This window comes from Streptomyces lanatus, assembly GCF_014655715.1.
In the GTDB taxonomy this organism is placed as follows: domain Bacteria; phylum Actinomycetota; class Actinomycetes; order Streptomycetales; family Streptomycetaceae; genus Streptomyces; species Streptomyces lanatus.
Genome location: NZ_BNBM01000013.1, coordinates 155,854 through 211,962 on the forward strand (window position 1 = coordinate 155,854; position 56,109 = coordinate 211,962).

A 56,109-nucleotide genomic window follows, 5' to 3' on the forward strand; every position below is an offset into this window, starting at 1 on the left:
CTTCCGCGTCGTCAGGACAGCCCCGCCAGCACCGCGCGCCGGCTGGCCCTGACGTGTTCCCGCATCACTTGCTCGGCGCTGTCGCCGTCCTTCTCGATGATCAGCTCCAGGACGCGGTGGTGCTCACGGTCCGACTGCAAGGGGCGGCCCGGCTGGCTCAGCGAGGTGTTCACCAGCCTGGAGTAGGCCAGCTGGTTCATCAGCATCCGGTAGTGGGCCTCCAGCTTGTTGTTGTCGGCCCCGGCGATGAGCAGATCGTGGAACTCCTGGACCAGCTCCGCGTACCGCCCCCGGTCGTCCCGGGCGACCGCTTCGTCGGCCTCGCGCAGATTGCGCTCCAGCAGATCGATCTCCGCGACGCGACCGCGCCGGGCGAGGAGGCGGGCCGCCGCGCCCTCCAGGAGTTCCTTCATCTCGAAGAGTTCCGTGATCTCACGGCGGGAGGGGATGGTGACGAACGTGCCGACGCGGGGCCGGATCTCGACCAGCCCTTCGGTCTGCAGCTGCTTGAGGGCTTCGCGTACCGGTGTACGGCTGACTCCGAACTCCTCCGCGAGGGCGATCTCCGAGAGCGAGGCGCCGGGATCGATCTCGCCCTTGATGATCCGCCGACGCATCTCGGCGATCACCATGGCCTGAATCGACCTGCTCCCCGGTTCGCTCTGCGCGCGATTCACCGAGCACTCCTCCCTCTCCCGAGCCGCCGGCCGGGTCATCCCAGCGGCGCGAGCGCGCCACCGTCGAAGAACTTACCCGCGCCGTACACCATCGGAGGCAGCTCGCTGACCGCCGCGTGCACGACCCGGCAGATGAACACGGTGTGGGTGCTGGCCTGGAGCCGCTCGCGGATCTCGACCTCCATCAGCGCGCTGCTGCGGGCGATCAGCGGGCTGCCGAACGGGCCGCTCTCCCAGTCCACGTCCTTGAACTTGTCCTCGGTCTTGCTCGCGAAGACACCGACGACGTCGAGCTGATCCGTGGACAGGATGTTGATCGCGAGATGGCTCGCCCGGAACAGACAGTCATGGGTGGACGAGGTGCGCTGGACGCACACCATCACGGTGGCGGGGTCCAGGGAGATGCTCGAGAACGCGTTGACGGCCAGCCCTCTGGGGGTCTCCCCATCCAACGCGGTCACGACGGTGACACCGGTGACGAACTGCCGGTTGACCTGCTTCATCACGTCGAGGTCGGGCTTGGAGGCAAGCGCCATCGTGGAGGTGCTCCTAGTCATCTTGATCGTCAGTCCTGTCCCACGCGGATGATGCCCAGCGCGGAGAGCAGCGCCCGGGGGTCCCATGTCACGTGCTCCTCCACGATCCGGTCCCCCTCGAAGCGGGCGAACGTGGCGCCGCTGACCTCGACGCGCCGCTTGGTGGCGGGGACCCCCAGGAGGGAGTTCTCGTGGGTTCCGCTGCTGTGCCAGCGGATCGCGACCCTGTCTCCCTCGATCACGAGGTCGTCGATGGCCGTGACCAGGTCCGGGAAGGCCGCCCGGGTCGAGACGATCGCCGCCTTGAAGGCGTTCAGATCCTGCGGCTGGGGGTCCTGGCCGTGGCGGAGGTAGTCCGGGCTCAGCAGGGTGCCGAGGGCGTCGACGTCGCCCCGGCCCCAGGACGCGTCCCAGACCTTCTCGATGAGCTCACGCCGGGTGTCGGTGTGCGGCATCGGTCTTCTCCTTCCGGTCCGCGCTCAGTTCCTTCCAGAAGGACACCGCAAGGCCGGCGATGATCACGAGGAACGGCAGGGACGTCACGATGACGGTGTTCTGCAGGGCGTTCAGTCCGCCGGCGAGCATGAGCACGACCGCGGTGATTCCGGTGAGTACGCCCCAGAGGATGAGCACCGAACGGCGCGGGGTGAGCGATCCGTCCGAGGTCATCATGGACAGCACATAGGTGTTGGCGTCCGCGCCGGAGACGAAGAACATCACGACGAGGATGATCGCGATCGCCGAGGTGAGCCCGGCGAGGGGGAAGTGGTCGAGGGTCGCGAAGAACGCGCTGTTGATGTCGGCCGCGGTCTGCTTGGCGATGTCGCCCTTCTCGAACATGTCGACATGGATCGCCGTACCGCCGAAGACCGTGAACCAGGTGAAGAACACCACGCTGGGAACGACCAGGACGCCCATGATGAAGCCGCGGATGGTGCGGCCCCGCGAGATGCGGGCCAGGAAGACGCCGACGAAGGCGCCCCAGGACACCCACCAGGCCATCATGAAGTAGGTCCACCACTGCATCCATTCGAGCCCGCCGAACGCGGTGCCCTGCAGGCTCATCCGGAAGAAATCGGTGGCCCACTGGCCCACGGACTCGATGTACAGGTTCGCGAGGAACACGGTCGGGCCGACGATCAGCATGAACACGAACAGCGCGATCGCCAGCACCGTGCTGCCCTGGCTCAGGAACTTGATGCCCTTGCTGACCCCGGTCACCGCCGAGAGCGTGAAGATCGAGGTGACGGCGGCGATGATGAGCACCTGGCTCACATTGTTGACCGGCATCCCCCACAGCCGGCCGAGGCCGTTGTTGACCTGGAGGGCTCCCAGGCCGAGGGAGGTCGTGGTCCCGAAGAGCGTCGCGAACACGGCCAGTACGTCGATCGCCTTGCCGATCGGCCCGTCCACCCGGTCACCGAGCAGCGGCCGGAACATCTGGCTGACCAGGGTGCGCCGGCCCTTGCGGTGGGTGGAGTAGGCGATGGCCAGACCGAAGACGGCGAAGATCGCCCAGGCCTGCAGGCCCCAGTCGAAGTAGGAGTACTGCAGGGCGCGCACCGCCGCCGCGGGAGTGTTCGGCTCGGCGAGCCCGTGCGGCGGGGTCGCCAGGTGCGAGATCGGTTCGGCGACGCCGTACGAGACCAGTCCGATGCCCATGACCGCGCTGAGGATCATGGCGAACCAGCTGAGCGTGGAGAACTCGGGGCGGTCGCTGTCCTTGCCGAGGCGGATGTCGCCGGCGGGGCTGAAGGCCAGGAACACCAGGAAGATCAGGATGCCGAGTGTGACGACGAGATAGCTCCAGCCGAAGGTGGCCGTCACCCAGTTCAGCGAGTTGGTCGTGACCTTGTTCAAGTTGTCCTTGAAGAGCACCGCCCAGGCCACGAAGAGGGCGGAGACACCGAGCGAGGTCCAGAAAACGGAACCGAGCCTGCCGCCGCCACGGCTCTCGGCCTCACCGTTCATCGCGGTTTCTTCATCGATGCCCGGCGGTGTCGCTTCCGTACCGGTTCGAAGGTTTCTGGACATGTAGCTCCTAGAGTCCGCAGGGCCTGCACGCCACCCGCCCTGGCATGCAAGCAGCAGTAAGGCATGGCACAGATGGAGCGTCAAGAGTTCGGTCACGTCTAATCACATCCGGCACCGGGTGCCATCAATATCCACAGCTCAGAGGCCTACGACCCATCCCGCAGCCCACCTGGGCGGCACACGGGAAAGCCTGCCCGCCCACCCCCTTGACCGTCATCAGGTGGGATGCCTATCGTCCTGTGCCATGCAAGAGCGCATAGATCACCTCGACGAGAGCATCGGTCTCCGGAAGCTCGTGCTCTATCGCGATGTCGCCCTCACCGAGGCGGGCGAGGCACCCGCTCGGCCCGCGCGGCGGGCCAGTGTCGCCGCGGTCATCCGGAACCCCTGGGTGGGTACGGGTCCTTCGGCCGATCTGTCGGCGGAGCAGGGCCGTGTCGCGCCGGTGCTCGCGAGGCTGCTGACCGACCGGCTCATCGCCTCCCTGGGCGGCGCGGACGAGATCGAGTCGTTCGGCAAGGCCGCGATGGTCGGTACGGCGGGCGAGATCGAGCACGCCGGTGCCCTCATCCACACTCCGTACTTCGGCAATCTGATGCGGGAGTTCCTCCAGGGCGAGTCGGTCATCTGCTTCGCCGACTCCCGTACCGAGGCCGGTGAGACGCTGATCGTGCCGCTCTGGCACAAGACCCGGGCATCGACGCGCAGCCATTACCAGACCATCAGTGCCCGCGTCTCCGACGCGCCGCGTGCGGACGAGATCGTCGTCATCGCGGCCGCGTCGACGGGGCCGCGTCCGCACCCCCGCATCGGGGACCGTATGACCGACCCCGTCGTCACCGCCGAGACCCTGGAGACAGTTCCCTCATGAAGATCCGCAAGATCGTGACCGTTGTCGAAGAGATCCGCAGCGAGGGTGGTCGCACGGTCGATCGCCCCGCCCGTGTCGCCGTCGTCGCGGCGGTGATCGAGAACCCGTGGTCCGGGCAGGGCTTCGTGGAGGACCTCAATCCCGGCATCGACGCCCACGCCTCCGATGTCGGCGCGCTGCTGGCCCCGGCGGTGCTCGACGCCCTGGAGGAGCCCGCCGAGGCGTACGGCAAGGCGGCGATCGTCGGCCTGGACGGCGAGATCGAGCACGGCTCGGCCCTGATCCACACGCTCAAGTTCGGCGACCACTTCCGCAAGGCGGCGGACGCCACCACCCTGCTGCCCGCCGTCGAGAAGCGCGGACCCGCCGGCGTCGTCTTCGACATCCCCCTGAAGCACATCACCGACGCGACGATCCGCTCGCACCACCAGTCCTTCGAGGTCCGGATCAGCGACGCCCCCCACCCGAACGAGATCGTCATCGCGCTGGCCGCGGCCTCCCAGGGGCGCCCCCAGCAGCGGCTGGCACCGCTCTCGACCGAGCAGTAGGTGTCCATGACCAAGCCCACCGTGGTGCTGCTGCACGGCGTCGGGCTCGACCACACCATGTGGGAGCCCGCCGCCGCGCTGCTGGCCGATCGATTCACGGTGCTCGCCCCCGACCTGCCGGGCCACGGTTCCCGGCCGCCGGTGCGGGACGGGGTGACGCTCGCGGAGCTGGCCGCCGGGCTGGTCGACGGGATTCCGGCCGGCTCGCATCTGGTCGGGTTCTCGCTGGGCGCGCTGGTCGCCCAGCACATCGCGCTGCACCGCCCGGAGCTGGTGGCCACGCTGACCTCGGTCAGCTCGGTGTGCGCGCGTACGGCCGGGGAGCGGACGTCCGTACTCGACCGGCTGCGCACCGCGGAGGCCGACTTCACTGCGAGTGCGACCGCGTCCCTGGAGCGGTGGTACGCCGGCACCGACGTCGATCCCCGCCAAGTGGCCCGTACCAAGACGACGTTGCTCGCCAACGACGTCGGGTCGTTCCTGAACTGCTACCGGGTGTTCGCCACTGCGGACGCGGAACTCGCGCCGCAGCTGGCCGGCATCGCCGTACCCGCGCTGGCGGTGACGGGCGAGGACGATCCCGGGTCCACCCCCGAGATGACCCACCGGCTCGCCGCGGCCCTTCCCGACTGCCGGGCGGTGATCATCCCCGAGGCACGTCACATGCTGCCCGTCGAGCGCCCCGAGGCGTTCGTCGACTCCCTCACCACCTTCATCGGAGAGCGCGCACATGTCTGAACTCACCACGTGGCAGCACTTCATCGGCGGAACATGGGTCGAGCCGGCGTCGGGCCAGTACGTCGAGAGCACCAACCCGGCCACACGCGAGGTGCTCTACCGGGCGGCACGCGGCAACGCCACCGACGTGGCGCGAGCCGTGGCCGCCGCGAGGGAGGCGTTCGAGGACCCGCGCTGGCGGGACCTCAGCCAGACGCGCCGCGGACATCTGCTGCGCCGCCTCGGGGACCTGATCGCGGAGAACGCCGAGGACCTGGCCCGGATGGAGACACGGGACAACGGCAAGCTGCTGCGCGAGATGCGCGGGCAGCTGGCGACCCTGCCGGAGTACTACCACTACTACGCCGGACTGGCCGACAAGATCCACGGCGACTTCATCCCCACCTCCGACCGGCAGGTGCTCAACTACACGGCCCGCGAGCCCCTGGGCGTGGTCGGGGCGATCACGCCCTGGAACTCCCCGCTGACGCTGACCAGCAGCAAGCTGGCGCCCGCGCTCTGCGCCGGGAACACCGTCGTGATCAAGCCCTCGGAATACACCTCGGCGACGGTGCTCAGGCTCGCCGAACTGGCTCTGGAAGCAGGCTTTCCACCGGGTGCGGTGAACGTCGTCACCGGGTTCGGTGCCGAGGCCGGGCAGGCGCTGGTCGACCATCGCGACCTCGCGAAGATCTCGTTCACCGGCAGCACCGCCACCGGTGCGCGCATCGCCTCGGCGACCGCCGGCCGTTTCATCGGCTCCACGCTCGAACTCGGCGGCAAGTCGCCCAACATCGTCTTCGGCGACGCGAACATCCCGAACGCCGCGATGGGCGTCGTCGCCGGCATCTTCGCCGCGGCCGGGCAGACCTGTATCGCGGGCAGCCGGGTGTTCGCGCACCGGTCCGTCTACGACGAGCTGCTGGAGCGGGTCACCGAGCGCGCCCGGACCATCCGCATCGGCGACCCCCTGGACGAGAAGACGGAGCTCGGTCCGCTGGCCTTCGAGGACCAGCGCGAGAAGGTGGCCGGGTATGTCGACCTCGGTCGTGGCGAGGGCGCCCGGGTCCTCACCGGCGGCCGGGCCACCGACGGCGGCGGCCTCGGCGGCTGGTTCTACGAGCCGACGGTCCTCGTGGACGTCCACAACGACATGCGCGTCGTACGCGAGGAGATCTTCGGTCCCGTCCTCGCCGTCATGCCGTTCGACAGCGAGGAGGAGGTCGTACGGCTGGCGAACGACACCGAGTACGGGCTCGCGGCCGGTGTGTGGACCACGAGCCTCTCCCGGGCCCACCGCATGGCGGCCCGTCTGGACGCCGGAACCGTCTGGGTCAACACCTACCGGGCCATGTCCCCGATGTCACCACGCCAGGGCTTCAAGACCAGCGGCGTCGGCGTGGAACACGGCACCGAGACGATTCGGGAGTACACGCGGCTCAAGAGCGTCTGGATCAACACGAGCGAGGAGCCCGTGGCCGACCCGTTCACGATGCGGAGCTGACATGCCCCAGGTCGCCCTCCCCTTCGCCGTCCCCGTGACCATCGCGTCAAGCAAGGAGCAGTCATGAGGTTTTCGTTGTTCGTGCACATGGAGCGCTGGGACGAGGAGATCAGCCACCGCCAGCTCTTCGAGAACCTCTCCGAGCTGGCCCTGATGGCCGAGGCCGGTGGATTCGGCACCGTGTGGATCGGTGAGCACCACGCGATGGAGTACACGATCTCCCCGAGTCCGATGCCCCTTCTCGCCCATCTGGCCGCGAAGACCTCGACCGTACGGCTGGGCGCGGGGACCATCATCGCCCCGTTCTGGCACCCGCTCAGGGTCGCCGGTGAATGCGCGCTGCTGGACGTGATCAGCAACGGCCGGATGGAGGTCGGACTCGCCCGCGGTGCCTACCAGTTCGAGTTCGACCGGCTGGCGGGCGGCCTGCCGGCCGCCGACGGAGGCAAGCACCTGCGCGAGCTCGTCCCGGCCGTCCGGGCGCTCTGGCAGGGCGACTACGCCCATGACGGCGAGATCTGGCAGTTCCCGACCTCGACCAGTGTGCCCAAGCCGGTGCAGCGGCCCACCCCGCCCATGTGGATCGCCGCACGCGACCCCGCCTCGCACGACTTCGCCGTGGCCCAGGGCTGCAACGTCATGGTCACGCCGCTGATGAAGGGCGACGAGGAAGTCGTCGACCTCAAGCGGAAGTTCGACACCGCTGTGGCGAACCATCCCGAGGTGCCGCGCCCCGACCTGATGGTGCTCCGGCACACGCACATCCACTCCCCCGACGAGCCCGACGGCTGGCGCCCGGCCGCGGAGGCCATCAACCGGTTCTACCGGACCTTCGACGCCTGGTTCGGCAACAAGGCCACGCCTCAGAACGGCTTCCTCGCCCCCAGTCCGGAGGCGAAGTTCGAGGACCGGCCGGAGTTCCGGCCCGAGTCGCTGCACAGGACGGCGATGATCGGAACCCCGGTCGAGGTCATCGAGCGGCTACGCGCCTACCAGGAACTCGGCGTCGACGAGTACAGCTTCTGGATCGACAACAGCCTGCCGCACGAGGAGAAGCGCAAGTCCCTGGAACTGTTCATCAAGGAGGTCGTCCCCGCGTTCCAGTGAATCCCGGGGACAGCTCAGGCCCAGGCCGTCACCGGCACGAACGAGCTGTCCCGCCGGAACAGGTCCGTCCCGTCCGTGCGGTCCACCCTCAGCTGGTAGTCGTAGTGCCGCAGGTAGTACCCGGGGTAGTTGTACGACTCGAAGCGGATCGAGCCGCTGGGGGTGCCCGTGCGGGCGACGAACGTGGCGTCCTTGGCGAAGGTCGACGTGCCGTCGTTGGTGTCGAAGCGGGCCCGGAAGTCCCAGTGGCGCAGGTACCTGCCGGACGAGTCCCGGGAGGAGTAGCCGTTGCCGTCCGCGAGGCCGGCCACGACCGTGAAGGTGGCGGCCTGCTTGTCGGCGGCGGTGCTGGAGCCGCTCACCACCGGGAGGTTGAGCAGGTTGGACTGGTTCTGCCAGTAGCGGGTGGTGTAGTTGCCCGACTGGAAGGACCGGGTGGCGTTCTTCGCCAGGGCCGGGCCGCCCGAGACGGTCTCCTTGATGACCGTGAAGTGGCGGGCCGTGCCGGAGACGACGGGCAGCGCGGCCGGGGCGGACCAGGTGGCGAAGGTGTCGTAGCTGTCGCTGTAGTAGTAGGTGCCGTCGCCGTAGCCGTCGAAGAAGATCCGCCAGCCGCCGTTGTCGAGCTGGATCACGGACGGTCCCTCGCGGTAGCTGCCCCAGCCGGCCCAGTTGCCGGTCCTGGAGATCGTGTAGGGGCCCGCGAGGGAGGACGCCGTCGCGTACTCGATGTACTTCGTCGTCTCGTTCTTGGTGAAGGCGTGGTAGGTCGAGCCGTTCCTCACGATGTACGTGTCGATGTGGTTGGCGCCGATGCCGGACAGGGCGACCGGTGAACTCCACGCCGTCAGAGCGGAGTTGGTCGCCTTCAGCAGATACGGCGTGAAGATCCACTCGTCGTTGGTGGTCGAGCACGACACGATCACATTGACGCTGCCGTCGCTGTCGACGAACCACTCCGGCGCCCAGGCGCGGGACAGATTGGCGATCGGGACGGTGTAGTCGTACAGGAAGCTCCAGTTGACCCGGTCGGTGCTGCGTGCGAAGCCGATCGTGGTGCTGGTGTCCTGCCAGGTGTGGGTCGTGTAGGTGATGTAGTAGTAGCCGTTGGTGTGCTTGAAAATGGCCGCGTCGCGGATGCGGTTGCTCGGCGGGGTGTAGGCGGAGGCCTGGACCAGACGGAAGTCGGTGGCGTCGTCCGACTGATAGACGTTCACGGTCCCGTCGTTGCTGTTCAGGAACGGCACGATCGAGTAGCGGGTGGCCGAGCCGCTGGGCGGTGCGGCGGCCAGCGCGGTGCCGAGCAGGCCCGGGGCCTCGCCCAGGATCAGTGCCGAGGCCGGCAGGGCGGCCATCGCGCGCAGCAGGGTGCGGCGGGACGGGGTGGGGTGACGTCGGGTCACGTGCGGCTCTCCCTACGGTTCAAGGGACTCCGAATCCCACATTCCTTGCGTTCGCAATTTCGAACGTGGTTCGGAAATTCGATCAGAAGGTAGAGGTGGGGTCTGGGTGCGTCAATGGTTTGCGCAGGAGGAAGAGGGACCTGGGAGAAACCTGTGGTGAACCTCGGAGCCGCACCGGTCGAAAACATTCCGCCCCGACCCACCTGAGGTTACCGTTCGGTAGAGAACGTCGTCCCGGAGTTCCGGAGGTGCCCCGTATGACGCCCGACCGTGCCGTAGGCCTCGCCGAGTCCGCCCGTGCGCTGGCCGACGGGGAGGTGACGTCGCAGTCCCTCGTCACCGAGGCGCTCGCGCGGATCGAGGCGACTCAGGAGTCCCTCAACGCCTTCCGGGTGGTCCGTACGGAAGCCGCCCTCGCCGAGGCGGCGGACGCGGACCGGCAGCTCGCGGCCGGGGTGCGCCTGCCGCTGCTCGGTGTGCCGGTCGCGGTGAAGGACGACATGAACGTGGCGGGCGAGCCGACCGCGTTCGGCTGCCGCGGGGAGTTCCCGCCGGTCGCCGAGGACGGTGAGGCGGTACGGCGACTGCGCGCGGCCGGGGCGGTGATCGTCGGCAAGACCAACACCTGCGAGCTGGGGCAGTGGCCGTTCACCGAGGGCCCCGCCTTCGGCGCGACGCGCAACCCCTGGCACCGGGACCACACCCCGGGCGGCTCGTCCGGCGGTTCGGCCGCCGCCGTCGCCGCAGGGCTCGTCCCCGCCGCGCTGGGCTCGGACGGCGCAGGCTCGGTGCGGATCCCCGCGTCCTGGACCCATCTCATCGGCATCAAGCCGCAGCGCGGCCGCATCTCCACCTGGCCGCGCGGCGAGTCCTTCAAGGGCATCACCGTCAACGGCACCCTCGCCCGTACGGTCGCCGACGCCGCCCTCCTGCTGGACGCCGCCGCCGGCAACCATGAACTCGACCCGCACCGGCCGCCCGCGATCGACGCCTCCGAGGCCGTCGCCCGCGAACCCGGCCGACTGCGCATCGCGCTCTCCCTCAAGCCGCCGTTCACCGCCCTGCCCGCCCGACTGGATCCCGGGCTGCGGGCGAGGATCGTCCAACTCGCCGAGAAACTCAGCGCGTTGGGGCATCACGTCGAGGAGGCCGATCCGCCGTACGGCCAGATCGGGCTGGCCTTCGTCCCGCGCGCGACGGCCGGAATCGCCGAGTGGGCCGACGAGGTGCCCTCCCCCGCCCTGCTCGACCCGCGCACCCGCAGCGCCGCCCGACTCGGCCATCTCCTCGGCGGCGCACCGTTGCGGGCGGCCCGGCGCGCGGAATCGGTCCTGCACCGCCGTATCGGCAGGTTCTACGAGTCGTACGACATCGTCCTCGCGCCCACGACGGCCGCTCCCCCGCCCCGGATCGGCGCGCTGCTCGGCCTCGGCGGGTTCGCCACGGACCGGGCGATGATCGCCGCCTGTCCCTACGCCTGGCCGTGGAACGTGCTGGGCTGGCCGGGCGTCAATGTGCCCGCCGGATTCGTGGACGGGCTGCCCGTGGGCGGGCAGTTGCTCGGACCTGCGAACAGCGAGCCGCTGCTGATCTCGCTCGCCGCGCAGCTGGAGTCGGAGCTCAAGTGGCATGAGCTGTGGCCGCCGCAGCAGGGCGAGACGGTGACCGCCCCCGTGGCCTGAGGCGCTCCAGGCTCTACTCTGTGACCATGGACGACGCGTCGATGGTCGGGCTCATGGGGCGGGTCACGGGGACGGTCGGGCCGGGTCTCGTCGGCGAGGTGATCGTGCGGGTGCGCGGCGGCGCCGAGCACTTCCTCGCCTATCCGGCCACCGGCGGCGAGCGGATCGAGCGCGGCACCGTGGTGATGGTGGTGGAGTACCAGCCACCGCGCACCGTCTACGTCCAGGCGGCATACGACAGTTGAGCTCGCCGCGCCGCAGGTGAGAGACCCGTGTGTCAAGGTTGCGACAAGGATCCGTCAACGCCTGTACCTGCGCTCCGCACAGGCGCACACTCCCATGCGTTCGGTGCCGAAAGGGCACCATGCAAAGGGGGCGAATGCCGATGGTTGTCGGCGTCGTTGCGGGGGCGGCCGTAGTCGCGGTCCTCGTGCTGATCGGTCTGTTCAAGATGATGTGGCGGGTCGCCGAGCCCAATGAGGCACTGGTCATCTCCGGTTCCAAGCACCGCACCGAGGGCCTGGAGGAGGGGATGGGCTTCCGCATCGTCACCGGGCGCGGCACGCTGGTGCTGCCCGGGGTGCAGGCGGTGCGCAAGCTGTCGCTCGATCTCAACGAGACCGAACTCCAGGTGGACTGTGTGACGCACCAGGGCATTCCGCTCAAGGTGCGGGGCGTGGTCATCTTCAAGGTGGGCGACGACTTCGTGTCGATCGCGAATGCCGCCCGCCGTTTCCTGGACCAGCAGAAGCTGATGTCGGAGCGGGTGCACAACGTGTTCGCCGGTCATCTGCGGTCCATCGTCGGCGGGTTGACGGTCGAGGACATGATCCGCGACCGGGACAAACTCACCGGGCAGACCCGGGCCGCGTGCGGTACGGAGATGGAGAAGCTCGGGCTCATCGTCGACTCGCTGCAGATCCATGAGATCGAGGACCCGACCGGTTACATCCAGAATCTGGCCGCTCCGCATGCGGCGGCCGTGCAGCGGGACGCGCGCATCGCGCAGGCCGAGGCCAACCGGCTGGCCACCGAGGCCGAGCAGCAGTCGTACGCGCGGATGGCGGAGGCGACCCGGGACAGCGAGATCCTCCAGGCCGGTTATCAGGCCGAGCGCGACAAGGCGGGTGCCAAGTCCCGGCAGGCGGGGCCGCTCGCGGACGCCGCCGCCCGGCAGGAAGTCGTCGTCCAGGAGACGCGGGTCGCTGAGCTGGAGGCGCACCGGCGTGAGCAGCAGCTCCAGGCCGATGTCCGCAAGCCCGCCGACGCGAAGGCCTACGAGAAGCGGACACTGGCCGAGGCCGAGCGCGACGTGCGGATCTCGGCGGCGCAGGCCAAGGCGAAGGAGACGGAACTGGCGGCCGCCGCCGAGGCGACCCGGGTCAAGACGGCCGCCGGCGCCGAGGCCGAGGCGACCAAGACGCGCGGCACGGCGACGGCTGCCGCCACCCGTGCCACCGGTGAGGCAGAGGCCGCCGCCGCCCAGGCCAGGGGTCTCGCGGACGCCGAGGCGACCAAGGCCAAGGGGCTCGCGGAGGCGGAGGCCATCAAGGCCCGTGCCGCCGCCCTCGCCGAGAACCAGGAAGCGGTCGTCGCCCAGCAACTCGCCGAGAACTGGCCAGAGATCGTCCAGGCCGGCGCGTCCGCGTTCGGCAACGTCGACAACATGGTGGTGCTCAACGGCGCCGACGGCATGGCGGACATGTTCGCCAAGGCACTCACCATGGGCGGTACGGGGCTGGGTCTCGCGCGTCAGCTGCTGGCGTCGATGCAGAAGAACGGGCAGGCACCGGAGGACGGCTCGCAGCTCAACGGGCTGGTCCAGAAAGTGCCGATGGACGACAAGTAGCCCCTCACACGGTGCTCACGGGGGCACCCCCTAAGGTGCCCCCGTGAGCACCTACACCGACGAGAACGTCCCGGGCCGCTTCGGCCCCACCGCCACCACCGAGGCCGACCCGCGCGCCGTCGGCAAGGTGCGCACCGAGTACTCCCCCGCGCACGACGGCGACCCCGATCCCGGCGAGATCGTCTGGACCTGGGTCCCCTTTGAGGAGAACGACGGACGGGGCAAGGACCGCCCGGTGCTCGTCGTCGCCCGCGAGAAGGGCGATACCTTCCTCGCCGTGCAGCTGTCCAGCAAGCGGCACGACGGGGACCGTGAGTGGGTCGCCATCGGCAGCGGGCCGTGGGACAAGTCGGGCCGCGACTCCTGGGTCGACGTGGACCGCATCCTGCGGCTGCACGAGCAGGGCATGCGCCGGGAGGCGTGCGCGCTGGACCGGGGGCGGTTCAACCTGGTCAGGCAGCGGCTCCACGAGCGCTACGGCTGGACCTGACGCGACGGAAAGGCCCGTACGAACGCGGCTCGCACCGGGCTGTCGGGCGTGCGGTCCAGGATCCCGAACGTCACCTGCTCGAAGGCCCCGGCGAACCGTCCGCCGGTCCCGAGCAACTCCCGGAACGCCCCCGCCACCTGCACCGGGTCGTTCTGGAACACGCCGCACCCCCAAGCGCCCAGCACCAGCCGCCGGTACCCGTGCGCGGCGACCGTCTCCAGCACTCGCTCGGCGCGGACGGCGAGGGCCCGCGGCAGCTCGCCGGTGCGCTCGGGTGTCGTACGCCGTACGACACCCGCGTTGGGGGCCGCGGCGGTGAGGAAACCGACGGTGTAGGGCTCGTCCAGCAGGCCGCCCCGGTCGTCGCGGAAGACGGGCACGCCGGGTGAGTGGATGACACGGTCCGTGTAGAACGCGTCGCGGTGGGCGCGGTGGTGGTCGTAGAACTCGCGGACCCCGAGCAGGCAGGTGTACAGCGCGGAGGCTCGGCACAGGGCCTCCTCCTGGGCCTGGGCGCCGTTCAGGAAGCCGCCGCCCGGGTTGCGGGCCGAGGAGAAGTTCAGTACGGCAGTGCCGGCGCCGAGGCGGCGGGCCGCCTCCAGGCTGCTCTCGCCGGTGACCTCGAAGAACGTCTCCCCGGTGGGGAGCTGCGGCACCTTCACCGGCTCAGGGCCGTACATGCGCGTGCCGTCCCGGGCCGCCTCGATCGCCGCGGCGATGTCCACCTCATGGCCGCGCGGCGCGCGATAGGTCCCCGCCGCCACGATCTCTTCCGTCTGCCGCGCGATACCGCGCAGTCGCGCGCTCATGGCGCCACCCCCGTGGACGCCATGATCATGCGGCCCTTCCGGCCGCCCGCGATCTCCCCCGTCGTGCTCACCCAGGAATCGTGAGCGATGCTGGGGATGCGGCGCAACAGAATTCCGGGGCCCCGCAGCCGACCGAGAACGACCGGGAAAGCCCCTGCTAACGCCCGGAGAGCGAAGATTACCGACCCGGAACGTGCCGGTACGCACCCTTGTGCGAAGCGACGCGAAGGTCTTGGGTGGGTCGAGTGTGCCGACCCGGCCCACAAGATCCGGGCCTGGTGGCACCCTGGACTCTCAGGAGGATCCCGACATGTCCGATTCGGTCAGTGACTGTACGGAGCGACCCCGCACCGCAGTCGCCGAAGCCGAGGTGGAGGCCCTGGTCCGGGGCATCTGCTTCAAGACCGGCCCGCCCCGCACCCTCGGGGTCGAAGTGGAATGGCTCGTCCACGAGCTGCGCAGCCCGCAGCTCCCCGTCTCACCCGAACGACTCGAAGCGGCCTACGCCGCACTGCGGACCGTGCCCCTGAGGTCGGCGCTCACCGTCGAGCCCGGCGGCCAGCTGGAGCTGAGCTCGCCGCCCGCCACCTCGCTGATGGAGTGCATCGGTACCGTCTCCGCCGACCTCGACGCCGCCCGCGCGGTGCTGCGCGAGCACGGTCTCGGCCTCGTCGGCCTCGGCAATGACCCTTGGCACTCGCCCCGCCGGTTCCTGCGCCAGCCGCGTTACGACGCGATGGAGGCGTATCTGGACCGGGCGGGCCCCGCCGGTCGCGCCATGATGTGCACCTCGGCCTCGGTACAGGTGTGCCTGGACGCCGGTTACGAGGAGCCCGGACCGCTCGGGCACGGGCGGCGCTGGTGGCTGGCGCATCAGCTGGGCGCGGTCCTGGTCGCCGCGTTCGCCAACTCCCCGCTGGCCGGGCGCGAGCCCACCGGCTGGCTCTCCACCCGGCAGCTGCTGTGGATGGAGATAGGCGCGGACCGCGCGGGCGCTCCCCCGCTGGACGGCGATCCGCGGGCCGCCTGGGCCCGACACGTCGTGGACGCGCCGGTGATGTGCGTACGGCAGGACGGCGGCGCGTGGGACGTGCCGGACGGCCTGTCGTTCCGGGAGTGGACCAGATCGGGGGCGCCCAGGCCGCCGACGCAGGAGGATCTCGACTACCACCTCACCACCCTGTTCCCGCCGGTCAGACCGCGTGGCCATCTGGAACTGCGCATGATCGACGCACAGCCCGGCGAGGACGGCTGGATCGTGCCGCTGGCCGTGACGACCGCGCTCTTCGACGACCCGGAGGCCGCCGAGACCGCCTATCGCGCCGTGAAGCCGCTGGCCGAGCGCGCGTCGTCGCGGCCCGCGCCGCACAATCCGCTGTGGATCGACGCGGCCCGCTCGGGCCTCGCCGATCCCGAGCTGCGGGAGGTGGCGGTCACCTGTTTCGCGGCGGCCCTGGAGGCGCTGCCCCGGCTGGGGGCCACCACCGGGGTCATGGACGCCGTGGCGGCGTACCGGGACCGCTATGTCGCCCGGGGCCGCTGCCCCGCCGACGATCTGCTGGACGAGCTGTACGGCACGGACCGCACCCTGCACGGGAAGGACATCCGCACATGACCGACCCCGCCATCGACGCCGACGCGCTCCACATCGACGCCGAATCGCTCCGCGAGCGGGCGCTGACCACCCTCACCACCGCCCGTGCCCGCACGACCCTGCTCACCTCCTGCGTCGAGGACCCGGACCTCACCGCCCAGCACTCGCCGCTGATGTCGCCGCTGGTGTGGGACCTGGCGCACATCGGCAACCAGGAGGAGATGTGGCTCCTGCGGGCGGTCGCCGGACGGGAGGCGATGCGGCCCGAGATCGACGGCCTGTACGACGCCTTCGAGCACCCGCGGGCCGCGCGCCCCTCGCTGCCGCTGCTGCCGCCCGCCGAGGCCCGGCACTACGCCTCCGAGGTGCGCGGCCGGGTCCTGGACATCCTGGAGAGCACCGCGTTCCACGGGACGCGGCTGACCGAGGCGGGCTTCGCCTTCGGGATGATCGCCCAGCATGAGCAGCAGCACGACGAGACGATGCTGATCACGCATCAGCTCCGCAAGGGCCCGCAGGCCCTGACCGCCCCGGACCCGGACCCGGTGCCCCTGTTCACGGGACCATCCGAAGTCCTGGTCCCCGGCGGCCCGTTCACGATGGGCACGTCCACCGAACCCTGGGCGCTGGACAATGAACGCCCGGCGCACGGGCGTTCATTGCCGGCGTTCTACCTGGACACCACGCCGGTCACGAACGCCGCGTACCAGGCGTTCATCGAGGACGGCGGCTATGACACCGAGCGCTGGTGGACGCCGGAGGGCTGGGCGCACATCCGGCAGCACTCCATCCACGCGCCGCTGTTCTGGAGCCGGGACGGCGGACAGTGGCTGCGGCGCCGCTTCGGCGTCACCGAGGTCGTGCCGCCCGACGAGCCGGTGCTGCATGTGTGCTGGTACGAGGCCGACGCCTACGCCCGCTGGGCCGGCCGACGGCTGCCCACCGAGGCCGAGTGGGAGAAGGCGGCCCGACACGACCCGGCGACCGGCCGCTCGACACGCTACCCGTGGGGCGACGCCGATCCCGCGCCGGAGCACGCGAACCTGGGCCAGCGCCATCTGCGGCCGGCACCGGCCGGAAGCTACCCGGCGGGCGAATCACCGCTCGGCATACGACAGTTGATCGGTGACGTCTGGGAGTGGACGTCGAGCGACCTCGAACCGTACCCGGGGTTCCAGGCGTTCCCGTACAAGGAGTACTCGGAGGTGTTCTTCGGGCCCGAGTACAAGGTGCTGCGCGGCGGTTCGTTCGCCGTGGACGCGGTGGCCTGCCGGGGCACGTTCCGCAACTGGGACTATCCGATCCGGCGGCAGATCTTCTCCGGGTTCCGCACGGCCCGCTCCGCGGGGGACGTCTGATGTGCCGTCACCTCGCGTACGTGGGCCCCGAGGAGCCCCTCGGCGGGCTCCTGGTTGAGCCCCCGCACGGCCTGTACCGCCAGTCGTGGGCGCCACGGCAGCAGCGGTACGGGACGGTCAACGCCGATGGTTTCGGGGTCGGTTGGTACGCCGAGGGCGATCCGGTTCCGGCCCGCTACCGGCGGGCCGGGCCCATCTGGGCGGATCTGTCCTTCGCCGATCTCGCCCGGGTCGTCCGCAGCACCGCGCTGCTCGCCGCCGTACGGGACGCGACGGTGGCGGGCGCCGACGGGGAGGCCGCGGCGGCGCCGTTCGCCGCGGGACCCTGGCTGTTCAGCCACAACGGCGCGGTGAAGGGCTGGCCGGGCTCGATGGCCTCTCTCGCGCCCACGGTGGATGTGCTGTCCCTTGAGGCCCGCAACGACTCGGCGTTCGTGTGGGCCCTGGTCCTGGCGCGGCTGCGCGGCGGCGACGAGGCGGGGCAGGCGCTGGCCGACACCGTCCTGGAGGTCGCCGAGGCGGCCCCCGACTCGCGGCTCAACCTCCTGCTCACCAACGGCGAGACGATCGCCGCGACGGCCTGGGGCGACACCCTCTGGTATCTCACCAGGCCCGGCGGCGGCACCGTCGTCGCGTCCGAGCCCTACGACGACGATCCGCACTGGCTTCAGGTCCCCGACCGCACCCTCCTCGCGGCGAGCCGCACCGACGTACTGCTCACGCCGCTCAAGGAACCCTGCGACCCCCTGGCCCCCGCACCATCCAAGGAGCCCAGCACGTGAGTCCGTTCCTGATCACCCGCACCCTGCCCGAGGACGCCACCGACGCGGCCCTGCGCACCGACGTCCTGAAGGGCCTGACGAGCACCCCCAAGACGCTGCCGCCGAAGTGGTTCTACGACGCCCATGGCAGCGAACTCTTCGAGAAGATCACCGAGTTGCCGGAGTACTACCCCACGCGCGCCGAGCGCGAGATCCTCATCGACCGGGCCGGCGACATCGCCGCCGCCACCGGCGCCCGTACCCTGGTCGAACTGGGCTCCGGGTCCTCGGAGAAGACACGGCACCTGATCGACGCGCTGACCGGGCTGCACACGTATGTGCCGGTCGACGTCAGCGAGAGCGCGCTCACACAGGCTGGGGAGGCGCTCGTCCAGGAGCGGCCGGGGCTGGACGTGCACGCGCTGATCGCCGACTTCACCGCCGGGATGGAACTGCCGGACACGCCGGGTCCGCGGCTGGTGGCGTTCCTCGGCGGCACCATCGGCAATCTGCTGCCCGTCGAGCGGGCCGCGTTCCTCGCCTCGGTGCGGGCGCTGCTGTCCCCCGGGGACGCGCTGCTGCTCGGCACCGACCTGGTGAAGGACGAGCGGGTCCTGGTAGAGGCATACGACGACGCGGCCGGGGTGACCGCCGCGTTCAACAAGAACGTGCTGACCGTGATCGACCGGGAGCTGGGCGCCGACTTCGATCCGGACGTCTTCGAGCATGTTGCCCGCTGGGACGCGGACCACGAGTGGATCGAGATGCGGCTGCGTTCCCGTACGGCGCACACGGTGAAGGTGCCCGCGCTCGATCTGGCCGTGGACTTCGCGGCGGGCGAGGAGATGCGCACCGAGGTGTCGGCGAAGTTCCGCGAGGAGGGAGTGCGCGCGGAACTGTCGGCGGCCGGGCTCGACCTGGCGCACTGGTGGACGGACGGTGAGGGCCGCTTCGCGCTGTCACTGAGCGTCGCACGCTGACCGACGGCTCGCGCGATGCCCCGCCTTGGGGCACGGTGGAGTGACGCGTGTGAGAGGAGCACCCACATGTCGAACCACACCTACCGTGTGACGGACATCGTCGGCACCTCGCCCGAGGGCGTGGACCAGGCGATCCGCAACGGCATCGCGCGAGCCTCGCAGACCCTGCGGAACCTGGACTGGTTCGAGGTGGTCGAGGTGCGTGGCCAGCTCGACGACGGTGACATCGCGCACTGGCAGGTGACCATGAAGGTCGGCTTCCGCCTGGACGAGTCCGAGTAGCCGGGCCGGCCGGTCAGGTCCGTCCCTCACTCTCCTGCGCCGACTTGAGCGCGGCGGAGGGTGTGGTCCAGCGTGCCCGTACGACTTTGAAGCCGGCCCGTTCGGCGTCCTCGCAGACCAGTTCGTCATCGTCCACCAGGACCCGGATCTCGCGGGTGCGGGCGAGGCGGCGCAGGATCTCCAGCTTGGTGCGCCGGGCGGGCCTGCGGTCGTCGTTGCGCCGCATGTGCACCCGCCCTTCGGGCAGGCCGTGCGTCGAGAGCCAGGCGAGGGTGTCGCGCCGGCAGCGCTCGGGCCGCCCGGTGAGATAGACGACCTCGCACTCCTCGGCGCTCTGCCGCGCCAGCGCGACCCCCTCCTCGATCGGCGGATCCTGCGGGGCGGCCGCGAAGAAGCCGTCCCAGTCCCGCGGCTTGCGCTCCAGGAAGCGCTGGCGGTGCGCCGTGTCGGCCAGGGTGTTGTCCAGGTCGAACACGGCGACGGGGCGCTTGTCGCTGTCAGTCACATCTCTCACCCTAAGGGCGCCCTGAAGGGCCCGCGCACCCGGCAACCTCCGCGCGTCGGGCGGCCACTGCTGTGCGACACGGCAGGCAGGCGGAGGCGGGAGGCCCCGATGTACGACTCGGTGAGCGGTGTGCGCCGTACGGCGAAATGGACGGCGGTGGCGGTGGGCGCGGCGCTGGTGGCGGTGCTGGGGACGGCGGGTGAGGCGTCCGCGGCGACGACCCTGGTCGTGGCGGCGGACGGGAACGACTCGGCGCCGGGGACCGTGGACCGGCCGCTGCGGACCATCCAGCGGGCCGTGGACCTGGCGGGGCCCGGCGACACGATCGCCGTCCGCGGCGGCACCTACGCGCTCACCGACAACATCACCATCAGCACCTCGGGCACGGCCGCGCAGCCGATCACGCTCGGCGCCTATCAGGGTGAGCGCGTGGTGGTGGACGGCGAGGGGCTGCCCGCCAGTCATACGCCGGTCGGCGGCAGCATTCCGCGGGCCGAGCGCGGGGCGGTCCACATGGAGGCGTCGCACTGGCGGATCTCCGGGCTGGAGATCGTGCGCGGCCCGTATGGGATCTACTGCGACGGCTGCGACGGCAACGTCTTCTCCCGGCTTTCCACACACGACAATTACGAATCGGGCTTCCAGCTCCAGGGATCATCCAGCGACAACCAGATCCTGAATCTGGACAGTTACGGCAATCGCGACCCCCGCAAGAACGGCGAGAGCGCCGACGGCCTGGCCGTCAAGGAGGGCAGTGGAACGGGCAACGTGGTGCGCGGTGCCCGGTTGTGGAACAACGTCGACGACGGTTTCGACGCCTGGAAGTTCACCTCGCCGATTCTCATCGAGAACACGATCTCGTACGGCAACGGCTTCAACCGCTGGAACTTCCCGGACTTCGCGGGGGATGGCAATGGCTTCAAGATGGGCGGCGGCAGTCCGGCCCCGGCGGTGGGGCACATGCTGCGCAACACGATCGCGTTCCGGAACGCGGCGCACGGCGTCACGGACAACGGCAATCCCGGCCCGCTGAAGCTGACCCGCAACACGACCTGGGCCAACGCCCGCACCGGCTTCGACGCCGACACGGCGGGCGGCGCGGCCAGCCTGACCGTCAATCTGTCCGTCGCCGACGCACGCGCGGCGGCCGTGGGCGCGGGTACGGTCTCCAGCGGCAACTCCTGGGATCTGGGCGGTACATGGGACGCGTCGTCGGTGCTGAGCACCGATCCCGAGCCTCTCACCGGGCCGCGCACAGCCGACGGTTCCCTGCCGTCGGCGAGGAGCTTCCTGGTGCCGCGGGGCGGCGCGGACATCGGCGCCCGGTTTTGAGACAGACCAACCGAAAGCCGTGGTCCGGACTAATTCCGGGAGGGCCCATTTCTGCAGGCCAAAGAAGATCGTAGATATATCATGAGGGGCATGAACGCGCCACCAGTGGTGCGCAATTCACTGCGCCGGTTGATTGTTCAATGACGGCGCTGACATACTCCGGCTTCCGGCTTTCGCCGCCCTCCCCCCGTCCCCTCCAGCCCGCACCCACCAGTGTGTTCGGCATGACGCAGCGAAGAAGGTGCGCCTGTGCCCGAGTTTTCACCTTGGCACGACAATTCCCTCACATACGGGTCGCAGAATAACGCGCCTGCCCCGCCCAAACGCATATCTGAAGACCCGGAATTTCACTCACTGCGCCGCGCTCAGCGCAGGTTCGGTGTCCGTGCGACGCTTCTGTCGGTCGGCGGATTCCTGCTGTACGTACTGCTCTCGCACTCCGTGCCCGGCCTGATGAACCAGCGCCTGGCCGGCGAGTTCACGCTGGGCCTGGCCCTGGGCCTCGGGCAGTTCGTCGTGATGGGCGTGACCGCCTGGTGCTACGTACGGCACATGCGCACCCGGGTCGACCCGCTCGCCCGCGGCCTCGGCTCACGGATGCACCAGCAGGAGGCGGGCTCCCGCGCCGCCGCACCGCACGACGGCTCCAGGGGGTACCCCACGTGGTGACCATGTCCGCAGGCATCGTCGACAGGTTCAGCCTGCAACTGACGTTCGTGCTGTTCCTGTCGGTGGTCGTGGTCACGCTGTTCATGGCGCTGCTGACGGCCCCTCAGCGCGACGAGATCAGCGAGTTCTACCTCGGCAACCGCACCATGTCGCCGCTGCGCAACGGCCTCGCGATGTGCGGGGACTATCTGTCGGCCGCGACCCTGCTGGGCAGCACCGGCCTGGTGGCGCTCAACGGGTACGACGGACTGCTGTACCTCGGCGGCACCGTGGTCGCCTGGATGATGGTGCTGCTGCTGATCGCCGAACCCCTGCGCCGCGCGGGCAGGTTCACCCTCGGCGACACCCTCGCCCTGCGCCTGACCCGGCTGCAACGACCGGCCCGGCTCGCCCTCGCCGTGTGCACCCTGGTCATCACGACCCTCTATCTGGTCGCCCAACTGGTCGGCAGCATCGCCCTGTTGACCCAGTTCACCGGCGAGCCCGGCGCCGCCACCCGCACTCTGTGCGTGATCGTGATCGGCACCGTCGTCATCGTGTACGCGGCCATCGGCGGCGCGCCCGGCGCCACGGTCATCCAGATCATCAAGGCCGTGATGCTGATCGCGGGCGTGACGGTCACCGCGGTCATGGTGCTCAACCACTACGACTGGAACCCGAACGCCCTGCTGTCCGCCGCCGCGAACCACAGCGGCACCGGCACACAGTTCCTCGAACCAGGACTGCGGTACGGCGTCAGCACCACCAGCAAGATCGACTTCTTCAGCCTGGAACTGGCGATCGTCCTCGGCCTCGCCGCCCTCCCCCACGTACTGATGCGCCTGCTCGCCCCGCGCAAGGTCGACGTGCTGCGCTCCTCCGTCGTCTGGGCGGTGGGACTGGTCGGCCTGGTGTGCCTGGCGGCCGGGGTCCTCGGCCTCGGCGCCACCGCCGTCGTCGGCCGGGACACCATCGCGAACACGGACCACAAGGGCGACTCCGCCGTCCTGCTGCTGGCCAACGCCCTCGGCGGCGGCATCCTCACCGCCCTGCTGTCCTGCCTCGCCTTCGTCACCCTGCTCGCGGTGGCGGCCGGCCTCACCCTCGCCGCCGCCACGTCCCTCGCCCACGACCTGTACGGCGAGGTGATCCGCAAGGGACGCGCGAGCGAGACCGAGGAGCTGATGGTCGCCCGGCTGTCCGCGGTCGTGATCGGCGTCCTCGCGATGATGCTCGCCCTGGTCTCCTGGGGCGCCAACACCGCCACGCTCGCCTTCCTCGCCTTCGCCATCGCGGCGTCCGCGATCCTGCCGACGATCGTGTACACCCTCTTCTGGCGCCGCTTCACCGGCCAGGGCGCGCTGCTCAGCCTCTGGGGCGGACTGGCCTGCTCGGTGCTGCTGGTGCTGTTCTCCCCGGTGGTCTCCTCGACGCCGGGCTCCTTCTACCCGGAGTCCGACTTCGCCTGGTTCCCGCTGCAGAACCCGGGCATCGTCTCGATCCCGGCGGGCTTCCTCCTCGGCTGGCTCGGCACGGTGCTGAGCGAACGGCGGCACCCCCAGGAGGACGCCGCCTATGCCGACTTCGAAGTGCGGATGCTGGTGGGCGCCAAGGAGTGAGCCCTCCGAGGGACCCGGCGGGCAATTGTTAATGGGATCCATTTTCATGTAGCGTCCTCGGTGTTCATTCACCGAGGAGGTCCCCATGGCTGTCCCCAAGCGGAAGATGTCCCGCAGCAACACCCGCCACCGCCGCGCCCAGTGGAAGGCCGCCACGCCGTCGCTCGTCCCCGTGACGATCGACGGCGTACGCCATCTCGTACCGCAGCACCTGGTCAGGGCCTACGAGCGCGGGCTGCTGCGCCCGGAGGGCTGACCGCGGATGCCGTACGACCACCGACTGCCCGTCACCGTCCTGTCCGGCTTCCTCGGGGCGGGCAAGACGACCCTGCTCAACCATGTCCTGGCGAACCGCGAAGGACTGCGGGTGGCGGTGATCGTCAATGACATGAGCGAGGTCAACATCGACGCCGCGCTGGTGCGGGGCGGCGAGGCCGCGCTGTCGCGGACCGAGGAACGCCTGGTCGAGATGACCAACGGCTGCATCTGCTGCACCCTGCGCGACGACCTGCTCGTCGAGGTCGACCGGCTGGCCCGCGAGGGCCGCTTCGACCATCTCCTCATCGAGTCGTCCGGCATCTCCGAGCCCATGCCGGTGGCGGCCACCTTCGCCTTCGCCCGCGACGACGGAGCCACCCTCGGCGACCTCGCCCTGCTGGACACCATGGTCACGGTGGTCGACGCGGCGAACTTCCTGCCGGAGCTGGACAGCGGCGACGAACTCGCCGAGCGCGGCCTCGACCAGTACGAGGACGACGAGCGCACCGTCAGCGATCTCCTCATCGACCAGGTCGAGTTCGCGGACGTCCTCGTGCTCAACAAACTGGACCTGGTGGACGGGGCGACGGCGGACCGGCTGCGCGCGGCACTGCGCCGGCTCAACCCCACCGCGCGGATCATCGACGCCGAACAGGGACGCGTGGCGCTCCGCTCGGTGCTCGGCACCGAGCTGTTCGACCTGGAGCGCGCCCAGCAGGCGCCGGGCTGGGTGCGGGAGCTCAACGGCGAGCATGTGCCGGAGACGGAGGAGTACGGGATCTCGTCCACCGTGTTCCGCTCCGAACTGCCTTTCCACCCCGGCCGGTTGTGGACCTTCGTGACGGAGGGCCTCGACAGCGGCAGATACGGGAAGGTGCTGCGCTCCAAGGGGTTCTTCACCCTCGCCGACCGGCCGCATGTCACGGGGCTGTGGTCGCAGGCCGGTTCCGTCGCCCGCTTCGAGCCCAGCGCGGCGCGTGACCCCGACGCGCCGTACGCGCAGGAGCTGGTCCTCATCGGCACGGAGCTGGACGCGGACGCGCTGCGGGCGGCGCTGGCCGACTGTCTGATGGCCGTGGGCGAGGACGTCCCGGCCGACGGCCCGTTCCCCGCCTGGGACACCTACGGCATCGACGACACCTGCGACCACGAGCACCCGGCCCCGCTCCCGGCGTCCGTTCACTGACTCCGCGCCGCCCCGCCTGCCTATTCTGGTGAGGGGCCGTCCTGCTCGCGGAGCGCGAGAAGGGAGCCGCGGATGACCGGGCGGACGATCGACAGGGCAGCCGCGGACACCTTGCGGCAGGCCAGGGACGCCGTCGCGCGTGAGGCGTGGGCCGAGGCGTACCGGCTGCTGGCCGCCCTGGACCCCGCCTGTCTCACCCCCGACGACTGCGCCGCCTTCGCCGACGCGGCGTGGTGGACGAGCCGGGTGGAGGAGTCGGTCGTCCAGCGGATGCGGGCCTACTCCGGGTATGTGGCACGGGACGCAGCCCGGGAGGCCGGGCACATGGCCTGGATGCTCTTCTACGAGCATCAGCTGGCGGGACGCACCGCCGTGGCCGCCGGCTGGCTGCGCCGGGCACGGCGGCATCTGCGCGGTGAGCCGGAGTGTGTCGAGCAGTGCTACCTCGCCTGGATGGACACGGAGGACGCCCAGCGGCGGGGCGCGTTCGACGAGGCGATGGCGGCGGCCCGGCGCATGGCCGGGATCGCGCGGCGCTGCGACAGCCCGGATCTGCTCGCGATGAGCGTCCAGGCGCAGTCGGGCGTCCTGGTGGCCCAGGGCAGGGTCGGTGACGGACTCGACCTCCTGGACGACGCCATGTGCTCGGCCATGGCCGGTGAGCTCAGCTCCTTCTTCACCGGCTGGGTCTACTGCCTGGGCCTCCAGCAGTCCATGGCCTGCGTCGACCTGGAACGCGCCGCCGAATGGAGCGACGCGGCGATGAGCTGGTGCGCGGCGATGCCCGCCGAGAACAACTTCCGGGGACTGTGCCGCGTGCACCAGGTGGAGGTGCTGGAGCTGCGCGGCAGCTGGGCCGAGGCGCTGTCCGAGGCCGAGCGGACCTGCGCGGAACTGCTGCCCTACGAGCGGCGGATGGCCGCCGAGGCGGTCTATCTGACCGGCCAGATCCGGCGGCGGCGCGGGGAGCTCGCCGCGGCCGAGGAGTCGTACGACCGCACCCATGGACTCGGGCGTGACCCGCAGCCCGGACTCGCCCTGCTGCGGCTGGCCCAGGGGAAGGCCGACGCCTCGGCCACCGCCCTGCGGCCGGCCCTCGCGACCGCGGCCGGCGGCCTTGAGCGGTGCAGGCTGCTGGCGGCCCAGGTGGAGATCTGCCTGGCGCTGGGCCGGACGGCCGAGGCGGGCACGGCCGCGGCGGAGCTTCGGTCCCTGGCCCTCGACTGGCAGCGGCAGTGCGGTTCGGAGGAGACCTTGCTGCACGCGGACGCCGCGACCGCGTCCGGCGCGGTGGCCTTCGCCGCCCAGGACCCGGACCGCGCACTGCCGCTGCTGCGCCGGGCGCTGACGCTCTGGCTGGAGCTGCGGGTGCCGTACGAGGCGGCGCAGGTGCGGATGACCCTGGCCGCGGCCGACCGGGCCGCCGGGGACCAGGAGGGTGCGCGGATGGAGCTGCGGGCCGCCGAGCAGACCTTCCGGCAGCTCGGTGCCGTACCCGACGCGCGCCGGGCGGCGGCCCTGCTCGCCGAGGTGCGCCGGCGGCAGCCCGGCGGGCTCACCGAGCGCGAGATCGAGGTGCTGCGGCTGGTCGCGGCGGGCCGCACGAACCGGGCCGTCGGCGCCGAGCTGGTGATCAGCGAGCACACCGTCGCCCGGCACCTCAACAACATCTTCGCCAAGCTCGACGTGTCCTCGCGGGCCGCGGCGACGGCGTACGCCTACGAGCACGGTCTCACCTGAATCCGGCCGTGGGCCGTTCTGCCCATGCCGGGCCACCGGGCATGGGCGATTTCGGCGATGTGCCCGCCGCCGCCCCGGCGTAGACCGGAGTGGTACCCCTTCCCGACACCGGATCGGAAAGCAGGTGGGGTCATGGCCACCTACACACCCACCTTCGACGCCGGACTGCTGGACCGGCTGCGCGGAGCCGTGCGCGGGGACATCGTCGAGCCCGGTGACCCGGACTACGACGAGGCCCGCAAGGTCTACAACGCCATGCACGACCGGCGCCCCGCGATCGTCGTGCGGGCCGTCGACGCGGGCGACGTCATCGCCACGGTCGACTTCGCCCGCGAACAGGGCCTGCCGCTCGCCGTGCGCGGCGGCAGCCACAGCGTCCCCGGCTACGGGACCTGCGACGGCGGTATCGTGCTCGACCTCGGCCGGATGCGCGGGATCCGCGTCGACCCCGACACCCGCACGGCGTGGGTCGAGGGCGGCTGCACCTGGGCCGACGTCAATCACGCGGCGCACGCGTTCGGGCTGGCCACCACGGGCGGGATCGTCTCCACCACCGGCGTGGGCGGACTCACCACCGGCGGCGGCATGGGCCATCTGGCCCGGCGCTGCGGTCTGGCCTGCGACAACCTCGCCTCGGTCGACCTGGTGACGGCCGACGGATCCTTCCTGACCTGCACCGACGACCACCACAGCGACCTGATGTGGGCGGTGCGCGGGGGCAGCGGGAACTTCGGTGTCGTCACGTCCTTCGCGTACCGGCTGCACCCCATCGCCGACATCCTGGGCGGGCCGACCTTCTTCCCGCTCGACGCCGAGGTGATCCACCGCTACCGGGAGCTGGTCGCCGAGGCCGACGAACGGCTCGGTGCCGTGTTCCTCGTGGGGCTCGGACCGCCGGTGCCGTTCCTGCCCGAGCGCTGGCACGGGCGGCCGGTGTGCGGCATGGTCACCTGCTGGACCGGGCCGCGGGACGAGGACGACCGGATCCGGGACCGGGTCGCCGCACTCGGGCCGGTGCTGGGCCGGCATGTGGAGCGCATGCCCTATCCGTTGATCAACACCCTGTTCGACGACCTGGTGCCCGCCGGGCTCTACCACTACTGGAAGGGCGCCTTCACCCAGGACCTGCCGAACGGCGCCGTCGACGCCTTCGTCGAGTACGGCGCCCGCACGCCCTCGATCCAGAGCGTGACGGTCGTCTTCCCCGTCGACGGCGCCTGCCACCGCGTCGGCCCGGAGGAGACCGCCTTCTCCTACCGGGACGCCGACTACGCGATCGCGCTCAGCCCGACGCTCACCACCCGGGAGGACTGCGAGGCCCAGAAGGACTGGGTGCGCGCCTTCCACGGGGCGCTGGAGCCGTACTCCATGGGCGGGGGCTATGTGAACTTCATGGACGCCGACGACCAGGACCGCGTACGGGCCAACTACCGCACGAACTACGACCGTCTCCGCGCCCTCAAACGCCGCTACGACCCGGGCAACCTGTTCCGCCTGAACCACAACATCGCGCCCTGAGGAATCCTGCGGCGGCGGCGTTGTTGAACCCCATATGAGCTCCGTGATCGCGGCGACCCGATTCTCCGTCCTCGACCGCTCCCGCACCCGGGAGGGCCACACCGACGCCGAGGCGCTGCGCGACACCGTGACGCTGGCGCGGGAGCTGGAGGACCTGGGCTACCACCGCGTCTGGGTGTCGGAGCACCACGGCGTACCCGGCGTCGCGGGCTCGGCGCCGACCGTGCTGGCCGCCGCCGTGGCCGGGGCCACGAGCCGGATCCGGGTCGGCACCGGCGGAGTGATGCTGCCCAACCATCAACCGCTGGTCGTGGCCGAGCAGTTCGGGGTGCTGGAGTCCCTCTTCCCGGGCCGTATCGACATGGGGCTCGGCCGGTCCGTCGGCTTCACCGACGGGGTGCGCAGGGCGCTGGGCCGGGACAAGGGGGACGCCGAGGACTTCGCGGCGCAGATCCAGGAGCTGCTCGGCTGGTTCGCCGGGACCTCGCCGACCGGGGTACACGCACGGCCCGCCGAGGGCCTGACCGTGCCGCCGTTCGTGCTGGCCATGGGCGAGGGCGCGGACATCGCGGCGCGTGCCGGGCTGCCGATGGTCATCGGTGATCTCAGGAGCAGGGAGAAGATGCGGCGCGGTATCGATCACTACCGCGCCCATTTCCGGCCCTCCCCGTGGGCGAGCGAGCCGTACGTCGTGATCTCCGGTTCCGTCGCGGTGGCCACCACGCCCGAGGAGGCCCGGCGGCTGCTCGTGCCGGAGGCCTGGTCGATGGCGTACTCGCGCACGCACGGCACCTTCCCGCCGCTGCCGCCCGCCGAGCGCGTCGAGGCGCTCCCGATGACCGGCAAGGAGCGTGGCTTCTACGAGGGCGGCCTCACCGGGCACATCGCGGGCACCGAGGACCAGGTCGCGCACGAGCTGGAGACGGTGCTGAAGGAGACGGGGGCGCAGGAGGTGCTGGTCACGACCAGTACGTACGACCGTGCGGCGCTGCTCGAGTCGTACCGCGGGCTCGCCCGGATCGCGCAAGGGTGATCCGGGCGAGCGGAGGGGTCAGTCAGTGTCGCGCGGGTCGAACGAATTGGTGTCGATCTTCAGCGGCTTCGGGAACGCCCCGGCCACCGACTCCCAGCCCGTGAACTTGAAGTTGGTGCCCTCCCGGTCCCCGTCCGCGGGCATGGCCTCGCCGTCATGGGTGACCAGCAGGCCCTTCGGGAAGGACCGGCCGAGCGGGACGTTGACCACCGCGGCACCGTCGGAGTGCTGCACCCCGTCGGTGGCGGCGCTGTCGGTGACCGTGAAGGAGCCGAGGTAGGCGTTGCGGCCCTGGCGCTCGTAGACGGCGAAGGTGTTGTCGCCCTGGCTGGAGGCGAGGAGGTAGCCCTTGCCGTCGGCGGCGTGGTAGATCGTGGTGCCCTCGGCGTCCGCGCTGAGGTGCTTGCCGCCGTAGCCCGGGTCGTTCGCGGTGTCGATGACGCACTCCTCTTCCTCGGCGTCATACGTCCACGGCGTGCCGTACTCCCGCACCCGGTCGATCAGCTCGGGCCGCTCGAACTCCTCGTCGTCCAGCTCGACCCGCCACAGCCCGACGTCCTCCTGGGCGGCGTACAGGACGTGCTTCTCCTGGTCGACGACCATGCCCTCGACCTGCGCGTGGTCGCCGGGGTCGGCGCACGGCGTCCAGCTCCTGCCGTTCGGCAGGGTGAAGGAGCCAGGGAGGTCGAGGGTGTCCCGCGTGCGGTAGCCGACGCGGCCGTCGCGGTCCTCCAGCTTCAGCAGCCGTACGCGGGTCTCCGAGCGGCGCGACACCGCCACGTACGCGTTGTCGTCGTCGCTGAAGGCGGCCAGGCCGTAGGCGGTGCGCTGTTCGTCGACGTCGGTCTCGCTCGCGGAGAACACCGGCGCTACGTCGGCCGCCGTCACGTCCCTCAGCGGGGGCCTGCCCGCGGCCACGGCCGCCGGGTCGATGGCGTAGGCGCGCACGCGGTCCCGGCCGCGGTCGCTGACGAGCGCCAGGTCGGTCTTCTTGCCGCCGAGTTCGAAGCCGTAGACGACATCGACGTTGTTGAAGCGACCCGGCGCTGCGTCCTCGCCGGGTGCGGCGGGCGCGGTGATGCGCTGCAGGCGCCTGCCGTCGAGGTCGTAGACGTCGAGACCGGCCTCCTTGAGGGTGGCGATCACCAGGCTGCGGCCCGAGTGGCGGGGGTCGACCCAGACAGCCGGGTCGTCGGCGTCGGCGTTGCCGCCCGCCTCGTCGTCGTACACGGCGGGGGTCTCCACGCGCGCGGAGACGGGGACCGGCTGCGGGGCGGCGGCGCCCGTGACCATCAGCAGCGCGGCGGTGAGAGTGCTCAGAGCGGAAGCGCTCACGCATACTCCTCGGTAGGAAGAGAGACTGGCGAGACGGTAAGGGCAGCCGGTGTGGGTGAGCCGACGGCTCCATGAACATCAGGTGGCTCGGACAGACGTGCGCCTGGTTCGCATACAATCCGGTCCTTATGTACTCCTCGCACGACCCGTACGTCCGTGTCCGTGGCGCCCGTGAGCACAACCTCCAGGGCGTGGACGTCGACATTCCGCGCGATGTGCTGGCCGTGTTCACGGGGGTGTCCGGGTCGGGCAAGTCGTCGCTCGCCTTCGGCACGATCTACGCCGAGGCCCAGCGCCGCTACTTCGAGTCGGTCGCGCCGTACGCCCGCCGGCTGATCCACCAGGTCGGCGCGCCGAAGGTCGGCGAGATCACCGGCCTGCCGCCCGCGGTCTCCCTCCAGCAGCGCCGCTCGGCGCCGACGTCCCGCTCCTCCGTGGGCACGGTCACCAACCTCTCCAACTCGCTGCGGATGCTGTACTCCCGGGCCGGTGACTACCCGCCGGGCGCGGCGCGGCTCGACTCGGACGCCTTCTCGCCGAACACGGCGGCCGGGGCGTGCCCGGAGTGTCACGGACTCGGCCAGGTGCACCGTACGACCGAGGAGTTGCTGGTCCCCGACCCGGCGCTGTCGATCCGGGAGGGCGCGATCGCCGCCTGGCCCGGCGCCTGGCAGGGCAAGAACCTGCGGGACATCCTCGACGCGCTCGGCCACGACGTGGACCGGCCCTGGCGCGACCTCCCGGCCGGCGAGCGGGAGTGGATCCTCTTCACCGACGAGCAGCCGGTCGTCACCGTGCACCCGGTGCGCGACGCCGACCGTATCCAACGGCCGTACCAGGGCACGTACATGAGCGCCCGGCGGTATGTGATGAAGACGTTCTCCGACTCCAAGAGCCCGTCCCTGCGCGCCAGGGCGGAACGGTTCCTGGCCGCCGCGCCCTGCCCGGCGTGCGGCGGCAGCAGGCTGCGGCCCGAGGCGCTGGCGGTGACTTTCGCGGGCCGGACGATCGCGGAGCTGGCGGCGCTGCCGGTCACGGAGCTGGCGGGTGTGGTGGACGGTTCGGCGGCGTCGGAGACGGCCCGTGTCCTGACCGAGGACCTCACGTCCCGTATCGGGCCCGTCATGGAGCTGGGCCTCGGCTACCTCAGCCTGGACCGGGCCACGCCGACCCTCTCTGCGGGCGAACTGCAACGCCTGCGGCTCGCCACCCAGCTCAGGTCCGGGCTGTTCGGTGTGGTGTACGTCCTCGACGAGCCGTCCGCGGGACTGCACCCTGCGGACACGGAGGCGCTGCTGCGGGTGCTGGCGCGGCTCAAGGCCGCCGGGAACTCGGTGTTCGTGGTCGAGCACCACCTCGACGTGATGCGCGGGGCCGACTGGCTGGTGGACGTGGGGCCGCGGGCCGGTGAGCACGGCGGGCGGGTGCTGCACAGCGGGCCGGTGGCGGAGCTGGCGTCGATCGCGGAGTCGGCGACGGCACGCTTCCTGTTCGACGGCTCGCCTGCCGCCGTACGCCAAGTGCGCACCCCCGCTGGCCAGTTGAAGGTCGGCCCGGTCACCCGGCACAACCTTCACGGGGTGACGGCCGAGTTCCCCCTCGGTGTCTTCACTGCCGTCACCGGGGTGTCCGGCTCGGGGAAGTCCACGCTCATCGGCGAGATCACCGAGGAACTCACCGGCGTGGGGCGCCTGGTCTCGGTCGACCAGAAGCCGATCGGGCGCACCCCGCGCTCGAATCTCGCCACCTACACCGGCCTCTTCGACGTCGTGCGCAAGGTGTTCGCGGCCACCGACGAGGCTCGGGAGCGTGGTTACGGCGTCGGGCGCTTCTCCTTCAATGTCGCTGGGGGTACCCCCTCTGGGGGAGGGCGTTGCGAGACCTGTCAGGGCGAGGGGTTCGTCAGCGTCGAGCTGCTGTTCCTGCCGAGCACCTACGCACCGTGCCCGGACTGCGGCGGGGCGCGCTACAACCCCGAGACGCTCCAAGTGACGTACCGGGGGCGGAACATCGCGCAGGTCCTGGACCTGACGGTGGAGAGTGCGGCGGAGTTCTTCGCGGACACCGCGCCGGTGGCCCGCAGTCTCGCGACTCTCCTGGACGTGGGCCTCGGCTACCTGCGCCTCGGCCAGCCCGCCACCGAGCTGTCCGGTGGCGAGGCCCAGCGCATCAAGCTGGCGAGCGAGCTGCAGCGCGGCCGTCGCGGCCACACCCTCTACCTGCTCGACGAGCCGACCACCGGTCTCCACCCGGCCGACGTCGAGGTGCTGCTGCGCCAGCTGCACGGCCTCGTGGACGCCGGGCACACCGTCGTCGTGGTCGAGCACGACATGTCCGTCGTCGCGGGCGCGGACTGGGTGATCGACCTGGGGCCGGGCGGCGGTGACGCGGGCGGACACATCGTGGCGGCGGGTCCGCCCGCTCGGGTGGCCCACGCGGCGGGCAGCGCTACGGCGCGCTATCTCGCGCGGGTCATGCCGTGACGCGCCCTGGTCGTGCCGTGCGGGGCACCGCGGGTGTCGGGTGACCGGAGCCGGGCGCCGGGACGGGCACAGCGGGTGCCGCATGGCCAGACCCGGCCGCCGAGACAGGCACGGCCGGCACCGGGAGCGGCAGGACGCGCGGCGGACCAGAGACCCGGGCCTCCTGTGCCTCCTCCACCCCGACCAGCACCGCCATCTCCGCGGCCCGCGCAAGCGACCGTCGGTCCGCCCGGCCGTCCGGCGTGATCGGCTCCAACACCTCCACCTCCGCGACCAGTTCGCGCGCCCTCGCCACCCGCCACACCGACGCCAGCAGTGAGTCGTCGCCGACGAACGCGGCCGCCGTGCTCCAGTAGTTCAGCCGTACCGGCTGCACCGGGGCGCCCGCATCGAGGGCGGCCTGGAAGGCGGCCCGGCGGAACTGGCCGTTGGCACGGCCGCACCAGGTGCTGCCCTCGGGGAAGACGGCCACCGCCTCCCCCGCCCGTAGCGCCCCGGCGATCCGGGCCACCATCTCGGGCAGGGCGCGGATCCGGTCGCGGTCGATGAACAGGGCGCCGCTGCGCGCGGTCAGCCACCCCGCGACCGGCCAGTCCCGGATCTCCGACTTGGCGAGCATCCGGGCCGGGCGCACCGCGGCGAGCAGCGGGATGTCCAGCCAGGAGACGTGGTTGGCGACGAGCAGCACCCCGCCGTCCGGTGCCGCGCCACCGTCGACCCGTACCCGGACCCCCGCGGTCCGTACGACCCAGCGGCACCAGCTCCGGACGAGCCCGGCGGGGACGCGCCCACCGAGCGGCATCGCCGCGAACCCGAGGAGCAGCAGGAACAGGACCGCCACGATCCGGACGGCGGCCAGGGGTATGGCCCTGGCCGATTCCGCCCGGTCGACGCAGGTCCGCGGGGAGCAGGGGGCGCTGGGCCGCCAGAGGTCTCCCTTGTCGGGAGCGTGACCCGCCGTGACGGACGTGCTCATGGCCGCCACGTCCGTCACGCCGGGACGAGGGAGAGGAAGTGCCGCAGATAGCGCGGGTTCACCCGGCGCATCGACAGCAGCACATACAGGTCGGCGACCCCGAACTCCGGGTCGTGCGCGGCCTCGCCGCAGACGAAGGCGCCGAGGCGGAGGTACCCGCGCAGCAGGGCCGGGAGTTCGATGCGGGTGGCGGGGACGGGCGCCGTAGGCTGCCAGGGCCGCAGCGGCCGTACCCGGTACTCCTCGGGAGCGAGGTGCTTGGCCTGGACCCGGTCCCAGGTCGCGGCGGCGAGGGTGCCGCCGTCGGCCAGCGGGATCGAGCAGCAGCCCGCCAGCCACTCGTGGCCGCGGTCGACCATGTAGCGGGCGATTCCGGCCCAGATCAGGCTGATCACGGCGCCGTCGCGGTGGTCGGGGTGGACGCAGGAGCGGCCGACCTCGACCAGATTCGGACGCAGGGAGTCGATCCGGCTGAGGTCGAACTCGCCCTCCGAGTAGAGTCGGCCCGCGACCGCGGCCCGCTCCGGGGGCAGCAGCCGGTAGGTGCCGACGACCTGTCCGGACACTTCCTCACGGACGAGCAGGTGGTCGCAGTACGCGTCGAAGGCGTCGATGTCGTGACCCGGCTGCGGGGTGGTCAGCAGGGCCCCCATCTCGCCCGCGAAGACGTCGTGTCGCAGCCGCTGGGCGGCGCGCACGTCCTCTTCGTTGCGGGCGAGGCCCACGGTGTAACGGGTGGGTGCCGTGGGCTGCGGGGGACGGTCGACGGTCAGTACGCCGGTCATGGCTTACTCCTGGTCACGGGCCGGGGACGGCGAGCGGAGACATTGCGAGCGGTGCGATGTGCCGCCCCTGTTCTTCCTATGCCGGTTGGCGTACGCGTGACCTGTGCCAGGAGCGCGGATGTGCGGATGTTGAACGGCACGGGCCGGTACCGGTCGTCCACATTCCGGTGCCCGTCCGGTCAGCCGGAGGGTCCGGTGCCGTTCATCTGGGTGGCGCGGAAAAGGCGAGACGGGGCCGGGGAGCACCTCCCGACCCCGCCCGTCCGCACCTTACGGCGAACGTCTGTCGGTCTACCGCTTCACCTTCCGCGTGGCCCGCAGCCACTCCTTGTTCATGCTCGTGATGGACATCAGCGGGATGCCCTTCGGGCAGGCGGTGGCGCATTCGCCGGTGAGGGTGCAGCCGCCGAAGCCCTCGTCGTCCATCTGCGCCACCATGTCGAGGACCCGTGTCTCGCGTTCGGGCGCGCCCTGCGGAAGCACGTTCAGATGGTTGATCTTGGCGGAGGTGAACAGCATCGCCGCCCCGTTGGGGCAGGCCGCGACACACGCCCCGCACCCGATGCACTCGGCGTGCTCGAAGGCGAGGTCGGCGTCCGGCTTCGGCACCGGCGTGGCATGCGCCTCGGGTGCCGCGCCCGTCGGGGCCGTGATGTAGCCGCCGGCCTGGATGATCCGGTCGAAGGCCGACCGGTCCACGACGAGGTCCTTGATGACCGGGAAGGCCGATGCCCGCCACGGCTCGATGTCGATCGTGTCGCCGTCCTTGAAGGACCGCATGTGCAACTGGCAGGTCGTCGTCCGCTCGGGCCCGTGCGCATCGCCGTTGATGACGAGCGAGCAGGCGCCGCAGATGCCCTCACGGCAGTCGTGGTCGAAGGCCACGGGGTCCTCACCCCGCAGGATGAGCTCCTCGTTGAGGGTGTCGAGCATCTCCAGGAAGGACATGTCGGCCGAGATGCCGTCCACCTCGTACGTGGACATGGTGCCTTCGGCGTCGGCGTTCTTCTGCCGCCAGACGCGCAGGGTGAGCTTCATGCGTAGCTCCGCTGGGTGGGGTGGACGTACTCGAAGACCAGGTCTTCCTTGTGCAGCACGGGTGCGGTACCCGTGTCGGTGAACTCCCAGGCCGCCGCGTAGCCGAACTCGTCGTCCTTGCGGGCCGCCTCGCCGTCCGGCGTCTGCGACTCCTCGCGGAAGTGGCCGCCGCAGGACTCGGAGCGGTGCAGCGCGTCGAGGCACATCAGCTCGGCGAGCTCCAGATAGTCGACGACGCGATTGGCCTTCTCCAGCGACTGGTTGAACTCCTCACCGGTGCCCGGGACCTTGATCCGCCGCCAGAACTCCTCCCGGATCTGCGGGATCCGCTCCAGGGCCTTGCGCAGCCCGGTGTCGGTGCGGGCCATGCCGCAGAACTCCCACATCAGCTCGCCGAGTTCACGGTGGAAGGAGTCCGGCGTACGGTCGCCGTCCACGGCCAGCAGGAGATTGAGCCGGTCCTCGGTCTCGGCCAGCACCTCCTGGACCGCGGGGTGTCCCTCGGTGACGGCCTCGTGGTGCGGGTTGCGGGCGAGGTAGTCGTTGATGGTGGCCGGGAGCACGAAGTAGCCGTCGGCCAGGCCCTGCATGAGCGCCGACGCGCCGAGCCGGTTCGCGCCGTGGTCGGAGAAGTTGGCCTCACCGATGGCGAACAGACCGGGGACGGTGGTCTGGAGGTCGTAGTCGACCCACAGTCCGCCCATCGTGTAGTGCACGGCGGGGTAGATCCGCATCGGCACCTCGTACGGATCCTCGTCGGTGATCCGCTGGTACATGTCGAAGAGGTTGCCGTACTTGGCCTCGACGGCCTTGCGCCCCATCCGCTTGATGGCATCGGTGAAGTCGAGGTACACGCCCTGCCCGCCGGGACCGACCCCCCGCCCCTCGTCGCAGACGTTCTTCGCGGCGCGGGAGGCGATGTCGCGGGGCACGAGGTTGCCGAAGGACGGGTAGATGCGCTCCAGGTAGTAGTCGCGCTCGTTCTCGGGGATCTTGTTCGCCGGGCGGTCGTCGCCCCTGGCCTTCGGCACCCAGATCCGGCCGTCGTTGCGCAGCGACTCGCTCATCAGCGTCAGCTTGGACTGGTGGTCGCCGGTGCGCGGGATGCACGTCGGGTGGATCTGGGTGAAACAGGGGTTGGCGAAGTAGGCGCCGCGCCGGTGCGCCCGCCAGATCGCGGTGGCGTTGGAGTTCATGGCGTTCGTCGACAGGTAGAAGACGTTGCCGTAGCCGCCGCTGGCGAGTACGACGGCGTCCGCGAAGTACGTGTCGATGCGGCCGGTGATGAGATCCCGGGCCACGATGCCGCGCGCCTTCCCGTCGATGACGATCAGGTCGAGCATCTCGGTACGGGGGTGCATCTCGACGTTGCCCGCAGCGATCTGTCGGCTCAGCGCCTGATAGGCGCCCAGCAGCAGTTGCTGGCCCGTCTGACCGCGGGCGTAGAACGTCCGCGACACCTGGACGCCGCCGAAGGACCGCGTGTCCAGCAAACCGCCGTACTCCCGCGCGAAGGGCACGCCCTGTGCCACGCACTGGTCGATGATCTCGACGGAGATCTGCGCCAGCCGGTGCACATTGGACTCCCGCGCGCGGAAGTCGCCGCCCTTGACGGTGTCGTAGAAGAGGCGGTGGACCGAGTCGCCGTCGTTGCGGTAGTTCTTCGCCGCGTTGATGCCGCCCTGTGCGGCGATGGAGTGGGCGCGCCGCGGGGAGTCCTGGTAGCAGAACTGGACGACGTGGTAGCCCTGTTCGGCGAGGGTGGCCCCGGCGGAGCCGCCGGCCAGGCCGGTGCCGACCACGATCACCGTGTGCTTGCGCCGGTTGGCGGGGTTGACGAGCTTGGCCTCGAAACGACGGGTGTCCCAGCGCTCGTTGACGGGGCCGGCAGGGGCTTTGGTGTCGAGGACCGGTTCACCGGCCGTGTACTCGGCGTAGGTAGACATGTCAGCTCACCAATCCGGTCATGACGCCCACGGGTACGGCGATGAAACCGACCGTGAGCAGCAGCGCGAGGATGTCGGCCGTGGCTTTCAGGGCGCGGTCGCGGGTGCGGCTGCCGGCGCCGAGGGTCTGGGCGGCGCTCCAGAAGCCGTGCCGTATGTGCAGGCCGAGCGCGAGCATCGCGACGATGTAGATGACGTTGCCGTACCAGGTGGAGAAGGTGTCCACGACGTTCTGGTACGGATGGCCCTCCTGGAAGCCGCCGGAATGCACGGTGCCGGTCGTCAGGTCGAGGATGTGCCAGACGATGAACAGGCCGAGGATGATGCCGCCCCAGCGCATGGTGCGCGTGGCGTAGGAGGCGCGCGGCTTCTTGTGCACGTACTTGCTGGGCCGCGCCCTGATGTCGCGGCGGCTGAGCTGGTACGCCGAGGTGGCGTGTGCGACGACGGCGACGACCAGCACGATCCGGACGAGCCAGAGCGTCCACTCGTAGTGCATGAAGGGCTCGCCGATGGTGCGCAGCCAGTGGGCGTAGTGGTTGAACTCGCCCGCCCCGAAGTAGATCTTCAGGTTGCCGATCATATGGACGACCAGGTACGCCAGCATGATCAGTCCGCTGACCGCCATCACGGTCTTCTTGCCGACGGTGGAGTCCCACACCGTGCGTGCCATGGACGGCCGTCGATCCGTCCGCGTTGCCAGAGCCATGGAACAGGACGCTAGGGCCGAACGGCCCTATCGGTCCAAGACATGGTCCGGCTCGTTTCGATAGTCGGTGCCTATGATGCCTGTATGCAGTTCCAGCAGCTCCAGTACTTCGTGGCGGTCGCCGAGACCCGGCACTTCACCCGGGCCGCCGATCTCGTGCATGTCGCGCAGCCCTCGCTGTCGCAGCAGATCAAGGCGCTGGAGCGGGAGTTGGGCGCGGACCTGTTCCTACGGGCGCGCGGCAACATCTCGCTCACGGATGCCGGGGAGGCCCTGCTGCCGCTGGCCCGGCGCATCCTGGCCGACGCGGACACCGCCCGCCACGAGGTGCTGGAGCTGGTGCAGCTGCGCCGGGGCCGGGTCCGCCTGGGTGCGACGCCGAGCCTGTGCACGGGCCTGCTCCCGGACGTGCTGCGCGCCTTCCACGACCGCTATCCCGGTATCCAGCTGCTGATCGAGGAGGGCGGCTCGCACGATCTCGTACGACAGCTCGCCCGCGGCGCCCTGGACCTGGCCCTGGTCGTGCTTCCGCTGCCGACGCCCTCCCCCGCGCTGACCACGGTGGAGCTGCTGAGGGAGGACCTGGTCGTGGTCTCCTCCCCCGAGGCTCCCCACCCCGGCGGCGGCCGGCGCAGCGTGCGCGTCGCCGATCTGGAGGGCGAGCGTCTTGTGATGTTCCGGCACGGCTACGACCTGCGGGAACTGACCGTGGCCGCGTGCCGTGCCGAGGGCTTCGAGCCGGACTTCGCGGTGGAGGGCGGGGAGATGGACGCGGTGCTGGGGTTCGTGCGGGCGGGCCTCGGGGTGGCCGTCGTACCGCGCATGGTGGCGGCCAGGTCGGGCCGGGGGCTGCGGGTCACCCCGCTGGCCCGGCCCGGTCTGTACCGGACGATCGCGCTGGCCCACCGCAGCGATGTGGCGCCGCCGCGGGCCGCGCGGGAGTTGCAGCGGATGCTGCTCGAGCGGTGAGCGTCAGGAGCGCGGGGTCAGCAGGTCCGGCATGCCGATGCGCTCGTAGAAGTCGGCGCGCACGGCGTCGGCGAGGTCGCTGACCCGCTCCGAGCCGTCGTTCGCCGGGTCGATGGTGGTGCGGAACGGCCGCTCGCCCTTCGGGGTGTCGACGATGCGCACGATGGCGTCGGCGACCTCCCGCACGTCGGCGTCGGCCGGTGCCAGGGCGGCGAGGGCCTTGCCGACGTCGTCCATCAGACCGGCGTAGAAGGCGTCGTACGCCTGAGCCGTGCCCGTGTCGGCGGGGTGCATGGCGTGGGCGAAGTGGTTGGTGCCGGAGGTGAAGGAGCCGGGGACCACGAGGGCCGTGTCGATGCCGAAGCGGGTCAGCTCGACGGCGTAGCTCTTGGCGAGGTGGTCCATGGCCGACTTGGCGGCGAAGTAGGGGCCGAGGTAGGGCGGGGTGCCGCCGTAGGTGCTGGAGGAGCCGACCCACAGCAGCAGGCCGTCGCGGCGGTCCCGCATCTGCGGCAGGACGGCCCGGTTGACGCGCTGCGTCGACAGCACGTTGGTGTCGTAGATCTCGGCGATCTGCTCGGGGGTGAAGGACTCCGTCGGGCCGAGCACCATGTGCCCGGCGTTGTGCACGACGACATCGATCCGGCCCACCTCGGCGACCGCGGCGTCCACGGACTCCTGGCTGGAGACGTCGAGTTCGACGGTGCGCAGGTCGACTCCGTGCTCGGCGGCGTAGGACTGGGCGTCGGCGACGGCCGGGGCGTTGCGGCCGGTGGTCTGGCGTATGCCGGCGTAGACGGTGTGGCCGGCGTCGGCGAGGGCGCGGGCGGTCAGGGCGCCGAAGCCGCTGGAGGCACCGGTGACGAGGGCGACGTAGGGCATGGCGGAACTCCTTGGGGGAAAGTCAGGCGAAGGTGATCACGCTGCGGCCGTGGGCGGTGCCGTCGGCCATGGCGTCGAGTGCGGAAGGCGCCTGGTCCAGGCCGATGGGCGTGACCTCGGGCAGGATGCCGTGGGCCGCCGAGAAGGCGAGGGTGTCGCGCAGGTCGTGCGGGGAGCCGGACGGGGACGCGGCCACGTGCAGCCGGTTGAGGATCATGGGCTGCGTGGGCAGGGTGAGCGGCTCGGAGCCGTAGCCGAGGAGCAGCAGGGTGCCGTCGGGGGCGATGCCGCCCAGGGTGGCGGTGGCCGCGGCGGTGGACGGGGCGGCGTTCAGCACCAGGTTGGCGCCACCGTCCCAGGCCTTGAGGGCGTCGGCCGGGTCGGACTCGTCGGTGGCGACGAACAGTTCGGCGCCCAGCGCCTTCGCCTGGTCCTCGCCGCGCCGGGAGCGGCCCACCACGGCGACACGGGCGCCCATGGCGACGGCGTAGCGCGCGGCCAGGGCGCCGACTCCGCCCAGGCCGACGACGGCGACCCGGGAACCGGCCTTCACGCCACCCTGCCGCAGACCGTTGAAGGCGGTGAGCCCCGCGCACATCAGCGGTGCCGCGGCCACGGGGTCGAGGCCGTCCGGCAGCGGGGTGACGAAACCGGCCTTGAGCAGGGCGTACTCGGCGTATCCGCCGTCGGCCACGATGCCGGTGATGCGCTTGCGGGGGCACAGGATCTGGTCGCCGCGCACGCAGTAGTCGCAGTGCCCGCAGGAGTCGTACAGGAACTGGCCGCCCACCACCGTGCCGACCTCCGGGAAGGTCACGCCCTCGCCGACGGCGGTCACCACTCCGGTGATCTCGTGGCCGGGGACGACGGGGTACCGGGCGAAGGGGTAGTGGCCGCGCAGCAGGTTCAGGTCGGAGAAGCAGACGCCGCAGGTGGTGACCTTGACGAGGACCTCGCCGGCGGCGGGCTGGGGGATGTCGAGGGTGTCGAGGGTGAGCGGGAGGTTCGCTCCGGTGGCGACGGCTGCACGCATCGCGGGCTCCAAGGGGGGATCGGGGATTCGGTACGCCGGTGAATTCCCGGCACTTCCGAGTCTGTGAGCCCGCCTTGGTCCCGTCCAATGCCGGTTGCGGCCCGATTGATGCCCAGGCGGCATCGGCGCAGGTCTAGCGCGTGCCGTGGGCCCGTAGCGTCTCGACGAAGTTCGTCACGAGGTGGGAGGGGCGTGCGGCGTTCCAGGCCAGGGAGACCTGCCCCGGAGGTACGTCGGCGACCGGGACGTAGGCGATGTCGGACCTCGGGAACGCCGCCGCGACGGAGGACGGCACGAAGGCGATGCCGCGGCCGCCGCGGACGTAGCCGAGGAGTTCCTCCATGTCGTGGAAGGCGGGGCCGTGGCCGGGCCGGGTGCCGTCGGGGCGCGGATCGGCGTTCCAGACGGCCGACCAGGCCTCGGCCGCCTCCGCGTACTCCAGGACGGGTTCGCCGGTCAGGGCGGCGAGGGCGACCTTGGCGTCGCGGGCCCGGGGATGGTCGACGGGCAGGACGGCGGCGATGTGCTCGGGGTAGAGCGGCAGCAGGTCGACCCCGTCGGCCTCCAGGGGCGGCCGTACGAACCCGACGTCGACGGAGCCTTCCAGCAGGGCCCTCGCCTGGCTCCACCAGCGCAGCCGGACCAGCTCGATGGACACGCGGGGGAACCGGGCGGAGAACGCGTTCAGGGCGAGGCCGACGTCCGTGCCGAGCATGAAGCCGACGATCAGCGCGTTGTCCCCGGAGCCGATGCGCCGGGCCCGTTCCTGGGCGGCCTCCGAGGCGGCGAGCAGTGCCTTGGCGTCGCGCAGGAACTGTTCGCCGGCCGGGGTGAGCGTGACCTCGCGCGTGCTGCGGGTGAACAGGTCGACCCGCAGCTCGTGCTCCAGCTGCCGCACCTGCCGGGACAGCGCCGGCTGGGTGACGTGCAGGGCGACGGCGGCCCGGCCGAAGTGCCGGCGCTCCGCGACGGCCACGAAGTAGCGCAGCTTACGCAGATCCAGGTCGATCGGCCGTTCGGGCATGGCCTCACGCTATACGGCGGCGGCCCGTCCGGCCCACGGCTCCACCTGGTACGCCCCAGCCCTCCCTCAGCCCGTCGCGTCCACCAGCGCCAGCTCGTGCAGCCGCTCCGGCGGGCCCGGGCGGGCGTAGTACCAGCCCTGGGCCGTGTCACAGCCGAGGATCCGCAGCTGCTCGGCCTGGGCGCCGGTCTCCACGCCCTCCACCGTCACCGAGAGGTCCAGGCCGTGGGCCAGGGAGACGATGCCCTCGACGATCTTGAGGTCGACGGGGTCGGCCGGGAACTGCTGCATGCTCTGGGTGAAGGAGCGGTCCAGCTTGAGGATGCTCACCGGCAGCCGGCGCAGATTGGCGAGGTTGGAGTAGCCGGTGCCGAAGTCGTCCAGGGCGATGTCGACACCCATCTCGGCCAGCCGGCGCAGCGGCTTGAGCAGGTCGTCGTCGGCGCCGATGAGGGCCGACTCGGTGACCTCCAGGCAGAGGGCGTCGGGTGCCATGCCCGTGCGCTCCAGGATGTCGACCGTGTCCTGGACGAGCCCGGGGTGGGTGAGCTGGCACGGCGAGAGGTTGACGTTGATGCGGAAGGGCCCGGCGTCGTCGTAGCGTTCTCGCCACTCGCGGGCCTGGCGCACCGACTGCTCCAGGACCCAGCGGCCGAGCGGCACGATCAGCCCGGTGTGCTCGGCGAGCGGGATGAACCGGTCCGGGCCGAGGACGCCGTGCTGCGGATGCAGCCAGCGCACCAGGGCCTCGGCGCCGCGCACGCTGCCGTCGCCGAGATGGACCAGGGGCTGGTACTCGATGAAGAACTCGCCCCGGTCCAGGGCCGTCGGCAGTGCCGTGGTCAGTCCGTGCCGGGTGATGGCGCGGGCGTCGGCCTCCGGGTCGGCCAGCTCGAAGCGGTTGCCGCCAGCCGACTTGGCCCGGTACATGGTGATGTCGGCGCTGCGCAGCACCTCCGCCGGGCCGCGTTCCCCGGCCGGGCCCTCGACGATGCCGATGCTGCCGCGCACGGTCAGCTCACGGCCGTCGACGCTGATCGGGGCGACCAGGACGTTCATGATGCGGGCGGCGAGTTCGTCGACCTCGCGCTCGGTGTCGGGTCCTGTGGTCAGCGCCACGAACTCGTCGCCGCCGAGGCGGGCGACCATCTCGCCGGGCGCGGTGGCGCAGGACTGCAGGCGGTCGGCGACCTCGACGAGCAGCCGGTCGCCGGCCGCGTGGCCGAGGCTGTCGTTGACGGTCTTGAAGCCGTCCAGGTCGAGGTAGCACAGCCCGAACCGCTGGCCTTCCCCGGCGCCCAGTGCCTTCTCCAGGCGCTCGAAGAAGAAGGTGCGGTTGGGCAGGCCGGTGAGCGCGTCGTGGGTGGCCTCGTAGCGCAGCCGCAGATTGAGCAGCCGGCGCTCGGTGGTGTCCTCCATCAGGGCCAGCTGGTACTGGGGTTCGCCGTCGGCGTCGCGCAGCAGGGAGACCGTGAGGTTGGTCCACAGGACCGTTCCGTCGGGCCGGTAGAAGGCCTTTTCGACGTGGTAGTGCTCGCGCTCGCCGCGGACGAGCTCGTCGTAGAGCTTCCAGGTCTGCGGTGCGTCCTCGGGGTGGGTCCACTCCTGGACGTTGCGGGTGCGCAGCGCCTTCTCGGAGCTGCCGAACATCCGCAGCAGGGCGCCGTTGACCTGGATGATGTTGCCGTCGAGGTCGGCGATGCCGATTCCTATGGCCGCGCCTTCGAACACCGCGCGGAACCGGGCCTCGGTGGCGTGCAGCGCCTGGGCGACCACGCCCTGCGCCTTGAGGGCGGCCGCGGAGATCGCCTCCTGCTCGGCCAGTGTCCGCGCGCGCAGCGCCTGGGCGAACCCGGCGGCCATGGCGTGCTGGAGGCGTGCCGAGCGGGCCCGGAGGTTCTCCTGGTCACCGCCGTCGCCGCAGTACAGCACGAGGTAGGCGTCGACGCAGTCCAGTGAGCGGCTGAGCGCCTCGGGGTCGGTGCAGTGCGCGGCGACCAGGGCGGCGCCGACCGCCCTGCCCTCGTTCGCGTCGAAGGTCCTGGCCCTGAGTGCCTCGCTCAACCGGCGGGCGAGCGGCAGCAGTTGGTCCTCGAACTCCGGCCGGGTCGACGACGTCGAGGTCACCGGGAAGACCGCCCGGCTCCAGATCGTCGCGAACCGGCGCAGTCTGTCCTCCGGCCCGTCCGGCCCCGCCCTCACGCCGTACGCCCCACGCCGGCGAACCCGGAGAAGGCCCACGGATCCTCGTCCTCCGATGTGGTGTCGGGCCGCCAGAGCGGCATCGGCACCAGTCCGGGTTCCACCATGTCGTACCCCTCGAAGAACCGCGCGATGTGGTCGCGCGAGCGCATGATCAGCGGGTTGCGAATGTCCTTGTATACGTCGACCGTGCCCTTGGCCCGCTCCTCGGGCAGCGGGATTCCCTCGTACGAGGCATGCGTGAGCACCAGCAGGCTGCCCGGCGCGAGCGCCTCGCGCAGCTGGGCCACCGCCTCGTAGGGTTCGTCCTCGTCTTCCACGAAGTGCAGTATGGCAACGAGGAGCAGCGCCACTGGCCGGTTCAGGTCGATCAGCCGCTCGATCTCGGAACTGGCCAGGATGTCCTGGGGCTTGCGGAGGTCCGCGGCGACGATGTCCGCGTCGTCGTTGCCCGCGAGGACCGCCTGGCTGTGGGCGACGGCGACCGGGTCGTGGTCGACGTACACCACGCGTGCGCCGGGGCTTGCCGCCTGGGCCACCTCGTGGACATTGCCGAACGTCGGGATGCCGGAGCCGATGTCGAGGAACTGGGTGATGCCCTCGTCGGCCGCGAAGCGCACCGCGCGGCGCATGAACGCCCGGTTGGCCTGCATGATCTTGGGGAGGCCCGGCATGAAGTCCATGGCCTTGCGGGCCGCGTCCCGGTCGACCTCGAAGTTGTGCGAACCGCCCAGGTAATAGTCGTAGATCCGCGAGACGCTGGGCACCGAGATGTCGATGCTCCGGGGGGCCCAGGCGGGACGCTCCATCTATCTCTCCAAGGCGTAGGCGATCCGGTGTTCGAGCTGAGGCTACTGATCGCCCGCCAAAGGAGCGAGCGGAAACGGAAATTGACCATCCGTTCCCGGTCACTGCCAGTGGCACGTGCCGTGTTGACGCCTCACCCGCCCGCTACGAAAAGCAGGTCAATGCAGGCAAACCGGTGCACCCCCTGCGCCTGGAGCTTCAGGGGGTGGACCGGTGGGTCGGCGCGCCGTCCGTTCGTCCGGCACTCTCGCGTTGTCATCCCTCCCTTCCGTGGTGCTGCTCGGCTGGGTGAGGCGATCAACCCTGGGGAGGTGTGATCTCTACTTCTCCGACGCGCCGACCGGCTTGCCGTCGGGGCGGATGGCGTACCAAGTACCGCCGACGCCCTGACCGTTGGTGTCGCCGGGCTTCTTGTCACCGGCGAAGGTGTAGATCGGCACGCAGTCGATGGTCTGCTGCTTGATTCCGTCGGGCCGGTCGAAGACGACGTAGCCCTGGCCGCGGGGACCGGAGCCCTTCAGGTCGATGCCCTTGGTGTCCGCGGCGTCGACCGGCTCGATGACCGGCCACTTCTCCAGGCAGTCATTGAGGCACGCGGTCTTCATCGGCCAGGGCGAGTCCTTCATGAAGCGGTAGACCGTGTGGCCGTTCTTGTCGATGACGATCTCGCCGAGCTCGGGGTCCTTGCGGGTGGACAGGCCCGGCAGGTCACCGGCCTCGGCCCCGGCGCCGCCCTGCGCCTTCTTGCCGTTGGGGGCGAGCGCGTACCAAGTGCCGCCGACACCCTGGCCGTTGACGTCGCCGGCCTTGGTGTCCTTCGCGTAGTGGTACGCGGGCCAGCCGTCGACCGTCAGCTGCTTGGAGCCGTCGGACCGGGTGACCGAGCCGAGCAGCGCCTTGTCGATGCCTTCGCCAGCGGTGGCGTCGTCCGCGGAGACCGGCGGCCACTTGGCCGCGCAGTCGCCGTCACAGTTGGACTTGGCCGGGTCGGCGGTGTCCTTGTCGAAGCGGTAGAGAGTCATCCCGGCGCTGTCGGTCAGCATCTCGCCCAGTTCCTCATTGGTCGCCACGGCCAGCTCACCGGCTCCGGCGCCCTTGGACGGCGTGGCGGCGTTCTCCTCGCCCGCCGCGCCCGCGTCGTAACCGGAACCGAGGCTCGCTCCGTTCCCGTAGTCGCCGGCCGCGGCCGTGGCACCCACGTTCTGGCTGCTCGCCGGCGGGGCGGTTTCCGAACCGCATGCCGTCGTCAGCGCCGCCACTGCAACGGCGCTCACCACGAGCGAGGCGCTCCGCCACGAGGTCTTCATCGTCAACTCCCCGATCATCACAAGGGTGTTGCAGCGCCCTGCTGCGCCGCCGCACGACAAGAGGTACGGGCGAACGCCACTGTCGTGTTCAACGAGCGCACCAATTTCTTTCCGGAACCTGTGAATCGCACGGTCGTGCGACGCCGGAGTCAGGTGCGTACGGCCCGATCAAACCCATCGGGCGTCATCAATCACCCCTTTGGGTAGCTCCGCTCGCGCTTTGGCCCGCTACTGCACGAAATGCCCCCAAGATCTTCGGCGTGTATGGACTCGAACCGATCCAACCCACGCTCACCGCAAGGGTGTTGGCGGTGGCCACGCTGACGTGGCTGCTGGTCGCGGCACCCGCCGGTGCGGCCACGGCCGATGTCTGCGCGTACGCCGACACCGGGCCGGACGGCGCTGCGGTGGTCGCGATCGCCGGAAACGCCACCTGGCCGACCCCTCCGCAGTGCCCGCCACCGACACCGACCCCCACCCCTACGCCGACGCCCACCCCGACCCCCTCACCGGACCCGACACCGACCTCGCCACCGCCGAAGACCACCCACACCCCGAAACCCGAGCCACCGCCTCCCCCGCCCCCACCGCCCCCGGCCCGGCCGGCTCCCGAGCCCGCGCCGCCCCGCCCGGCGCCCACCCCGCCCCCTACGCCGACTCCCACCCCGAAGCCCAAGCCCAAGCCGTCGGCCAGCCCCACCCCGAGCCCGTCCGCATCCCCCGTGCACTACCCGCACTACCGCGCCACAACGCACCGACGGGCGGCGCACGACGCCCCGTCACCCCTGACCTTCGTCCTGCTGATCGCGGCGCCCGCCATCGCCGCCGTCGCCGCGCTCCGTCCACGCTGATCCTGGAGGCCCCTCTTGCCGGAATGGCTTGTTCTCACCCTCGCGATGCTGGCCGCGTGCTCCGTCGTGGTCGTCATCACCCTCGTTCGGCATCGCACGGCCGCCGAGGACGAGGATCCCTCGGAGACCCCTGACGTCATCGAGTACATGACGATGTGGATCGGCGTGGTCTACGCCATCGTGCTGGGCCTGGCCATCGCCGGGGTGTGGGAGGCGCGCAGTGCCGCCCAGGACCATGTCCAGGCGGAGGCCGTCGCCCTGCACGAGGTCTCGGAGCGGGTCCGGGTCTATCCGGCCGACGCGCGCGACCGTATTCGGGACGATGTCAACGCCTATGTCGGACACGTCGTCAGCAAGGAGTGGAATCACATGTCCAAGCACGGCGCGGTCACCGAGCGCGGCGCCGAGCTCCTGCAGCGCGTACGTGAGGACGTCACCGACTACGAGCCCAAGTCGGACTTCCAGGCACAGGCCTACCAGCCGCTGCTCGACCAGGTGACCGCGGCCGACCAGGCGCGCAACGCCCGGGCGAACTCGACCGGCGACACCATGCCGGGCGTGGTGTGGTTCGGGCTGCTGGCCGGCGGTGTCGTCACCATCGGGATGGTGTTCGCCCTGCAGATCCGGCGCACGGCCCGCGAGCTGATCCTCGCCGGGCTGTTCTCCGCGCTGATCGCCTTCCTGCTGTTCCTGATCTGGGACTTCGACGATCCGTACAGCCGCGGGGTGACGGCGTCGACCGAGCCGTTCTACGCGCTCTTCCCGCACCTCAAGGGCTGACGGGGCCTCACCCGGGGGACGCGGGAACTCCCGTCCCCTGGGTGGCCCACACGGTTGACCCGTTCGTACGACACCGATCGCGCAGGGGTGCGCACCTTCCTAGCGTTTCGGTCATCGAGGTGCATTTCTGGCGCAGCCGTCAGGCGCAAGCGGAAGAGCTCCGCGATTGCTCCTCGGGGACCTGGAGGAACACCATGCGCGCGATACGCGTCGCCACCGCGGCCCTGCTGGGCGTGGGCGCCCTCGCCGTGACTGCTCCGGCCGCCCAGGCGCAGGGCGACAACTCCGGTTTCTGGGCCACCGTCCGGCCCACCACCGTCCCGCCCGGCGGGCTGGTCCGGCTGCGGGCGACGGGCTGCGAGCAGAGCGTGACCGTCTCCTCGGGGGTCTTCGACACGGTCACCATCCCCCGGGGGCGGACGACGGCCCGGGCCAGGGTCGACCGGGACGCCAGGCCCGGTGCCGTGTACGAGGTGTCGTTCTACTGCGGCACCTTCTGGCAGAGCGTCGACCTCACGATCGCCGGCGGCGGACCGGATCGTCCGGACCGGCCCGATGTCCCGCAGCGTGGGGTGCACGCCGGTGAGGGCGGCAGCTTCGCCGGGCTGGATCTGAAGGAGATCGGCCTGGGGGCCGTGCTGATCACGGCCGTGCTCGGGACGACGCACCGTCTCTCCCGGCCCCGTGCCGACGAGGACGGCGCGGCCTGACGCGCCGCCGTCCGCCTTCTTTCCTGCGCAGAGCTTCGCCCCGGTCCCGTGAGGGGGATCCGGGGCGAAGCTCTGCGTTCCTCGGAGTCGTCGGTCGTGCTTCATGGGCAGCGGGTCAGATCCGCTTCTCGGCCCGCCGACGCATCCAGAACACGCCGCCGCCGATGACGGCCGCCGCGATCAGCCCTCCTCCGATGGCCATGTCGGTCGGGGTCGCCCCGGTGGAGGTGCTGCCGCCCAGGCCGCCGCGGACGCCGCCGATGACCGAGAAGGCGTTCGGATGCGTCAGGGGCCGGCTGGAGCCGGTGCAGTGGACCGTGATGCTGTGCGAGCCGGGACGCGCCTTCCGGTCGATCGTCGCGGTGCCCTTGGCCGTGCTGCCGCCGACGGGGCTGAGCGTCGTGGGCCGGAACGCGTCCGAGGTCGCGGTGCCGCCGCGGTGGCAGCCGTCGACGGTGATGGTCAGCTGCCCGCCGCGGGCGATGACGCTGGGCAGGGCGACGATGTTGCTCGGGCCGACGGGCATGCCGTCGCGTGCCGTGGCCACGGGGGTGGCCAGGCCGAGGGCGGCTACCGCGGTGGCGAGGGCCGCCAGGGTTCGAGTGGTTCGCATGTGATCCTCCGCGGAAGACGCCCCGGGTACCGTCCCCGGTATCGATCGGCGAGAAAGCGCCTCCGTTAAAGACCCTCAGTTGCGCTGCCCCGGGCCGCATTTCGGCAATGGTCCGTATTGGTGAGAGGACACGCCGGAGGACCACCCCGTCAGAGGAATTGCCGCAGGTCACACACCGTCAGAATTTTCCGCCGGGTGGCAACTCGGATGGCGCACCGAAGGGGTTGGCGCCACCCGTTCGTCTCTGCCCCGTCGCCGGTTTCACGTGGGGGACTTAGCGTTTTCGTATGCGCGAATGACGTGGCGACGGCCGCGTCGAGAGGGGAAGTCGAATGTCCGGTTTCGAGCTGCCCGAAGAGGAGGAGCGGCGGAAGAAACGTGCTCCCTGGGGCGTGATAGCGCTGGTTCTGCTGACCGGTCTCGCGCTCATCCGCAATGGCTCCGGGGAGTTCGACGAGGGCCCGCCGCAGCCCGCCTCGGCCGCCGCGGCGGACCGGCAGTTGCCCGGCTCCGTCCTCACCCAGGCCGCGCGGCCGTTGCCGTTCGCCCTGCCGGACCGGGTCAGGATCCCCGCGATCCAGGTCGACGCCCCGGCGATCCCGGTCGGTCTGGACACGGACGGCTGGGTCGGTGCGCCGCCGCCGGAGGACCCCAATCTGGCGGGCTGGTTCACCGGCTCCGTCTCCCCCGGCGAGAAGGGCACCGCGGTGGTCGTCGGCCATGTCGACAACCTTCAGGGCCCGGCCGTTTTCTACGGGCTCGGTTCCCTTACGAAGGGAACTCGCGTGGAAATCGCCCGTAAGGACGGAAAGACGGCCGTCTTCGAGGTGTACGGCATCGAGGTGTTCCAGAAGGACAATTTCCCCGGCGACCGCGTCTACGCCTCGAAGGGAAACGCCGAATTGCGGGTCATCACCTGTGGCGGCGGTTTCTCCAAGCAGACCGGTTATGACGGGAACGTCGTCGCTTTCGCCAGCCTGGTCGAGGTCCGCTGAGCGTTCCCCGGCCGGGCGGCGAAAGCCGTCACGCGTAATGCCGCTCGGGGACGGTGATGTGGTAACCGGCGTCCAGCAGCCGCGGCAGATAGGCGCGCAGGGCCCGCACGCTCTGGGAGCGGTCGCCCCCGGCGTCGTGCGAGAGCACCACGACTCCGGGGGCGGCGCCGTCCCGGACCCGGCCGACGATGGTGCCGGTGCCGGGGGTGGTCCAGTCGAGGGTGTCGATGGTCCAGGCGAGCGGATCCATGCCCAGTTCGGCGCCGAGTTGGAAAGCGGTGCGGTTCCAGGCGCCGTAGGGGGCGCGGAACCAGGCGGGGCGTTCGCCGTAGGACTCCTCGATGATGTCGCAGGTGCGCTCCATCTCCCTGCGCATCCTGCCGCGGCTGAGCCGGGTCAGCAGGGGGTGGGACCAGGTGTGGTTGCCGACGACATGGCCCTCGTCGGCCATCCTGGCCAGGAGGTCCTTGTTGTCCACGACCATCTCGCCGCACACGAAGAACATCGCGCGGACGTCGTACTCGCGCAGGGTGTCCAGGATGTACGGGGTGTAGCGGGCGTCGGGCCCGTCGTCGAAGGTCAGCACCATCCGCCGGCCGCGCCCTGACACCCGCAGCAGGGGCGCACGCCGTACCAGGGTCCGGCGGGGTGCCGCCTTGGGCGGGCCGTATCCCATGAGCGGTTCGAGGCGGTAGGCGGAGGGCTTGCGCGCGGGGCGCGCCTGCGGGCCCGCGGCCGGGGCCGGTGCGGGGGTCCGCAGGACCGGCTCGTCGCCCGTGAACGACGTGAACAGGCCGGCGCCACCGGCGGCTCCGGCGGCCGCGGCACCGGCGAGCAGCGCGCGGCGTCGGGTGAACAGACGCGCGGGCAACTGATCCTTCGTCATGACTGATCAGTCGCCCGATGAGGGACCGACGCACCAGTACGACACCGGAACGGACGCACGAATGCACTCGCCCGGAGCACGGCCGAGGTCGCCCGTGCGGCTCAGCGGCGGCGCACCAGGGGGAACGGCAGGGTCTCGCGGATCGTCAGGCCGGTGAGGAACATGACCAGTCGGTCGACGCCGATGCCGAGGCCGCCGGTGGGCGGCATGGCGTATTCGAGGGCGTCGAGGAATTCCTCGTCGAGTTCCATGGCCTCGGGGTCCCCGCCCGCGGCGAGCAGGGACTGGGCGGTGAGGCGGCGGCGCTGCTCGACGGGGTCGGTGAGCTCGGAGTAGGCGGTGCCCAGTTCGGTGCCGAAGGCGACGAGGTCCCAGCGTTCGGCGAGCCGGGGGTCCACCCGGTGCTGGCGGGTGAGCGGGGAGACGTCGGTCGGGAAGTCCTTGTAGAAGGTGGGCAGCCGGGTCTTCTCCTCGACCAGGCGCTCGTACATCTCCAGGACGATGTCGCCGTGGCCGTCGTCGGCGACGTACGGCACGCCCACGCGGTCGCAGTGCCGGTGCAGCCGGAGCAGTTCGGTGTCGGGGTCGATCTCCTCGCCGAGCACCTCGGAGATCGCGCCGTACACCGTCTTGACCGGCCACTGCCCGGAGATGTCGTACTCCTCGCCGTCCTTGTGGGCGACCGGTGAGCCGTAGGCGGCGGTCGCGGCGCCCTGGATCAGTTCGCGGACGAGGTCGAGCATCACGTCGTAGTCGGCGTACGCCTGGTAGGCCTCCAGGATCGTGAACTCGGGGTTGTGCTTGTAGTCGACGCCCTCGTTGCGGAAGGTGCGGCCCATCTCGAAGACCTTCTCGACGCCTCCGACGCACAGCCGTTTCAGATACAGCTCGGGGGCGATGCGCAGATAGAGGTCGAGGTCGTAGGCGTTGATGTGGGTGGTGAAGGGGCGGGCGTTGGCGCCGCCGTGGATCTGCTGCAGTACCGGTGTCTCGACCTCCAGGAAGCCGCGCTCCAGCAGGCCCTGGCGCACGGCCTGTACGGCGGTGGAGCGGGCGCGGACGACGTCGCGGGCGGCGGGGCTGGAGATCAGGTCGAGATAGCGCATACGGACCTTGGCCTCGGGGTCGGCGAGGCCGCGGCGTTTGTCGGGCAGGGGGCGCAGGCATTTGCCGATGAGCTGCCAGGAGGTGACGAAGACGGTGGGTTCGCCCTTGTCGCTGGCGCCGGCCTTGCCGGTGGCGCTGATGAGGTCGCCGATGTCGGTGTCGGCGGTGAAGCGGTCGAGGGCGGGGCCGGAGTCGGCCCGGGTGAGGGCGAGTTGGTGGTCGCCGGTCCAGTCGCGCAGGACGGCGAAGACGATGCCGCCGAAGTCGCGGACCAGCATGATCCGCCCTGCGACGGTGACCTGCTCGCCCGCGCGGATGTCGGCGAGGGTGTGGGTGCGGGGCGGGATGCCGACCGGGTAGGGGTCGACGCCCTCGGTGCGCAGTCGGTCGAGGGTGTGGTGCCGGATGCGGACCTGCTCGGGCAGGCCCGCATCCGGCCCGGCCGCCCCGGCCTCGTCCCCTCCTTCGAGGCCGAGCGCCGCCAGCGAGGGCAGTCCTTCGGTGGTCGCGGGGCGGGGCCCGGTTCTCGGGTGCCCCTTTCTGCGGAGCTTGTGCAGGGACGGTACGGAGACGAATCCCTCGGCGATGCCGGACGCCATGCCGATACGGGCGAGGGAGGCGGCCTCGCCGTAGCAGATGAAGCGGGGGAACCACTGGGGGTCGTACTTGGCGTTGGAGCGGTAGAGGGCCTCCAGCTGCCACCACTTGGAGAAGAACAGCAGCAGGCGCCGCCACAGCCGCAGCACGGGTCCGGCGCCGATGCGGGCGCCCTCCTCGAAGACCGAGCGGAAGACGGCGAAGTTCAGCGAGATCCTGCGGATGCCCAGCTTCGGGGCGACCGCGCACACCTCGGCGACCATGAACTCCATGACGCCGTTGGGGGCGCCCCGGTCACGGCGCATCAGGTCCAGGGAGATGCCCTCCCGGCCCCAGGGCACGAAGGACAGCACGGCGAGCAGCTGATTGTCCTCGCCGAGGGCCTCCACGAGGAGGCAGTCGCCGTCGGCGGGATCGCCGAGGCGGTCCAGGGCCATGGAGAAGCCGCGTTCGGTCTCGGTGTCGCGCCAGGCGTCGGCCTTGCGGATCACCTCCTCCATCTCGGCCTCGCTGAGGGTGGAATGGCGTCGGATACGGCAATGAGCACCCGTACGGCGGACGCGGTGGACGGCCTGCCGGGTCACCCGCATGTCGCGGCCGTCGAGGTCGAAGTCCTGCGGTCGCAGGATCGCCTCGTCGCCGAGTTGGAGGGCGCCGAGTCCGGAGCGTGCGTAGGCGGTGGCGCCGTCCTCGGAGGCGCCCATCGCGGCGGGCACCCAGGCGTAACGGCGGGCCAGGTCCAGCCAGACGGCGATGGCGTGCGGCCAGGCCTCCCGGTCGCCGACCGGGTCACCGCTGGCGAGGCACACGCCGGCCTCGACGCGGTAGGTGACGGCGGCCTTGCCGCTGGGTGAGAAGACGACGGCCTTGTCGCGCCGGGTGGCGAAGTAGCCGAGGGAGTCGCCCTCGCCGTAGGCCTTCAGCAGCGCGCGGATGCGGGCCTCCTCGTCGTCGTGCAGGGCGGCCTCCATGCGCTGTGAGCGGAAGAGGGTCGCGGCGGCGTTGAGGAGGGCGAGCGCGCCGAAGAGGCCGAGCAGGAAGTACAGGGGGCGCGGCGGCCGTCCGTCGTAGGTGGCGCCGGAGACGAGGCCGCCGCAGACCCGGTCGGCGGCCCACGCCAGGCGCTGGCTCTGCGGCAGCGTGCCGGGGAACAGTTCGACGAGCCCCCAGCCGGCCAGGATGCCGATGACGAGGCCGACGGCGAGGACACCGAGGGCTCTTCGTACGGCGCCGTGGCGGGAGGCGGCGTAGAACTCGCCGCGGGCCACGATCAGCAGGGCGAGGGCGAGGGCGCACACGATGAGGGAGGGGACGGAGTCGGCGTAGTCGCCGACGACCGTGCCGAGGATGTCGGTCAGGACGAGCAGGCCCAGATAGACGACGACCAGCCACCAGGCGATCTTCTTGCGGGCGGCCGTCGCGGCGGCGAGCAGGAACAGGAATACGGCGTAGGCGAGGTTGGCGCTGACGGGAACGATGGTCTCGTCGAGGGCGTTCACGACCGGGCGCAGGCCGCGGCGCAGCGGGGGGATGAACGCGAGCAGGACGCAGAGCAGTCCGAGGGCGCCGAAGAAGGTCGCGAAACCCTCCGGCACCCTGCTCATCAGGCCGTGTCCGGGCGGCCGTACCGGGCCCGTGGCGTCCTTGTCCCGTACGGCCTCCACGGTGGCACTCATGTTCCGACTGTAGGAAGCCCCACGCCTCCTCGCCCGTCGAGCGTCCCGGCCGACGGGCGGACCTGGGGCTTCCGATAGCCTCCTGCCGTGACGGAACAGCACGCGCACCGGTTCGAACGGGGCACGGACGGACCCAAGGTCATCGTGGTCGGGGTGGACGGCTCCGACTCCTCATTGCGCGCGGCGGCGTACGCCGGTGGCCTGGCGCGACGGCAGAAGGCTCTGCTCGCCGTCGTGTACGTGCAGCCGGTGATGACGGCGGGCGCGGCGCTCGGGGCGCCGGTCGCGGAGACGACCAATGAGATCGCCGAGGATCTGATCACCCAGATCCGGGACGCCACCGAGCGGCAGAAGGGGATATTCGACGTCCGCTGGGAGTTCCACACCTTCCAGGGCGACCCCTACAACGGCCTGGTGAAGGCGGCCGACGACCTCAAGGCGGACGCCGTGGTGGTGGGCGCCTCGGAGCAGGCCGGGCACCGGATCGTCGGTTCGGTGGCGATTCGGTTGGTGAAGGCGGGGCGGTGGCCGGTGACGGTGGTGCCGTAGCCACCGGCGTCACAGGGTCCGTAGGAAGTCGAGCAGGAGTTCGTTGAAGGCCTCGGGCTTCTCCAGGCTCGGGAAGTGTCCGGTGTCCTCGATGGTCACCGACCGGCCGTTTCGTACGCCGCGGACGAGCCGTTCGGCCATGTCGATGCCGTCGGCCGCGTCGAGCGCGCCATGGATGGCGAGTACGGGTACGTCGATCTCCGGCACCCGGCTCCAGGGGTCGGCGAGCCACACGTGCCAGTCCTTCTCGCCGAGGGTGTGCTTGCCGACCGTGTGCGTCGCCATCTCCCGCATCCTGCGCACGGCCTCGGGGTCCACCTGATCCACGGTGCGATGCGGGCCGGACACGTTCTTGGCGAAGGTCTCGACCCAGCCGGCGACATCACCGGCGCCCAGCAGGCGTTGCGACTCCGCGGCCCGCTCCCGGGTCCATGGGTCGGTGTACTCGAACGCGCTGGTCCCGGCGCCGCTCACGACCACCGCGCGCACCAGCTCGGGGTACTCGAGGGCGGTGTCGGTGGCGACCGCCGCGCCCATGCACGCACCGACCAGGACGGCGGGTCCGGCGTCGAGATGGCGCAGCAGGGCGCCGAGGTCGTCGGCCCAGCGGTACGGCCGGCTCGCGTTGGCGGAGAAGCCGAAGCCGCGCACGTCGACCGCGATGACACGGTGTCCGGCGGAGACCAGGGCCGGTATCTGGTCGTCGAAGAAGCGGTGGTCGACCCATCCCGGGTGGACCAGGACCACAAGGTCCCCGGCCCCGGCGTCGCGGTAGGCGAGGTCGCCGTCGGCGGAGGCGAAGAAACAC

At 70.9% G+C, this 56,109-nt stretch carries 52 protein-coding genes (1 of these 52 only partly in view); 29 read left to right on the forward strand and 23 right to left on the reverse strand.

Annotated elements, in window-relative coordinates; all coding sequences use genetic code 11:
• Positions 1 to 11: 11 nt before the first annotated feature.
• The 4 genes from IE325_RS30000 to IE325_RS30015 are packed head-to-tail and all read right to left on the reverse strand — an operon-like array spanning position 12 to position 3,184.
• Positions 12 to 677: a GntR family transcriptional regulator gene (locus IE325_RS30000; RefSeq protein ID WP_373315241.1), complete on the reverse strand. Its 666-nt coding sequence runs from the start codon at positions 675 to 677 to the stop codon at positions 12 to 14.
• Between the two features lie 35 nt (positions 678 to 712).
• Entirely contained in the window at positions 713 to 1,234 is a 522-nt protein-coding gene (locus tag IE325_RS30005; RefSeq protein ID WP_190073223.1) for a flavin reductase family protein, read from the reverse strand.
• A gap of 8 nt (positions 1,235 to 1,242) precedes the next feature.
• A complete protein-coding gene (locus IE325_RS30010; protein ID WP_190073224.1) occupies positions 1,243 to 1,668 on the reverse strand; it encodes an ester cyclase in 426 nt (141 codons plus the stop codon).
• Complete coding sequence (locus tag IE325_RS30015) at positions 1,643 to 3,184, reverse strand: BCCT family transporter (RefSeq protein ID WP_229912116.1); 1,542 nt, start codon at positions 3,182 to 3,184, stop codon at positions 1,643 to 1,645. Before IE325_RS30015 ends, IE325_RS30010 begins: the two co-directional genes overlap by 26 nt.
• A gap of 307 nt (positions 3,185 to 3,491) precedes the next feature.
• On the opposite strand from IE325_RS30015, the gene IE325_RS30020 reads away from it, so the two are divergent.
• From IE325_RS30020 to IE325_RS30040, 5 genes are all read left to right on the forward strand, one after another.
• Positions 3,492 to 4,118: an amino acid synthesis family protein gene (locus IE325_RS30020; protein WP_190073226.1), complete on the forward strand. Its 627-nt coding sequence runs from the start codon at positions 3,492 to 3,494 to the stop codon at positions 4,116 to 4,118.
• The gene (locus IE325_RS30025) at positions 4,115 to 4,666 is read left to right on the forward strand and encodes an amino acid synthesis family protein (RefSeq protein WP_190073227.1); all 552 of its coding nucleotides are present in this window, start codon (positions 4,115 to 4,117) and stop codon (positions 4,664 to 4,666) included. Before IE325_RS30020 ends, IE325_RS30025 begins: the two co-directional genes overlap by 4 nt.
• 6 nt (positions 4,667 to 4,672) lie before the next feature.
• Positions 4,673 to 5,404 carry an alpha/beta fold hydrolase gene (locus IE325_RS30030; protein ID WP_190073228.1) on the forward strand — a complete coding sequence of 244 codons (732 nt, stop codon included), beginning with the start codon at positions 4,673 to 4,675 and terminating at the stop codon, positions 5,402 to 5,404.
• The gene (locus IE325_RS30035) at positions 5,397 to 6,887 is read left to right on the forward strand and encodes an aldehyde dehydrogenase (RefSeq protein ID WP_190073229.1); all 1,491 of its coding nucleotides are present in this window, start codon (positions 5,397 to 5,399) and stop codon (positions 6,885 to 6,887) included. Before IE325_RS30030 ends, IE325_RS30035 begins: the two co-directional genes overlap by 8 nt.
• 63 nt (positions 6,888 to 6,950) lie before the next feature.
• Positions 6,951 to 7,994 (forward strand): LLM class flavin-dependent oxidoreductase, encoded by a 1,044-nt coding sequence (locus IE325_RS30040; protein WP_190073230.1) that lies wholly within the window; start codon positions 6,951 to 6,953, stop codon positions 7,992 to 7,994.
• A 14-nt stretch (positions 7,995 to 8,008) separates the two neighbouring features.
• On the opposite strand, the gene IE325_RS30045 is transcribed toward IE325_RS30040, so the two are convergent.
• On the reverse strand, positions 8,009 to 9,397 hold the full coding sequence (locus IE325_RS30045) for a glycoside hydrolase family 43 protein (protein WP_190073231.1): 1,389 nt from the start codon (positions 9,395 to 9,397) through the stop codon (positions 8,009 to 8,011).
• Positions 9,398 to 9,654: 257 nt separating this feature from the next.
• Here IE325_RS30045 and IE325_RS30050 point away from each other — a divergent pair, with 257 nt between their 5' ends.
• The 4 genes from IE325_RS30050 to IE325_RS30065 all read left to right on the forward strand — a co-directional run bounded on the left by IE325_RS30050 (position 9,655) and on the right by IE325_RS30065 (position 13,418).
• Complete coding sequence (locus IE325_RS30050) at positions 9,655 to 11,079, forward strand: amidase (protein ID WP_190073232.1); 1,425 nt, start codon at positions 9,655 to 9,657, stop codon at positions 11,077 to 11,079.
• Positions 11,080 to 11,105: 26 nt separating this feature from the next.
• The gene (locus IE325_RS30055; RefSeq protein WP_190073233.1) at positions 11,106 to 11,324 is read left to right on the forward strand and encodes an NfeD C-terminal domain-containing protein; all 219 of its coding nucleotides are present in this window, start codon (positions 11,106 to 11,108) and stop codon (positions 11,322 to 11,324) included.
• Positions 11,325 to 11,458: 134 nt separating this feature from the next.
• Positions 11,459 to 12,928: an SPFH domain-containing protein gene (locus tag IE325_RS30060; RefSeq protein WP_190073234.1), complete on the forward strand. Its 1,470-nt coding sequence runs from the start codon at positions 11,459 to 11,461 to the stop codon at positions 12,926 to 12,928.
• A gap of 43 nt (positions 12,929 to 12,971) precedes the next feature.
• Positions 12,972 to 13,418, forward strand: coding sequence for a type II toxin-antitoxin system PemK/MazF family toxin (locus IE325_RS30065; protein ID WP_190073235.1), 447 nt, complete (start codon positions 12,972 to 12,974; stop codon positions 13,416 to 13,418).
• On the opposite strand, the gene IE325_RS30070 is transcribed toward IE325_RS30065, so the two are convergent.
• Entirely contained in the window at positions 13,403 to 14,227 is an 825-nt protein-coding gene (locus tag IE325_RS30070; RefSeq protein WP_190073236.1) for a TIGR02452 family protein, read from the reverse strand. The genes IE325_RS30065 and IE325_RS30070 overlap by 16 nt on opposite strands.
• Before the next feature lie 310 nt (positions 14,228 to 14,537).
• Here IE325_RS30070 and egtA point away from each other — a divergent pair, with 310 nt between their 5' ends.
• The 5 genes from egtA to IE325_RS30095 all read left to right on the forward strand — a co-directional run bounded on the left by egtA (position 14,538) and on the right by IE325_RS30095 (position 19,202).
• Complete coding sequence (gene egtA, locus IE325_RS30075; RefSeq protein WP_190073237.1) at positions 14,538 to 15,842, forward strand: ergothioneine biosynthesis glutamate--cysteine ligase EgtA; 1,305 nt, start codon at positions 14,538 to 14,540, stop codon at positions 15,840 to 15,842.
• On the forward strand, positions 15,839 to 17,179 hold the full coding sequence (gene egtB / locus IE325_RS30080; protein WP_190073238.1) for an ergothioneine biosynthesis protein EgtB: 1,341 nt from the start codon (positions 15,839 to 15,841) through the stop codon (positions 17,177 to 17,179). Before egtA ends, egtB begins: the two co-directional genes overlap by 4 nt.
• On the forward strand, positions 17,179 to 17,961 hold the full coding sequence (gene egtC, locus IE325_RS30085; protein WP_190073239.1) for an ergothioneine biosynthesis protein EgtC: 783 nt from the start codon (positions 17,179 to 17,181) through the stop codon (positions 17,959 to 17,961). Before egtB ends, egtC begins: the two co-directional genes overlap by 1 nt.
• Positions 17,958 to 18,920: an L-histidine N(alpha)-methyltransferase gene (egtD, locus tag IE325_RS30090; RefSeq protein WP_190073240.1), complete on the forward strand. Its 963-nt coding sequence runs from the start codon at positions 17,958 to 17,960 to the stop codon at positions 18,918 to 18,920. Before egtC ends, egtD begins: the two co-directional genes overlap by 4 nt.
• A gap of 66 nt (positions 18,921 to 18,986) precedes the next feature.
• Positions 18,987 to 19,202, forward strand: coding sequence for a dodecin (locus IE325_RS30095; protein ID WP_190073241.1), 216 nt, complete (start codon positions 18,987 to 18,989; stop codon positions 19,200 to 19,202).
• A gap of 13 nt (positions 19,203 to 19,215) precedes the next feature.
• On the opposite strand, the gene IE325_RS30100 is transcribed toward IE325_RS30095, so the two are convergent.
• A complete protein-coding gene (locus IE325_RS30100) occupies positions 19,216 to 19,707 on the reverse strand; it encodes a phosphatase domain-containing protein (RefSeq protein ID WP_190073242.1) in 492 nt (163 codons plus the stop codon).
• A 108-nt stretch (positions 19,708 to 19,815) separates the two neighbouring features.
• Between IE325_RS30100 and IE325_RS30105 the strand changes: the two genes are divergently transcribed.
• The 8 genes from IE325_RS30105 to IE325_RS30140 all read left to right on the forward strand — a co-directional run bounded on the left by IE325_RS30105 (position 19,816) and on the right by IE325_RS30140 (position 29,041).
• Entirely contained in the window at positions 19,816 to 21,039 is a 1,224-nt protein-coding gene (locus IE325_RS30105; protein WP_190073243.1) for a right-handed parallel beta-helix repeat-containing protein, read from the forward strand.
• A gap of 249 nt (positions 21,040 to 21,288) precedes the next feature.
• Positions 21,289 to 21,708: a DUF485 domain-containing protein gene (locus tag IE325_RS30110; protein WP_190073244.1), complete on the forward strand. Its 420-nt coding sequence runs from the start codon at positions 21,289 to 21,291 to the stop codon at positions 21,706 to 21,708.
• 2 nt (positions 21,709 to 21,710) lie between these two features.
• Complete coding sequence (locus tag IE325_RS30115; protein ID WP_373315245.1) at positions 21,711 to 23,306, forward strand: solute symporter family protein; 1,596 nt, start codon at positions 21,711 to 21,713, stop codon at positions 23,304 to 23,306.
• Between the two features lie 85 nt (positions 23,307 to 23,391).
• Positions 23,392 to 23,562 (forward strand): 50S ribosomal protein L32, encoded by a 171-nt coding sequence (gene rpmF / locus IE325_RS30120; RefSeq protein WP_190073246.1) that lies wholly within the window; start codon positions 23,392 to 23,394, stop codon positions 23,560 to 23,562.
• Positions 23,563 to 23,568: 6 nt separating this feature from the next.
• Entirely contained in the window at positions 23,569 to 24,750 is a 1,182-nt protein-coding gene (locus IE325_RS30125) for a GTP-binding protein (protein ID WP_190073247.1), read from the forward strand.
• A gap of 72 nt (positions 24,751 to 24,822) precedes the next feature.
• Entirely contained in the window at positions 24,823 to 26,490 is a 1,668-nt protein-coding gene (locus IE325_RS30130) for a LuxR family transcriptional regulator (protein ID WP_190073248.1), read from the forward strand.
• Between the two features lie 132 nt (positions 26,491 to 26,622).
• A complete protein-coding gene (locus IE325_RS30135) occupies positions 26,623 to 28,008 on the forward strand; it encodes an FAD-binding oxidoreductase (RefSeq protein WP_190073249.1) in 1,386 nt (461 codons plus the stop codon).
• 34 nt (positions 28,009 to 28,042) lie between these two features.
• Positions 28,043 to 29,041, forward strand: a complete 999-nt coding sequence (locus IE325_RS30140; protein ID WP_190073250.1) for an LLM class flavin-dependent oxidoreductase — start codon at positions 28,043 to 28,045, stop codon at positions 29,039 to 29,041.
• 18 nt (positions 29,042 to 29,059) lie between these two features.
• Here IE325_RS30140 and IE325_RS30145 read toward each other — a convergent pair whose 3' ends face one another.
• A complete protein-coding gene (locus tag IE325_RS30145; protein WP_190073251.1) occupies positions 29,060 to 30,376 on the reverse strand; it encodes a phytase in 1,317 nt (438 codons plus the stop codon).
• 128 nt (positions 30,377 to 30,504) lie between these two features.
• On the opposite strand from IE325_RS30145, the gene IE325_RS30150 reads away from it, so the two are divergent.
• Complete coding sequence (locus tag IE325_RS30150; protein ID WP_190073252.1) at positions 30,505 to 32,859, forward strand: ATP-binding cassette domain-containing protein; 2,355 nt, start codon at positions 30,505 to 30,507, stop codon at positions 32,857 to 32,859.
• On the opposite strand, the gene IE325_RS30155 is transcribed toward IE325_RS30150, so the two are convergent.
• From IE325_RS30155 to IE325_RS30175, 5 genes are all read right to left on the reverse strand, one after another.
• Positions 32,849 to 33,835 (reverse strand): lysophospholipid acyltransferase family protein, encoded by a 987-nt coding sequence (locus tag IE325_RS30155; protein WP_190073253.1) that lies wholly within the window; start codon positions 33,833 to 33,835, stop codon positions 32,849 to 32,851. The two genes, IE325_RS30150 and IE325_RS30155, sit on opposite strands and share 11 nt — an antisense overlap.
• A 14-nt stretch (positions 33,836 to 33,849) precedes the next feature.
• The gene (locus tag IE325_RS30160; protein ID WP_190073254.1) at positions 33,850 to 34,620 is read right to left on the reverse strand and encodes a GNAT family N-acetyltransferase; all 771 of its coding nucleotides are present in this window, start codon (positions 34,618 to 34,620) and stop codon (positions 33,850 to 33,852) included.
• A gap of 291 nt (positions 34,621 to 34,911) precedes the next feature.
• Positions 34,912 to 35,658: a succinate dehydrogenase/fumarate reductase iron-sulfur subunit gene (locus IE325_RS30165; RefSeq protein ID WP_190073255.1), complete on the reverse strand. Its 747-nt coding sequence runs from the start codon at positions 35,656 to 35,658 to the stop codon at positions 34,912 to 34,914.
• The gene (locus IE325_RS30170) at positions 35,655 to 37,604 is read right to left on the reverse strand and encodes a fumarate reductase/succinate dehydrogenase flavoprotein subunit (protein WP_190073256.1); all 1,950 of its coding nucleotides are present in this window, start codon (positions 37,602 to 37,604) and stop codon (positions 35,655 to 35,657) included. The genes IE325_RS30165 and IE325_RS30170 overlap by 4 nt, the downstream gene beginning before the upstream one ends.
• Position 37,605: 1 nt before the next feature.
• Complete coding sequence (locus IE325_RS30175; RefSeq protein WP_190073257.1) at positions 37,606 to 38,277, reverse strand: succinate dehydrogenase; 672 nt, start codon at positions 38,275 to 38,277, stop codon at positions 37,606 to 37,608.
• Positions 38,278 to 38,397: 120 nt separating this feature from the next.
• Between IE325_RS30175 and IE325_RS30180 the strand changes: the two genes are divergently transcribed.
• Positions 38,398 to 39,282, forward strand: a complete 885-nt coding sequence (locus tag IE325_RS30180; protein ID WP_190073258.1) for a LysR family transcriptional regulator — start codon at positions 38,398 to 38,400, stop codon at positions 39,280 to 39,282.
• Between the two features lie 3 nt (positions 39,283 to 39,285).
• On the opposite strand, the gene IE325_RS30185 is transcribed toward IE325_RS30180, so the two are convergent.
• From IE325_RS30185 to IE325_RS30210, 6 genes are all read right to left on the reverse strand, one after another.
• Complete coding sequence (locus IE325_RS30185; RefSeq protein WP_190073259.1) at positions 39,286 to 40,164, reverse strand: SDR family oxidoreductase; 879 nt, start codon at positions 40,162 to 40,164, stop codon at positions 39,286 to 39,288.
• 22 nt (positions 40,165 to 40,186) lie between these two features.
• Positions 40,187 to 41,197 carry an alcohol dehydrogenase catalytic domain-containing protein gene (locus IE325_RS30190; RefSeq protein ID WP_190073260.1) on the reverse strand — a complete coding sequence of 337 codons (1,011 nt, stop codon included), beginning with the start codon at positions 41,195 to 41,197 and terminating at the stop codon, positions 40,187 to 40,189.
• A gap of 133 nt (positions 41,198 to 41,330) precedes the next feature.
• Positions 41,331 to 42,221: a LysR family transcriptional regulator gene (locus tag IE325_RS30195; RefSeq protein ID WP_190073261.1), complete on the reverse strand. Its 891-nt coding sequence runs from the start codon at positions 42,219 to 42,221 to the stop codon at positions 41,331 to 41,333.
• Between the two features lie 66 nt (positions 42,222 to 42,287).
• Positions 42,288 to 44,423, reverse strand: coding sequence for a putative bifunctional diguanylate cyclase/phosphodiesterase (locus IE325_RS30200; protein ID WP_190073262.1), 2,136 nt, complete (start codon positions 44,421 to 44,423; stop codon positions 42,288 to 42,290).
• Entirely contained in the window at positions 44,420 to 45,232 is an 813-nt protein-coding gene (locus IE325_RS30205; protein WP_190073263.1) for an SAM-dependent methyltransferase, read from the reverse strand. The genes IE325_RS30200 and IE325_RS30205 overlap by 4 nt, the downstream gene beginning before the upstream one ends.
• A gap of 318 nt (positions 45,233 to 45,550) precedes the next feature.
• Positions 45,551 to 46,537 carry an SCO0930 family lipoprotein gene (locus IE325_RS30210; protein ID WP_190073264.1) on the reverse strand — a complete coding sequence of 329 codons (987 nt, stop codon included), beginning with the start codon at positions 46,535 to 46,537 and terminating at the stop codon, positions 45,551 to 45,553.
• Between the two features lie 311 nt (positions 46,538 to 46,848).
• Here IE325_RS30210 and IE325_RS30215 point away from each other — a divergent pair, with 311 nt between their 5' ends.
• From IE325_RS30215 to IE325_RS30225, 3 genes are all read left to right on the forward strand, one after another.
• Positions 46,849 to 47,388, forward strand: coding sequence for a hypothetical protein (locus tag IE325_RS30215; protein WP_190073358.1), 540 nt, complete (start codon positions 46,849 to 46,851; stop codon positions 47,386 to 47,388).
• A gap of 15 nt (positions 47,389 to 47,403) precedes the next feature.
• Complete coding sequence (locus IE325_RS30220) at positions 47,404 to 48,168, forward strand: bestrophin-like domain (RefSeq protein ID WP_190073265.1); 765 nt, start codon at positions 47,404 to 47,406, stop codon at positions 48,166 to 48,168.
• A gap of 194 nt (positions 48,169 to 48,362) precedes the next feature.
• Positions 48,363 to 48,878 carry a hypothetical protein gene (locus IE325_RS30225; RefSeq protein WP_190073266.1) on the forward strand — a complete coding sequence of 172 codons (516 nt, stop codon included), beginning with the start codon at positions 48,363 to 48,365 and terminating at the stop codon, positions 48,876 to 48,878.
• A 115-nt stretch (positions 48,879 to 48,993) separates the two neighbouring features.
• On the opposite strand, the gene IE325_RS30230 is transcribed toward IE325_RS30225, so the two are convergent.
• Positions 48,994 to 49,491: a hypothetical protein gene (locus IE325_RS30230; protein WP_190073267.1), complete on the reverse strand. Its 498-nt coding sequence runs from the start codon at positions 49,489 to 49,491 to the stop codon at positions 48,994 to 48,996.
• Positions 49,492 to 49,823: 332 nt separating this feature from the next.
• On the opposite strand from IE325_RS30230, the gene IE325_RS30235 reads away from it, so the two are divergent.
• Positions 49,824 to 50,486 (forward strand): class F sortase, encoded by a 663-nt coding sequence (locus IE325_RS30235; RefSeq protein WP_190073268.1) that lies wholly within the window; start codon positions 49,824 to 49,826, stop codon positions 50,484 to 50,486.
• 28 nt (positions 50,487 to 50,514) lie between these two features.
• On the opposite strand, the gene IE325_RS30240 is transcribed toward IE325_RS30235, so the two are convergent.
• Together IE325_RS30240 and lysX are read right to left on the reverse strand one after the other, a co-directional pair.
• Positions 50,515 to 51,372 carry a polysaccharide deacetylase family protein gene (locus IE325_RS30240; RefSeq protein ID WP_190073269.1) on the reverse strand — a complete coding sequence of 286 codons (858 nt, stop codon included), beginning with the start codon at positions 51,370 to 51,372 and terminating at the stop codon, positions 50,515 to 50,517.
• 101 nt (positions 51,373 to 51,473) lie between these two features.
• Complete coding sequence (gene lysX, locus IE325_RS30245; RefSeq protein ID WP_190073270.1) at positions 51,474 to 54,752, reverse strand: bifunctional lysylphosphatidylglycerol synthetase/lysine--tRNA ligase LysX; 3,279 nt, start codon at positions 54,750 to 54,752, stop codon at positions 51,474 to 51,476.
• A gap of 87 nt (positions 54,753 to 54,839) precedes the next feature.
• Here lysX and IE325_RS30250 point away from each other — a divergent pair, with 87 nt between their 5' ends.
• Positions 54,840 to 55,301 (forward strand): universal stress protein, encoded by a 462-nt coding sequence (locus tag IE325_RS30250; protein WP_190073271.1) that lies wholly within the window; start codon positions 54,840 to 54,842, stop codon positions 55,299 to 55,301.
• Positions 55,302 to 55,310: 9 nt separating this feature from the next.
• Here the strand turns inward: IE325_RS30250 and IE325_RS30255 are convergent, their stop codons facing one another.
• Positions 55,311 to 56,109, reverse strand: the 3' portion of a protein-coding gene (locus IE325_RS30255) for an alpha/beta fold hydrolase (protein WP_190073272.1). 29 nt of this gene lie beyond the right edge of the window; only the last 799 of its 828 coding nucleotides appear in the window; the start codon falls outside the window, past its right edge; its stop codon occupies positions 55,311 to 55,313.

Bases quoted from the DNA above. Each gene is read 5' to 3' on its own strand.
- IE325_RS30095 (WP_190073241.1), top strand. From the start codon at position 18,987: ATGTCGAACCACACCTACCGTGTGACGGACATCGTCGGCACCTCGCCC.
- IE325_RS30005 (WP_190073223.1), bottom strand. From the start codon at position 1,234: ATGACTAGGAGCACCTCCACGATGGCGCTTGCCTCCAAGCCCGACCTC.
- IE325_RS30235 (WP_190073268.1), top strand. From the start codon at position 49,824: ATGTCCGGTTTCGAGCTGCCCGAAGAGGAGGAGCGGCGGAAGAAACGT.
- IE325_RS30020 (WP_190073226.1), top strand. From the start codon at position 3,492: ATGCAAGAGCGCATAGATCACCTCGACGAGAGCATCGGTCTCCGGAAG.
- egtB (WP_190073238.1), top strand. From the start codon at position 15,839: ATGACCGACCCCGCCATCGACGCCGACGCGCTCCACATCGACGCCGAA.
- IE325_RS30105 (WP_190073243.1), top strand. From the start codon at position 19,816: ATGTACGACTCGGTGAGCGGTGTGCGCCGTACGGCGAAATGGACGGCG.
- IE325_RS30130 (WP_190073248.1), top strand. From the start codon at position 24,823: ATGACCGGGCGGACGATCGACAGGGCAGCCGCGGACACCTTGCGGCAG.
- IE325_RS30185 (WP_190073259.1), bottom strand. From the start codon at position 40,164: ATGCCCTACGTCGCCCTCGTCACCGGTGCCTCCAGCGGCTTCGGCGCC.
- IE325_RS30150 (WP_190073252.1), top strand. From the start codon at position 30,505: ATGTACTCCTCGCACGACCCGTACGTCCGTGTCCGTGGCGCCCGTGAG.
- IE325_RS30025 (WP_190073227.1), top strand. From the start codon at position 4,115: ATGAAGATCCGCAAGATCGTGACCGTTGTCGAAGAGATCCGCAGCGAG.
- egtC (WP_190073239.1), top strand. From the start codon at position 17,179: ATGTGCCGTCACCTCGCGTACGTGGGCCCCGAGGAGCCCCTCGGCGGG.
- IE325_RS30240 (WP_190073269.1), bottom strand. From the start codon at position 51,372: ATGACGAAGGATCAGTTGCCCGCGCGTCTGTTCACCCGACGCCGCGCG.
- IE325_RS30050 (WP_190073232.1), top strand. From the start codon at position 9,655: ATGACGCCCGACCGTGCCGTAGGCCTCGCCGAGTCCGCCCGTGCGCTG.
- IE325_RS30055 (WP_190073233.1), top strand. From the start codon at position 11,106: ATGGACGACGCGTCGATGGTCGGGCTCATGGGGCGGGTCACGGGGACG.
- IE325_RS30180 (WP_190073258.1), top strand. From the start codon at position 38,398: ATGCAGTTCCAGCAGCTCCAGTACTTCGTGGCGGTCGCCGAGACCCGG.
- IE325_RS30165 (WP_190073255.1), bottom strand. From the start codon at position 35,658: ATGAAGCTCACCCTGCGCGTCTGGCGGCAGAAGAACGCCGACGCCGAA.
- IE325_RS30115 (WP_373315245.1), top strand. From the start codon at position 21,711: ATGTCCGCAGGCATCGTCGACAGGTTCAGCCTGCAACTGACGTTCGTG.
- IE325_RS30170 (WP_190073256.1), bottom strand. From the start codon at position 37,604: ATGTCTACCTACGCCGAGTACACGGCCGGTGAACCGGTCCTCGACACC.
- IE325_RS30210 (WP_190073264.1), bottom strand. From the start codon at position 46,537: ATGAAGACCTCGTGGCGGAGCGCCTCGCTCGTGGTGAGCGCCGTTGCA.
- IE325_RS30205 (WP_190073263.1), bottom strand. From the start codon at position 45,232: ATGGAGCGTCCCGCCTGGGCCCCCCGGAGCATCGACATCTCGGTGCCC.
- IE325_RS30225 (WP_190073266.1), top strand. From the start codon at position 48,363: ATGCGCGCGATACGCGTCGCCACCGCGGCCCTGCTGGGCGTGGGCGCC.
- IE325_RS30125 (WP_190073247.1), top strand. From the start codon at position 23,569: ATGCCGTACGACCACCGACTGCCCGTCACCGTCCTGTCCGGCTTCCTC.
- IE325_RS30140 (WP_190073250.1), top strand. From the start codon at position 28,043: ATGAGCTCCGTGATCGCGGCGACCCGATTCTCCGTCCTCGACCGCTCC.
- IE325_RS30035 (WP_190073229.1), top strand. From the start codon at position 5,397: ATGTCTGAACTCACCACGTGGCAGCACTTCATCGGCGGAACATGGGTC.
- egtA (WP_190073237.1), top strand. From the start codon at position 14,538: ATGTCCGATTCGGTCAGTGACTGTACGGAGCGACCCCGCACCGCAGTC.
- IE325_RS30175 (WP_190073257.1), bottom strand. From the start codon at position 38,277: ATGGCACGCACGGTGTGGGACTCCACCGTCGGCAAGAAGACCGTGATG.
- IE325_RS30190 (WP_190073260.1), bottom strand. From the start codon at position 41,197: ATGCGTGCAGCCGTCGCCACCGGAGCGAACCTCCCGCTCACCCTCGAC.
- rpmF (WP_190073246.1), top strand. From the start codon at position 23,392: ATGGCTGTCCCCAAGCGGAAGATGTCCCGCAGCAACACCCGCCACCGC.
- IE325_RS30060 (WP_190073234.1), top strand. From the start codon at position 11,459: ATGCCGATGGTTGTCGGCGTCGTTGCGGGGGCGGCCGTAGTCGCGGTC.
- IE325_RS30070 (WP_190073236.1), bottom strand. From the start codon at position 14,227: ATGAGCGCGCGACTGCGCGGTATCGCGCGGCAGACGGAAGAGATCGTG.
- IE325_RS30230 (WP_190073267.1), bottom strand. From the start codon at position 49,491: ATGCGAACCACTCGAACCCTGGCGGCCCTCGCCACCGCGGTAGCCGCC.
- IE325_RS30195 (WP_190073261.1), bottom strand. From the start codon at position 42,221: ATGCCCGAACGGCCGATCGACCTGGATCTGCGTAAGCTGCGCTACTTC.
- IE325_RS30135 (WP_190073249.1), top strand. From the start codon at position 26,623: ATGGCCACCTACACACCCACCTTCGACGCCGGACTGCTGGACCGGCTG.
- IE325_RS30155 (WP_190073253.1), bottom strand. From the start codon at position 33,835: ATGAGCACGTCCGTCACGGCGGGTCACGCTCCCGACAAGGGAGACCTC.
- IE325_RS30030 (WP_190073228.1), top strand. From the start codon at position 4,673: ATGACCAAGCCCACCGTGGTGCTGCTGCACGGCGTCGGGCTCGACCAC.
- IE325_RS30015 (WP_229912116.1), bottom strand. From the start codon at position 3,184: ATGAACGGTGAGGCCGAGAGCCGTGGCGGCGGCAGGCTCGGTTCCGTT.
- IE325_RS30010 (WP_190073224.1), bottom strand. From the start codon at position 1,668: ATGCCGCACACCGACACCCGGCGTGAGCTCATCGAGAAGGTCTGGGAC.
- IE325_RS30160 (WP_190073254.1), bottom strand. From the start codon at position 34,620: ATGACCGGCGTACTGACCGTCGACCGTCCCCCGCAGCCCACGGCACCC.
- lysX (WP_190073270.1), bottom strand. From the start codon at position 54,752: ATGAGTGCCACCGTGGAGGCCGTACGGGACAAGGACGCCACGGGCCCG.
- IE325_RS30040 (WP_190073230.1), top strand. From the start codon at position 6,951: ATGAGGTTTTCGTTGTTCGTGCACATGGAGCGCTGGGACGAGGAGATC.